Here is a 56,606-nt window from a genome sequence, read left to right on the forward strand (position 1 = left end):
AGGCATTCTTTATTGATGATAAAACAACGCATTCAGCGGCTTCTTTGATCAACCATGCGGTAATAAATCTCGCCGTCTCTGATGTAGCCCAAATCCACCCGGGCGATTTCGGCGATGGCTTCTTTACCGTTTGCCAAGTCGTCCACCTCGGCCGCCAAGGCATTATTGCGCAGGGTGAGCATACTGTTTTCCGTTTCCTGCGCGGTTACTTCGTTTTGCAGGCGCCACATGTCGCGCCAGCCGCCTTTCGACAACCAAAGGTCGTATTGCGAACCGATGATGCAGATACTCAGAAAAACAGTAACCCATCTCATGCTGATAACGCCTTATTTTTTCAATTGGTAAAATGCGGCTTTGCCCGGATAGTATGCGGCTTCGCCCAACTCTTCTTCAATGCGCAGAAGCTGGTTGTATTTGGCCATGCGGTCTGAGCGGCTTAGAGAGCCTGTTTTGATTTGCATACAGTTGGTGGCAACGGCCAAGTCGGCGATGGTGCTGTCTTCGGTTTCGCCCGAGCGGTGGCTCATTACGCTGGTGTAGCAATTGCGTTTGGCTAACTCTACCGCTTTCAGGGTTTCGCTCAAAGTGCCGATTTGATTCACTTTCACCAACAAAGCATTGGCCACACCGGCTTCAATGCCTTCTGCCAAAATTTTCGGGTTGGTCACAAACAAGTCGTCTCCCACCAATTGAACTTTATCGCCCAATTTTTCGGTCAACAGTTTCCAGCCTTCCCAGTCGTTTTCATCCATGCCGTCTTCGATGGAAACAATCGGGTATTTGGCAACCAAACCTGCCAGATATTCGGCAAATTCGGCGCTGGTCAAAGATTTGCCTTCTGCTTCCAAGTGGTATTTACCGTCTTTGTAGAATTCGCTGGAAGCGCAGTCTAATGCCAACAACACATCTTCGCCCGATTTGTAGCCGGCAGCGGTAATGGCTTCAACGATTAACTGCAAAGCTTCTTCGTGGCTGTTTAGGTTTGGCGCAAAACCGCCTTCGTCACCAACAGTAGTCGGGAAGCCTTTGCTGTCGCACAATTTTTTCAAGGCATGGAAAATTTCCGCACCGCAACGCAACGCGTCGCGGAAGGTGTCGGCGCCCACAGGCATAATCATAAATTCTTGAATGTTCAGGCTGTTGTTGGCATGTTCGCCGCCGTTGATAACGTTCATCATCGGAACCGGCAAAGCCAGCGGGCCTGCGCCGCCCAAATAGCGGTAAAGCGGCAGGCCGGCATCTTCGGCAGCAGCACGGGCAACCGCCAAAGAAACGGCCAAAGTGGCATTCGCGCCCAAACGGCCTTTGTTGTCGGTACCGTCCAAATCAAGCATGATTTTATCGATATAAGTTTGCTCGGAAGCATCCACGCCGATAAGTGCCTGAGCGATTTCGTTATTCACATTTTCTACAGCTTGCAGCACACCTTTGCCCAAATAGCGGCCTTTGTCGCCGTCGCGCAATTCCAAAGCTTCTTTCTGACCGGTTGACGCGCCGGAAGGTACGGCCGCACGGCCCATCACGCCGGATTCCAACAGCACATCACACTCAACGGTGGGATTGCCGCGCGAATCCAAAATTTCACGAGCAAAAATATCAATAATAGCGCTCATTACAGAACTCTCCATTTGTTAGATCGGGGTTTAAAATAGTTTCAGACAGACATTGAAACAGGGTTGATGCCTGTCTGAAAAATCTCGTGTTTATACCGGCACCCATCACCCGGCCAAAAGTCCGTAACAGACATTGCCGGCTCAGAAAAACTGCCAGTCGTCAAACCGGCAGTTTTATCACAAATATCAGCGCACGTGGTAATTGGGCGCTTCTTTGGTAATCTGTACGTCGTGAACGTGCGATTCGCTCATACCGGCAGAAGTAATTTCCACAAATTCCGCTTTTTCGTGCATTTGCGCAATGCTTGAGCAGCCCAAATAACCCATGCTGGAGCGCAACCCGCCGACCAACTGGTGGATAATCTGCACAATCGGCCCTTTGTAAGGCACACGGCCTTCAATACCTTCCGGCACATATTTATCCGTGCTTTCCTGTTTGTCTTGGAAATACCGGTCGCTGGAGCCCTGACTCATCGCCCCCAAAGAACCCATGCCACGGTAAGATTTATACGAACGGCCTTGATACAGCTCGATTTCGCCCGGCGCTTCATCTGTACCGGCAAACATACCGCCCAACATCACACAAGACGCTCCGGCAGCCAGCGCTTTGGCCAAATCGCCCGAAAAACGGATACCGCCGTCGGCAATCAGCGGCACGCCCGTGCCTTTCAAAGCTTCCGCCACATTATGAATCGCCGTTAATTGCGGCACACCCACACCGGCCACAATACGGGTGGTACAAATCGAACCCGGGCCGATACCCACTTTCACCGCATCCGCACCGGCCGCCACCAAATCACGCGCCGCCTGCGCTGTGGCAATATTGCCGCCGATCACCTGCACTTGCGGAAAGTTTTGTTTTACCCATTTCACACGGTCAAGCACACCTTGGCTGTGCCCGTGGGCCGTATCCACCACGATCACATCCACCCCGGCTTCTACGAGCGCTTTCACACGCTCATCCGTATCGGCACCCACGCCTACGGCCGCACCCACCCGTAAACGGCCGTCGGCATCTTTATTAGCATTCGGAAATTCGGTCGTTTTTAAAATGTCTTTAACCGTAATCAGACCTTTAAGTTCCCAATCTTCATTCACCACCAAAACACGCTCCACTTTATGGTCGTGCATCACATCGCGCGCATCTTCAATGGATGTGCCCTCAGGCACGGTAACCAATTTTTCCCGCGGCGTCATGATGGCGGAAACGGGCTGATCCAGCCTTTTTTCAAAACGCAAATCACGGTTGGTTACTAATCCCACCACCTTACCGTTTTCCACAACCGGCAGGCCGGACATTTTGCGTTTGCGTTGCGACAGCATCTCAATCAAATCGCGGATCAGCATACCCGGTGCGATGATAACAGGATCTTTGACCACACCGCTTTCATGGCGCTTCACCTTAGCCACGGCAGCAGCCTGCTGCTCGGCGCTCATATTCTTGTGGATAATGCCGATACCGCCTTCCTGCGCCATAGAAATGGCCAGCTTGGCTTCAGTAACAGTATCCATCGCAGCAGAAAGAAGGGGAAGATTCAGAGAAATTTCACGGGTGAGAGGGGTTTTGAGGGAAACGTCGCGCGGGAGCACGGTTGAATGTGCGGGAACCAGCAAAACGTCGTCAAAAGTATAGGCTTTTTCTACGATACGCATGATGCTTTGAAACTTTCAGTTTGTGCAAGATGCACGATATTGTAGCAAATCCGCCGCGCTTTAGTAAGCTGCACCAAACAAAAAAAACCATTTTTTTACAGGTTTCCATGACAGCGCCAAAGGAACACGGTAGAATCAAGTACTAAGCTTTATTCAATCATACATAATATCGACTCCGAAAGAATAAATATGCACATTACTTCATTTGCCAAACTAACCGCACTCGGTTTGATTCTCGCCTCAACAAGCCTTCAAGCCAAAGAGGTATATAGCTGGAAAAATGCTAACGGAACCAATACTTACTCAGATGTTCCCCGTAATTTAAAAAGCAACGGTGTTAACACGATTAATGTGCGCACACAAACCGTAAGCACACCGCCTGCTGCAAAATCCGCCTCAGAAGGCGCATCTTTGTCCGAACAGCAAAAGCAGATTAACGACAAAATGGCTGCCAATAATAAGCAGGTTGAAGAAAAAAACAAACAAATCGAAGAAGAAAACCGCAAAACACAAGAAGCCAACTGTAAAACCGCGCGCATGAACCGTGCATTTGCCGAATCTGCCCGCACAGCCAACCGCGATACCTTAATGGCACGTTATGATGCAGATATTGAAAAATTCTGCTCTACCCCGGCTCCGGCATCCACGCCGGCGGCTCAATCGCCTAGTTAATCGTTTCCGAGATATTGTGTCACACAGTTTTAATCTGTCTGTTTTCTTAAAAAACCTGCCAAATCTGCCCGGTGTTTATCGTATGCTCGATAAAAACGGGCAGGTTTTGTATGTGGGTAAAGCAGTTAACTTAAAACGCCGTGTATCCAGCTATTTCCAAAAAAGCGACCATTCACCACGCATCAGCCTGATGATTAAGCAGATTGCCTCAGTGGAAACCACGGTAACGCGCTCAGAGGCAGAAGCATTAATCTTAGAAAACAATCTGATCAAGGCGTTATCACCCAAATACAATATTCTCTTTCGTGATGATAAAAGCTATCCCTATCTGATGCTCAGCGGGCACGATTTTCCGCAGATGGCGTATTACCGCGGAACACTCAAAAAGCCCAATCAATATTTCGGCCCTTACCCCAACGGGTATGCCGTACACAACAGCATACAGATTTTGCAGAAAGTGTTCCGGCTGCGCACCTGTGAGGACAGCGTATTCGAACACCGCGACCGTGCTTGTTTGCTTTATCAAATAAAACGCTGCTCCGGCCCTTGCGTCGGCCATATTTCGCGTGAAGACTATCAGAATAGCGTGCGTGAAGCCGTTACCTTTCTAAACGGTAAAACCGATGAACTTACCCAGATGCTGCACCACAAAATGCAGCAGGCAGCTGAGCAACTTTACTTTGAAGAAGCCGCACGTTACCGCGATCAAATTCAGGCTTTAGGTTTGGTGCAAAGCCAGCAATTTATCGACAGTAAAAACCCAAACAATCCGAATGATATCGACATTCTTGCAGTGGCTTCAAAGCATGGCGTGGTTTGCGTGCATTGGGTCAGCATACGCGGCGGACGACATGTTGGCGACAAAAGTTTTTTCCCCGACACCCGCAACGATCCTAATCCCGATACTCAAGACTACGCCGAAGCTTTTGTTGCGCAACATTATCTGGGCAAATCCAAGCCGGATATCATCATCAGCAATTTCATTCTTCCCCAAAACCTGCGAGAAGTATTAAACGGCGAGCATGTCAAGCAAATTCAATTTGTCAGCAAAACCATAGGCGAGCGCAAAGTTTGGCTGAAAATGGCCGAGCGAAATGCAGCTTTAGCAATCAACCAATATATTTCCCAGCATACCAACCAGCAACACCGGCTAGATGAGCTTGCACGTTTATTGAATATAAACCCGGAAGAACTTAACCGTTTGGAATGCTTCGACATCAGTCACACCCAAGGTGAGGCCACCATGGCTTCTTGCGTGGTTTATGATGAACAAAGTATCCAACCCTCCCAATACCGGCGTTACAACATCAAAGGTGCGAAAGCAGGTGACGACTACGCAGCGATGCGGGAAGTGCTGATGCGCCGTTATGGGAAAATGACTGAAGCCGAAGCCAACGGTGAATCAGTGAAATGGCCTGATGCCGTATTGATCGACGGCGGCAAAGGCCAGGTCAGCGTAGCAGTGGAAGTATGGGAAGAACTGGGCTTGAACATCCCGATTATTGGTATAGCAAAAGGCCCTGAACGCAAAGCAGGTTTGGAAGAATTGATTCTGCCCTTTACAGGAGAAGTGTTCCAACTCCCTCCCAACAGCCCTGCCCTGCATCTTTTACAGACGGTACGCGATGAATCGCACCGTTTCGCCATCACAGGCCACCGTAAAAAGCGGGATAAAGCAAGGGTTACATCATCTCTCAACGACATTCCGGGTATCGGCAGCAAGCGTCGCCAAGCATTACTTACCCGCTTTGGCGGCTTGCGCGGGGTACAGGCTGCGGGCGTAGAAGAGCTTGCGCAAACCGAAGGCATCAGTTTAGCGTTGGCTCAAAAAATTTACGACAGCCTGCATTAACAGGGGGCTTTACACAGCTCGCTAATGCAAAATCATTATATGAACAATACCTGTCTGAAAGCTTTTCAGACAGGCATTATAAATGTAGAGATTGAGATTTCATACAAAACTAATTGTTTTTCAAATATCACAAACAATACCGGCTTTATCTGCGACCAAATCGAGAATTTACTTAAACAACACAATCAACACGAGCGCCACAGCAATAATACACAGCCATAAATTCTGTCTTTGCTGTGTTTTTACCAAATGTATATAAGCATCACGCATTTCTTGTTGGCGGGTTTCATCCACCAACATATTGATTTTTCTCGGCAGACTAGGCAGGATTTGGGCCCAATCAGGCGCTTCGTTTTTTAAAGTGTTCAAAAACGCTTTAGGCCCGACTTGCTCTGCCATCCAGCGGGTTAAAAAAGGCTTCGCCGTAGTCCATAAATCCAGATCAGGATCAAGCTGGCGGCCCAATCCTTCGATATTCAACAGTGTTTTTTGCAGCAATACAAGTTGCGGCTGGATTTCTACATTAAAACGCCGGCTTGTTTCAAACAAACGCATCAAAACCAAGCCGAAAGAAATCTGCGATATGGGTTTATTGAAAATCGGTTCGCACACTGCTCGCACGGCTGCTTCCAGCTCCTCCGCCCGCGTATCAGGCGGCACCCAGCCGGATTCTATATGTGCGGTTGCCACACGGTGGTAATCGCGGTTAAAAAACGCCAGAAAATTGATGGCCAAATAACGTTTGTCATAATCAGTTAAACTGCCGACGATACCGAAGTCAAGCGCAATATAGCGGCCGTCATCCGCTACTAGAATATTGCCCGGGTGCATATCGGCATGAAAAAAACCGTGGCGGAATACTTGTGTAAAAAATATTTCCACTCCGTAGCGCGCCAAACGCTGTAAATCGATGCCTTTGGCTTTAAGACCTGCTATATAGGCCACCGGCGTGCCGTTCATCCATTCGATTGTGAGTACATCACGGCTGCAATAATCGTAATAGACTTGCGGTACAATCAGCATGGTGCTGTCTTTAAAATTGCGTCCGAGCTGGCTGGCATTGGCCGCTTCTCTCATCAAATCAAGCTCGTCGTGCAGATACTTGTCAAACTCATCCACGACTTCACGCGGACGCAACCTTTTTCCATCGGCAAACAAGCGTTCGATCCACCCTGCACCGAAACGCAACAAAGCCAAGTCCTGCTCAATTACCGGTGCCAAATTCGGTCGCAACACTTTTACAGCAACCTGCTCGCCGGAGTGCAAACGCGCTTTATGCACTTGAGCAACAGACGCACTGGCCACCGGCTTGGTATCGAATTCTGCGTAAAGCTCATCAATCGGCTTTCCTAGCGACTGCTCAATTTGGCGGCGTGACAACTCTGCATCAAAAGGCGGAACACGGTCTTGCAACTTGGCGAGCTCTACCGCATAGTCGTGTGGAATCAGATCAGGGCGCGTGGAAAGCACTTGTCCGAATTTAACAAATACGGGGCCCAAACTTTCCAAAGCAAGACGTAGACGCACGGGCAAAGAGGTATCTGAATATTCAGATGATTGGGGAAGCTTACGCAACAAACCACATACCCATGTTCGCCCCCCCATCGGAATCAGCAAATCGGACAAACCATATCGATATAGGGTTTTAGTTAATGTGGTCGTGCGTTTAAGCCATTTCATAACAAATCATCAGACAATAAAATCATTGAAAAATCTGCGCATTATGTAGAAACAAACGTGCAAGCTAGGTAGCTATAAAGATAGGTTGGTATCAATACACCCTAAACGGCTGATCCGTTTTAACGAATCAGCCGCATTTAAATAGTTAAGAAACTCATCTGTTTTTTAGCAAAATACTGCCAATGCCAAAATACTTTCGGGTTTCTCCAACCTATTTTTCAGACAGGCATCAGCGTTTGGCCAATCCTTTGCGCTGTAAAAACGGCAACACATCCGGGCGCACTTCCTGACAAAGAGAATTGCGTACTTGCTGAGTAAAGTCCAAATCCAGATTGCTGCGTTGCTTATAGTAATCTTTAACCTGCGCGTTATATGCTTCATAAACCGATTTATCCATGGGGCAGTATCCGTTTTCAGTAACCACGCATTCGATAGGCAAGCGCGGGCGCATCATGGGCTCTTGGGCAGGCCAACCCAAAGACATACCAAACAGCGGCACCACATTCTCAGGCAGATTCAATATTTCATTGGTTGCATTGATGTCATCACGCAAGCAACCTATATACACGCCGCCCAAACCGAGTGATTCGGCGGTGAGCATCACATTTTGCGCCATAATCCCCGCATCAATCGAGCCCATCAGCGTCATCTCGGTCCAGTCTGTTTGCACATCGGGCGCAATCTGCTTGTGTTTGGCAAAATCAATACAGAACACCAAAAATTCCGCACAGGTTTCGATATAGTGTTGGTTAGCGCCAACGGCACGCAATTTTTTACGCATTTCCATGTCGGTAACACGGATAATGTGCGCCGACTGCAAAAAGCTGGAAGTTGAAGCCGCCTGCCCTGCCTTCAAAATGATTTCCAGCATTTCTGCCGGAATCGGTTCGCCCGTGTATTTGCGGATGGAGCGGTGGTTAAGCGCGGTTTGCAAGGCGGGCTTACTGGTAAATTCCATATCAGTTCCTCTTCATTGAATGATGGTTTAAAACATAATTGACTGTGATTTTGCCGAACAAGTTACTTTACTAATTTTTTCAGACAGGCATTTCAACCTGCCGAAACACTTGCTGCATACGCAGCGTATTTAAATGAACCTTCACCTCATCTACTTTCTCTTGCGTAAACAGCTTATCAATATTTTTCCAAATACTATGAAACCGTAAGATCCTTGCTGCATTTCTTGTTTCGCCGCCTCTACCGGCCACCCCTGATAAATAATCCGATACATACCCACAATTAAACCAGTGCGGTCTGCACCATGATAGCAATGTACCGAAACAGGGCCGCTTTGTTGAGATGCTTCAATCAGATAAAGCATTTCGGCAATATTTTTCGGCTTGATATGCCAAGTCAGCAAGGGGCTGTTTATCAGGTTGAAACCACGCCCTCCCAACAACTGCCTGTCATCATTTCGGTCGAAGAAACGAAGGTTCACAATGCTTTGGATACCTAAGCGTTCGATTTGTGCAATATCATCACGAACCAATTGTTCGCTGCGATAAAGCCTTGCATCTACTTTGCACAAATTAGCGTCCTGCTTAACCGGAACGGCCCATCGTGATCGCCCGTAAATAGCAGCATCTTGCGTCTGCCGAACCGTGCTGCAACCTAACCTGCCAACGCAGCCTAAACCAGCAAAACAGGCACAAAATGGGAAGCGTTCATTGTTTCCTATTTTTGTTATTGATCTATTTTTTGCAGGAAAGCATTCTATCATCAATCATCAAGATAAACGAATGCCTGTCTGAAAAGTTTCAGACAGGCATGTTTGCTCTCAGTTGCTCCGATTTTTATTTGCATGTTCCACGTTGCAAATTACCGTATTTTCCTACCACACTTTGCACACCCTGAATATCTGCATCACTCAAACCACTGAAATAAATCTGCATTTTAGCAATACTCATACTGCTTGCTACGCCGCTGCTTTGCTCGCGGATTTGCGCATTGAAACCCGCATTCTGCAAACGGGATAAAGTAGCCTGCGCAGACTGGCGGTCTGAATAAATCCCAACCACAACACCGCCACCGCCAATCGAGCCGTTAAATCCTTTCGATGTTACCTCATCCAACACCGTTTGCGCATCGCCTTGACCCGACACAGTAACCGTGTATTTCACATTGCGCTTATCGCCGCCTTCTCTTTGCTCTACCTTACGGGTAGCAGCATGCGGCCATTGCACCAGTAAACCTTTGATTCTGTGGTAATCGTCTTCAGGAATGGTAACCGTTGCAGTGCGGCTGCAACGTGCATTTTGCGTCGCAGCAGGCGGCGGGGCAAACGGGCTTTTCGCTGCTTCGCCTTCATTATTTTGCGCCAGCTCGCGGCGAACCTTTTCTTCAGCTTCTTTTTTCAGCTTTTCCGCTTGCAGCTTTTTCTCACGCTCCAAACGGGCTTTTTCTTCCGCTGCTTTCTGCTCGGCCGTTTTTTCTTTCGGTACATGGGTTTCATCTACGGTAGGCTCTTTCGCATCCGCTTTATCACCCGCTTTAATCCAAGACGGCGGCGCGTCTTCCCGCTTCTGCACCAAAGCCGACTCCGGCACTTTCAATTCGTGCGAACCTTCCGCCACAAGCTCCTTGCTGCTCTCCCCGCTTGTTTTCTTGCTGATGTGGATATTAACCACGGCACCGAAAACAATAATGTTCAATGCCACCAATACGGCAAATAACCATTTCATTCTTGTTCTACCCAGTTTAACAAACCGTAAATCACAAGATTATCTATGATTTTAACCGTATTGTCTAAAACAAATGCCTGCGGCATGGCCTGAGCTACCCGCGCCGCGCCGCCACCGGTTAACACAACATCCACCGGCTTGCCTGCACCTGTTTTTTCCTTCAAGCGTGCGTGCATCAGCAAGATGGATCCGCACACAGCATCCATCATACCGCTGGCAAGCGCATTAGGCGTGGTGGTGGGAAAAGGATACACTTTTCCCAACGGCCGGTTGAGGTTGGCCGTTTTCTGCGCCATCGCTTCTTTCATCAAATGAAAACCCGGCATAATAGTGCCACCCAAATAATGATTGTCTTCACTCAAAGCATCAATCGTCACAGCCGTGCCGCAACTGACCACCACACAAGCATTTTGCGTAAAACGACGGCTGCCCAAAGCATTAAACCAACGATCCGCACCATGCTCGGCCGGGTTGCGGTAATGATTGCGAATACCCAACCCTTGAGGCATAGAGGCAAGCCAATTAATTTCTCTAGGAATATGCTCCGCCACCTGCGCTTTCTTTATCGGGCCGCATACAGCCGAACCGACAATGCGGATTTCATCACCGCCATATTGCACCCACTCCCTGCCAAGCTCCGACAAATCCCGATAAGGTGCATGGTTCAAATGCACAATACGCCCATTCCTCACCCATGCCCATTTGAGCTGACTGTTGCCGCCATCCAGAAGCAGGTATTCCGTTTCTTCGTTTTTTACCATAGGTTTTATTTCACTGCTTTGCCGCAAGCTTACCTCACCACTGACAATTTCGCGCACCCCCTCTTCAGTTTCCAGCAATAGTGCACCGTGCGGCCCGACACCTATCACTCGTCCTTCACACATAACTTGACCGTCGCTCAATAAACAAACTTCACGCCCCTGATCACGGTGCGCGGCCTGATAATCCTCCACAAACACAACAAATCCGCGCTGTTCAAAGAGCGGGAACATCTGATCAAGCCGCTGCAATACAGCGCCCAATACAGCGGCCGCACCCACCGGCTGCTTATTGCCTGTCTGAAACATCGCCTGTACCGACACTGCATTGTCCACTTCCTTAGGCAACACAAAATTAATGCCGATACCGATAACCGCATAAGTCTTGCCATCACGCCGCAGGGTTTCAATTAAAATGCCACCCAACTTACGCGAGTCCACCACCAGATCATTCGGCCACTTAATCTCAGCCCGCACACCCAAGCACGCCAAACCTTTTTGACAGGCCAAGGCGGTTAACAACGCCAACGCGCCCAAATCCGCCTGCTGCTTATCAAATACCCAGCACAAGCTGAACATCAAACATTCACCTGTTTTCCCCACCCATTTTCTACCTTGCCGCCCTCGCCCCGCACTTTGATAATGCGCAACAAGCAGGCGGCGGTGCATCTGCTCCGGCTTATTTTTAATCTCTTCCAGCAACACATCATTGCTGGATGTGCATTCATGCAAAATGCCTGTCTGAAAACCGGGAGCAGCCTGCCGCAAAGCAGCTTCGTCAAACACAGCCAAAGGCCGCACCAAACGCCAATGACCATCATGCTGGCGCAGCAAACCACGGATATGCGGCGGCATTTGCTGCCACACCCCGTTTAATTGGTAAGGCTTCATACCCGTGCGTTTACCCAGCTCAAAAACATGCTGGGGTAAACCGTCGGCCAGTGCCGCCAGTAAAGCCCAATGCTGCTCCCGCATCATCTCAAACATCTTTCTTTTCGACAGAACGGATTTTTTCCAAAGTTTGGGTTGTAGAAGTTTGGTGTAAAAAAGGAATCGAGTACACTTTTCCGCCTCTGGCAAGCGTTTCGGGCGCGCCCACAATTTTATCCACCGGCCAGTCCCCACCTTTAATCAAAATATCCGGTTTAACTTCTTCGATTAACTGCGCAGGCGTATCGCTGTCAAACCACGTTACCAAATCAACACAGCCAAGCGCTGCCGCTACCGCAGCCCTATTTTCCAATGAATTAATCGGCCGGTCGTCTCCTTTTCCCAGCCGCTTTACCGAAGCATCCGTGTTCAGCGCCAGCACCAAAGCTGCTCCGGTTTCTCTCGCTTGAGCAAGATAAGTTACATGCCCCCGATGCAAAATATCAAAGCAGCCGTTTGTAAACACCAGCGGGCGGGGCAATTTGGCAATACGCTTCGCCACTTGCTCCGGCGGGCAGATTTTTTGCTCAAACTCGGGTAAAGGCCAGTTGTTCATAATACGGCTCCTTTTGTTTTGACAAGGGATAATAAAATGTTGCCGCAATCATACCCAAGCAACAGGTTTTAGAAAAGACAAAGCCCGCTCAATATGAGCGGGCTTTGAAATTATGGGGTGGCTGATGGGGCTCGAACCCACGACAACCGGAATCACAATCCGGGGCTCTACCAACTGAGCTACAGCCACCACAATTTAAACTGGTGCATTTTTGGCACGCCCGACAGGAATCGAACCTGTAACCCCCGGCTTAGAAGGCCGGTGCTCTATCCGGTTGAGCTACGGGCGCTCTACCTTAATCCTATCGTGCATAAACCTTAATTAGGTTTGCTTCTCTGGTCGGGGCGGTGGGATTCGAACTCACGACCCCCTGTTCCCAAAACAGGTGCGCTAACCAGACTGCGCTACGCCCCGACGAGAAGGTGAAACTATACCCGAGCATCCGGTCTTTAACAAGTGTTTTTTGTGAAAACTTGTATCCAAAATTACATCATTTTGTTTTTTAAAAAAATCTTTTCAGACGGGCATTCATTAAAGTTAAACAAAAGATGCAAATTTTTGCAAAAAATGCGACAATAACGCCGTTTAATTATCCTACCCTTATCAAATAAAGGCATTCTTTCACCATGACAGCACAAATCATCGACGGCAAAAAAATTTCACAACGACGTTTATCCCTAGTAGAACAAAAAGTTTCAGAGCGTAAAGCGCAAGGCTTACGCACGCCTTGTTTGGCGGTGGTTTTGGTTGGTAACGATCCGGCCAGTGCTGTGTATGTGCGCAACAAAAAACTGGCTTGTGAAAAAGTAGGTTTTAAATCAATCTCTTATGAATTACCAGAAGACACCACAGAAGAAAGTCTTCTAAAATTAGTGGATGATTTGAACGAAAACCCGAAAGTTGATGGAATTCTGGTGCAGCTTCCCCTTCCCGCTCAAATCAACAGCCAGGCGGTTTTAGAACGGATTTTGCCGCATAAAGATGTTGACGGTTTCCATCCTTATAATGTTGGCCGCCTCGTAGTGAAAATGCCTCTGATGCGTCCTTGCACGCCCAAAGGCGTAATGACGCTATTAGATGCTTACGGAATTGATGTTGTAGGTAAAAAAGCCGTTGTAGTGGGTGCATCCAATATCGTTGGCCGCCCGCAAGCTTTAGAGTTATTGCTTGCTCGCGCTACGGTAACGGTTTGCCACAGCGCTACACAAAATCTGGCTGAAGAAGTGGCTGCTGCCGATATTGTCGTGGCAGGCGTAGGCAAACCGAATTTCATCAAAGGCGAATGGATTAAGCCCGGAGCCGTGGTAATTGATGTAGGCATCAACCGGCAAAGCGACGGGCGTTTATGCGGCGATGTGGAATTTGAAAAAGCCAAAGAGCGCGCCTCTATGATTACACCCGTACCCGGCGGTGTCGGCCCCATGACCATTGCAACACTGCTGGAAAATACACTTTACGCCGCCGAATTGCACGATAAATCGGCACAATAATTTCACAAAAATTCTAAAATATGTCCGCACTATGGCACCGGAACACATTCTGCAAATCATTCGCTCTCTCAACGTGATGCTTTCCCGCAAATTGAAAGCACCTTTCGGCGTGATGGCGGTTTATTGTGCGGACAATAGACCGGAAGATACGTCATCTTCCGGTGCCTATTATCTGCTGGATAAAAACGGCATCACTCTTTTCCAAGATGAAACCGTTCGGGCAGAATACCGACTTGGGCAACGCTCTTTGCTTAACTTTTTTCTTGACCACTGCCCTGAAGAAAAGCGCCGTCAAGCCGCAATTCTGCTTACATACTCTCCGTTATTCTGGCGCTTGAAATCTGCACTTAATATTCATGCAGGCACCATACCACTCGGCCGTTTGCTGCAAACCACTGCCAGCACAGCAGCATTAATCACTCTACTGTTAACTTGGTTTTTCTCTCATCAAACTACGCCTGAAACCAAGCCGGTGGGCATCTACATGAGCATTTGCTTCACGCTTGCCCTCAGTAGCGTTGCCCGTGTCGGCGACTGGTGGGATGATGTCCGCACCGGCATTAATCCCGGGATAGATTACGCTCGCCGCCTGGGCTTATTTCTCGCCGCGCTTGTTCCTTTCTACTATTATGCCAATATTACCGACTCACTATTAGAAAAACCGCTGCAATACACGCTGCTCTCAACCACAGCGGCTGCCGTATGTATGTCTTTTTTCAGCAATCGCAGTTAAGGTGCGTTAAAGCGGCATTTTTCACTGCATAAATATCTTTCTCCGGCAGCAAGAATTCCAAAGATAACAGTTTTGCAAAGCTCTTGTTCATTCTTTTGTTATACTACGCCTCCTTATTTTATATTCAAGAAAAAACATCAGAAACCATGCTGCTCAAACTGATTACCGATGCACGCGATGCCTTATTACTTCGCTACAAGCCCGCCGAAGCTTACCGCTACGCTCCCCCAGCGATTATTGGTGTTTTGCTGCTGCTCGGTTTGCAAAATGCAGCGGCTTTTGCCCCGTTTTTCGGCCGCGATGATGCTGCAATTGTGTTTTCTCTGATTTTTGTTGTCGTCAAATGGTTGCTGCTCAGTTTGGTAATGCAAACTATTTTGCGTCCCAACAACCATTTAAAAAAAACCTCTTATTTTGGGTTTATTTTGGCTACCGAAGCCTTGTTGGCACCCGCTATTGTTGTACTCTACTATCCGGACTTATCAGGCGTAGCCGTATTCTGGCAGATTTGGTGCTTTTGGGCTCAAGCAGCAGGTTTGATGAGCTTAAGCAAATCAAACGGTCTGAAAATTCTGCTCGGCTATCTTTCTTATTCATTTATCATGATTATTGTTTTATTTATCCTCATTAGCTTATTTATTGGTCTCGGCTTATTTGATCAAGCAGAGCTAATGGAGCGCAGTCAGCAAATATTCAAAGCCAGCCAACTTGCTCCTTAAAAGCCAAATGCCTGTCTGAAATTTTTCAGACAGGCATTTATTCAATGCACTCAATAAACTATGCTGCATCTTCCCAAAAAAATGCTTTTAATCTCCACGCATCACATCACTTCCAGCGTTTCAATTCCCAACAACTCCAGCCCTGTTTTCAAAGTGTTGCCGGTTAGCTTAGCCAGTTGCAAACGCGTATTTCGCACCTCGCCTTCGGCTTTCAGTATCGGGCACGACTCGTAGAAGCGGCTGAATAGCGTAGCCACTTGATAAAGATAAGCAGCAAGATAATGCGGATAAGCTGTTTCGCTCACGTTGTCCAAAACATCTTCAAACTTCAAAAGCTCAACCGCAAGCTGTTTTTCCAAAGTTTCATTCAGTACGGGCGCAGCAGTTGTATCCCATTCACCCGCCCGACGGAACACACTTTGCACGCGCGTATAAGCGTATTGCAAATAAGGTGCAGTGTTGCCCTCAAAGCTCAGCATATTATCCCAGTCAAACACATAATCGCTGGTGCGGTTTTTGCTCAAATCGGCATATTTAACGGCACCGATGCCAACCACTCTGCCGATACCGGCGGCGGCTTTTGCATCCAGTTCCGCATTTTTATCCTGCACCAATGCAGTGGCTCGTTCCACCGCTTCGTCAAGCAATTCCACAAGTTTCACCGTATCACCACTGCGTGTTTTAAACGGCTTGCCATCTTTACCCATCATCGTGCCAAACGCGATATGTTCAGCTACCACATTTTCAGACAGCCATCCTGCTTTACGTGCAACGGTAAATAATTGCTGAAAATGCAAGGCTTGGCGTGCATCCACCACATAAAGCAAACGATCGGCGTTCAGCTGGTTGACGCGATAACGGATACAGGCCAAATCGGTGGAAGAATACAAGAAACCGCCGCCTTGTTTCTGCACGATAAACGCAGCCGGTTCTCCCTCTTTGTTTTGAAACTCTTCCAGAAACACCACCTTTGCACCATCGTCTTCCACTGCCAAGCCCTGAGCGGTCAATTCGTCCACCACCGCTTGCAAGTCGTTGTTATACTTAGACTCACCAGCCACATCATCCGGAGTGAGCAGCAGACCGAGCGCGTCATACACATTTTGAGCATGACTTAAGGAGATATCGACAAACTGTTTCCACAATGCCAGTACGGTTTCATCCCCACCTTGCAGCTTCACCACATAATCACGCGCAATATCGGCAAATGCCGCATCTTCGTCAAAGCGGATTTTGGCTTCACGGTAAAACTGCTCCAAATCAGACAATTCAAAGCCGGCGTTGCCTTTTTGCTGCTCCACCATGTAAGCCACCAGCATACCGAATTGCGTACCCCAGTCTCCGACATGGTTCTGCCGAATCACTTTATGCCCTAAAAAGCCCAACACACGGGCAATGCTGTCGCCGATAATGCTGGAACGCAAATGACCCACATGCATCTCTTTGGCCAAATTAGGCGAAGAGTAATCAATTACCACGGTTTGCGGCTCTGTAACGACCTGCACGCCCAAACGCTCATTGGCTAGAGCGCTACGCAGCCCATTTGCTAAAAACTCTGCACGCAGGCGCAGATTGATAAAACCGGGGCCCGCCACTTCCGCATGCTCGATAACCGCATTATTCGCCAAAGCATCTGCTACTTTCTGCGCTAATTCACGCGGATTCGTCTTGGCTTGCTTTGCTGCCCCCATTACGCCGTTAATCTGAAAATCGCCGAAATCGGCATTCTTGGCAGGCTGCAACACAATCGGGCTGCCGCCGATGCCTGCGACTTCGAATGCAGCTTCAATTTCTTTGGCAACGCTTTGGTGTAAATTCATATTGCTTCTCGATTTATCAAAATGAGTATCAAAAATTAAGGCGTTATTCTAAAGGAAAACAGCTATGATAAACACCCGCAACGTTCATATGCTTACAACATCCAACGGTAAAACCAATAAGTTTTTTACTATAGTTGAGAAAATAATGCTCATAACAACCAGCTAACAACAGACAACACAAATATTACAAGAATGCGAGGCAATGCAATGTGAAAGATTCAAATTCATATAGATAAAGCCTGTCTGAAAATATTCAGACAGGCTTAAGTATCCGACAATCATTATATTGTGGGAAAATGGACGGCTAGCTTTATTTTATTTCAAGTCGGCAGCGGCAGCTTCAAACTTTCCGACTTTAACGGCAGCGGCTGCTTCCCGCTCTTTATCCAAATCTTCTAATTTTTTCTGCCCTTCGGATACGGCTCTCAAATCTTGGCGCTCTTTAGCCATCTTGATCGCCACTTGTTCAGCGGAAACACCGTTAGCCGAATCCTGCATATTACGAATCAGTTTCCACTGTCCGTAGATAAAGTATCCCAATGTACCTAAAATTAAAACAATAATAATGGTCAAAACAGCACTATCAGACAATTCTTGCCGGGCTCTCATGAGTTGTTTTCCTATGTGTGTGTTGTCAACGTTATATTTTTTTATTTAGTTTCTTCCTGCTAAGCGGGGCATTCTATATCAAAACTCTAACTAATTGCTCATTAATTAGATAAATTTTATTAATAAGGGCTCAAAACACTGTCTGTCTGAAAATAAGCGTGGTTATTTTTATGAAAAATGAATCATTTTCTTGTATAAAACCAAGCACTTTATTTTTTCTGTGCGGCCCTTTTAAACATGATCCACCAATCTTTCCAACCCAAAACCGGGCGCTTACTGAATACGTCGTAACGGTTTTCGTCTAATTTATGCAAAATCTGCTGGCCGCCCAAAATAATCATTCTCAATTCAAAACCTATTCTGCCTTTGAGGGTTTTGCCCAAAGGCGAGCCTGCCTTCAACATTTTGTGTGTGCGTTCACACTGGTAGGCCATCAGCCTCTGAAATGCAAAATCAACCTTGCCTGCGGCAATCTGCGCCTCGCTGACACCGAATTTTTCCAAATCATCCTGCGGGATATACACGCGCCCTTTTTTCCAATCTACTGCCACGTCCTGCCAAAAATTAATCAGTTGCAAGGCTGTGCAGATACCGTCGCTTTGTGCAATGCTGCGGCTGTCGGTTTCTCCGTAAAGGTGCAGCATCAGCCTGCCTACCGGATTGGCGGAGCGGCGGCAATAGTCCACCAGCTCGGCAAAATTTTGGTAGCGTTTTTTCTCTACGTCTTGCGCAAATGCCGAAAGCAGATCGTAAAAAGGCTGCAAAGGCAGATAGAAAGGTTCGATCGCCTGCCGCTGCAAACGTTGGACTATCGGGTTTTCCGGCGTTTTTCCGGCAGCAATAGCGTCCAACTCCTGTTTAAGCCCGGCCAGTTGCTGCAAGCGCGTTTCATTTGGGGCAACACCTTCATCGGCAATATCGTCCGCCGTGCGGGCAAAGGCGTAAATGGCGTGAACGGGCTTGCGCAAACGGCGCGGCAGCATAATCGAGCCGACAGGGAAATTTTCGTAGTGGTTAACTGACATGGTTTCTTTTGATTCGGAATGTTTAAAACAAAGTTTTTTGCGTACGGTTTAAATAGCTGTGCAAAGGTTTGGGCAAGCCGTATTGTTGCAGGTTTTGCATGCCCACCCAATGCCTGTCTGAAACTTTTTCAGACAGGCATTGGGCTTCAAACGGCATAATCTCAAGCAAACGGTGGGTAAGCCTGTGAGTAAACGCGGCCTGTTCGCTCAAACTCTCGGGCGGCAAACCCAGTTCTGCGGCAAAGTCATAAAGCGCTTGCAGGCTGTCAAAACACGGTACGCAATAAAGCCCCGCCCAAATGCCGCTTTGCGGCCGCTTTTGCAGCAATATTCTGTTATCCGCGTCGTGCAGCACCAGCCAATAAAGCGGCTGCGTTTTCACTTTAACCGCCGCTTTTTTCAGCGGTAGCTCGTGCACCCGGTTTTGCGCTTTGGCTTGGCAAAACACTTCCATCGGGCATTCTTCGCACAAGGGCTTGCTGCGTTTGCACACGGTTGCGCCCAAGTCCATCAGCCCTTGCGTATAGGCGGGCATATCGGCCGGATCGGGCGGCAACAGGCTCTCGGCCAACGTCCACAGACTGCTTTCGAATTTTTTGTCGGCCGGATTGCCTCCGCGCGCAAACACGCGGCATAACACGCGCTTCACATTACCATCCAAAATCGTTTCCCGCCGTTGGAAAGCAAACGCCGAAATCGCCGCCGCCGTGCTTCTGCCCACGCCGCAAAGCTGCTCCAACTGCCGGCGTGTGTCGGGGAAAATGCCGTCGAATTCCGCCACCACCTGTTTGGCGGCTTTGTGCAGATTGCGCGCACGGCTGTAATAGCCAAGCCCCGCCCAAAGCCCCAGCACCTGATCTTGCTCCGCCGCAGCAAGCGTGTGCACATCAGGAAACGCAGCAATAAAACGTGGATAATAGTCCAACACGGTTACCACTTGGGTTTGCTGAAGCATGATTTCAGACAGCCATACGCAGTAAGGGTCTTGCGTTTGCCAGGGCAAATGATGGCGGCCATGCTTTTTCTGCCAGTTTATCAAAGCATCGGCAAAGCCCCTTTGCGCCGCTTCAGGCATTGTGTTTAACGTTTTTTCGACAGCATCCATGTTCAGACAGGCATTTCAAATAATACGAGTGCGGTATTGTAGCAAGAATACACACCCAATTCTCACCATGCCTGTCTGAAAACCTTTCAGACAGGCATGGCAAACCGACAACCAAAATACAACACTGCCTTCAAACACCCGCCATTGTTCGCTTTGCCGTCAAAATTGTGCATCACGGCACATTATCCGGCCGCCAACACATATGCCGGATATTGCCCGCCCCCGGCCAATTCATTACAATCCGAAACTCTTTATATCCGTCCAACCCAAGCAAAGAAAGGAGCACATCATGATTCACACCGTTTCAATCCGCTCAATCACTCTTTGCAGCCCTGCCACATAAGGCACACATCCAAATTCTGTGTTGCCCGCAACCGGGCTGCTTTCCCCAACAGCAAAACAACGCGCATAGTATTTATGCCTGCTTTTTTGCGCCTTAAGAAAGTTTTTTTATTTATGGGCACAGAATATTCCCCGAAAACCATTATTATTGCCGATTCAAACACTTGGATAGAAGGCAACGCCATCCAGCAGCTCGAAACTACCGCCCGCCTGCCGCATATGCGCTGCGTGGCCGGCATGCCGGACTTACACGCAGGCCGCGGTTATCCCGTGGGCGCGGCATTTTTCAGCAGCGGCCACTTCTACCCCGCACTAATCGGCAACGACATCGGCTGCGGCATGGCCTTTTGGCAAACCGATTTACCCGTCCGCAAAGCTAAACCGGCCAAGCTGGCCAAGCAGCTCGGCAACATCGACACGCCGCTTGATGAAAGCTGGCGGCAACACATTGCCGGTTTGCTGCCGAATCCCGCACTCCCCGAAGCCGCCGGCGCGTTGGGCACCATCGGCGGAGGCAACCATTTTGCCGAGCTTCAAGCGCTCGACACCGTTTACCGCCCCGAAAAGCTGCCCGCCGCATTCAGGCCGGATTGCTTGCAGCTTTTAGTGCACAGCGGTTCGCGTGGCTTAGGCCAACAGATTCTGCGCCGCCATGTGGAACGCTTCGGCCATCAAGGCCTGTCTGAAAGCAGCAGCGAAGCAGTGGCTTATCTGGCCGAACACGATGCCGCGCTTGAATTTGCCCGCGCCAACCGCCGTTTGATTGCCGCGCGCATGTTTGAACGCTGGCGCGCCGAAGGCGAATGCCTGCTGGACGTGCACCACAATTTCCTGCAACGCGCCGAAATCAAAGGCGAAACCGGCTGGCTCCACCGCAAAGGCGCCACTCCTGCCAACAGCGGCTTGGTGATGATTCCCGGTTCCCGCGGCGATTACAGCTATTTGGTCGAACCTGCCGCAGACTGCAACGCCTCGCTTTACTCGCTGGCACACGGCGCCGGAAGAAAATGGCAGCGCAGCGAATGCAAAGGCCGCCTGTCGCACAAATATTCCGCCGACACCTTAAGCCAAACCGAGTTCGGCAGCATCGTCGTTTGTCGGGATAAGGCCTTGATTTACGAAGAAGCACCGCAAGCCTATAAAAACATCGACAGCATCATCCGCGCGCTGGCCGATGCCGGGCTGGTCATTCCGGTTGCCCGTTTCAAACCGGTGCTCACCTATAAAACCAGCGGCCCTTGCGGAGGTTAATTATGAGCATCAGCTTACACATTTCCACTGCGCAAGGCCCTGCCGAATGCCGCATTTTCGCCCGCTTCGCCCTGCAAAAGCTGCTCGCAGAAGCACAGGGCTGCGGCATCACGGCAGATATCCTTGAGCACACGGCCGACAAACACGGCATTTTATCCGCCACCGTCGAGCTGAACGGAGAAGCCGCCGAAGCCTTTTCAAAAAGCTGGCAAGGCACGCTGCAATGGATTTGCAGCAGCCCCGTCCGCCCCAAGCATCCGCGCAAAAACTGGTATATCGGCATTTTCCGCCTGCCCGAACCGGTTGAAACCGCCGACGGCGGCGAAATCGTGTTCCAAACCTGCCGCGCCGGCGGCAAAGGCGGGCAACATGTCAACAAAACCGAAAGCGCCGTGCGGGCCACCCACACGGCCAGCGGCATTTCCGTGCGCGTAGAAAGTGAGCGCAGCCAACACGCCAACAAAAAACGCGCCCGGGAGCTGCTGCTGCAAAAAATCGCAAGCTTGCAGGCCGCCCAATTGGAGCAACATGCAGCCGCCAAACACAACCAGCTTTATCAAGTTGAACGCGGCAACCCGATCCGGGTGTTTGAAGGTGTTCATTTCAAAGAACGTTAACGCTCGTGCGGCAATATAGTCAACCCATTTACACAATAACAATACCGTCATACTCGCGGCTTGACCCGAATATCTCCTAAAGTTATTGGAACTCAAGATACTCGGGTCAAGCCCGAGTATGACGAGTGTGTTATTTTTAAGTTGATTCACCATATCAGCTTGTGAAACATTGGTTTGCACCCAACAAAACAAATACCCTACAATGCCGCTCATCATTCACACTCCTAACCCATCATGGCACATAAACTCCTCTTACCACTCATCTGCTCTTTCGCCATCGCCACAGCTTGCGCGGCAGAATCCCGGCTTTACTCCATCAATGCAAAAGCCACTGGCGCCCCGTTTGACATGACCGCAACCGAAATCAAGCGCGAGCCCGCAAAGTCCTACCTCTCCGCGCCCGGTTTCTCGGAGCGCACCGCCGCCCAGTCCCGCTGGCTGATGTGTGTTTACACCGATTTAACGCTGAAACGGGGCTTTTCCCACTTCACTGTTGTTTACCCGCCTGAAAACTCCGACGTCATCACCCTCGGCTTTGCCAACTCGGAACGCGCCAAACCCAAGCAGCTTTTGGGAAAAGACTACGCGCCCGAACACATGCTGGGCGAAGCTGAAGAAATGATGCCGGTCGACACGTTTTCACTGCTTTGCGGCTTTTAATCCGCCGACAGTTCAGTTCCCCATAAAAAATGCCTGTCTGAAACACTTTCAGACAGGCATTTCCTATTTCTTATTCCACCTCGGCTGCCGGTTTGATCACAAACTTCTGCTCCGCAACTTTCGGCTCCACCGACTCGCGGTTACCCTGAATAAACTGAATCTGACGGCGCACCAAAAATGCCAACACCAACAACACGGTTACTCCGCCCATAAATGCCGCGCGCATCGCATAAAGCAGGTTGAAGCCGATATTTTTTCCGAACTCGGGCGCAAACAGCAGCACCATCAACAAAGGCACCATCATAATCAGCAAAATATACAAGCGCTTCCAGAAAGAGCCGCTTACCTCTTTAACCTCGTCACGCGGATCGTCGCATAAATATTTCAACACGCCTTGCAGCGGTTTGCCCAGCAAAGCCCAGCAGGCAAGGCTTACCAACAACGATGCAGCCGTCATCACACCAATGACACTCATCACATGGCTTACGGGATAGTCCATTTCCATTCCTTTCGTTATTTCTGTTAAAAGAGAAATTTACTTTTAAAAATTAAAGCAGATGCCCTGCTTTAATCAATCGAAATACCGCTTTGTCAAACCAAACGGCCGATATGGCAGTTTCAGACAGGCATTTTCATCATGCCAGCATCACTTGCTGCCGCTTAAAAACTTCTGTACTTTCGCACCCAGCTTCAAAACTTGGGTCAGCGTACCGGTGGAAAGCTTCAGCATTTCGCGCGTCCAATTCGTTGCCACTTCCATAAACTGCTGTGTATCGCGGATACGCTTCTGAACCTGCTCGTTTTCCTGAGCAAATTCAGGCGTGGCCATCAATTCGTTTAAAAATTGCAGCGTCGGCTCGATTTCCCTGCGTTGGCGCTCTTCTACAATCGTGCGCACCAAAGTCCACACATCGTCGGAAGTCGTAAAATAATCGCGCCTGTCACCCAGCTGGTGGGTTATCTGAACCAGCTTCAGGCTTTGCAGCTCTTTGATGCTGTTGCTCACATTCGAGCGCGCGAGGCTTAACGTTTCGGCAATTTCTTCCGCATTCATCGGTCGCCCGATAATAAACAGCAAGGCGTGGATTTGCGCAACGCTGCGGTTGACGCCCCATTGGGTGCCCATTTCGCCCCAATGCAATACAAATTTTTGAGTGGTCGGATTCAGTTTCATGCTTCGTATTATAAGCCATCATTAATTTCTGTCAATACAGAAATTTTAAAAAATTAAATTGTTGGTTAGGAAGATTAGAAAGTTTTATAATAACCGGGCAAAATCCGAGAGAGATACACCATGAATATTACCATCATCGACCATCCGCTGGTTAAACACAAACTCACCCTGATGCGCGAAGCCGATTGCAGCACCTATAAATTCCGCACCCTCACCACCGAGCTGGCGCGCTTGATGGCCTACGAAGCCAGCCGCGATTTCGACACCGAAAAATACATTATCGACGGCTGGTGCGGCGAAATCGAAGGCGAACGCATCAAAGGCAAAACGCTTACCGTCGTGCCGATTCTGCGTGCCGGTTTGGGCATGCTCGACGGTGTACTCGACCTGATTCCCACCGCCAAAATCAGCGTAGTCGGCCTGCAACGCGACGAGGAAACCCTCAAACCCGTTTCTTATTTTGAAAAATTCGTCGACAGCATGGATTCGCGCCCCGCGCTGATTATTGACCCCATGCTGGCCACCGGCGGCTCTATGGTTGCCACCATTGACCTGCTGAAACAGAAAGGCTGCCGCAATATCAAAGCGTTAGTTTTAGTGGCCGCCCCCGAAGGCGTGAAGCTGGTAAACGAAACACATCCCGACGTAACCATCTACACCGCCGCGCTCGACAGCCATCTGGACGAACACGGCTATATCATCCCCGGGCTGGGCGATGCGGGTGATAAAATTTTCGGTACCCGCTGAATTCTGCCCGGAAAAAATAGATCAATATCAATCAAAATGCCTGTCTGAAAGTTTCAGACAGGCATCTGTTTCACCTACCTAAGAAAGAACGCACCATGAATTTTCAAGACAATCTCGCAAACCTGCCCGATATCAGCCACTTAAGCGGCTTGGACGTGCAAGACACAGCAGGCAATACGCTGCACCATATCCCCGCAGCGCCCGGCAAGCTGGGTTCGCTCAAACTTTACAACGCATTGGCGCAGGAATTTAACGGCGCATTAAACGCTCAGGCAGCCGAACGGGGCTTGACATTATTTGCCGAACACGTTGCCGATGCCCAAGCCAACCCCGGCAAACATCCGAATATCGACCTGCTCTTTAAAGTCAAAAACGAAAACCTCACCTTGCAGCTCAAACCGCTAAACGCATAAACTGCTTTTGGGCGCAAACTCAGTTGCCAACACAACTCTTGCAACCAACATGCCTGTCTGAAAATGTGACGCTCCGCGTTTATTTTCAGACAGGCATTTATCTTTACTTTAGAATTGTTATATTATAACATAATATACTAACTATTCTATTTCATCACACCTTCAAAGAAAGATCTCATGAAAAACAAAACCGCTTTATCCGTTCTCGGCGCCCTGCTTTTTTACACGTCAGCACAAGCCCACCGTGTATGGGTGGAAACTGCACACACCCACGGCGGAGAAATTTTAAAAGCCGAGCTGGGCTATGGTGAATTCCCCGATATGGAACCGATTGCCAAAGACCGCCTGCATATTTTCAGCAAACCCATGCAGTTGATCACCGGCAAAGGCAAAGAAGATTTGGTGCAAAAAGGCCAACATAACTACCAATACCAAAGTAAAAAACCGGTAAAAGACGGCAGCTATCTGGTAACAGCGGAATACCAGCCCACTTTCTGGTCGAAAAACAAAGCCGGCTGGAAGCAGGCCGATATGAAAAAAATGCCTGATGCCGAATATTGCGAACAAACCCGCATGTACGGCAAAAATATTGTCAACGTAGGCCACGAAAGCGCCGATACCTCCATCATCACCCGCCCGGTCGGCCAAGGCTTGGAAATCGTGCCTTTGGATAACCCGGCCAATGTGCATGTGGGCGATAAATTCAAAGTGAAGGTACTGTTCAACGGCGAGCCTTTGCCTAAAGCCACACTTACCGCCACCTTCGACGGCTTTGATACCAGCGACCGAAGCAAAACGCATAAGGTGGAAGCCCAAGCCTTCTCGGATGTTACGGGCGACGACGGTACTGTAAGCATTATTCCGCTGCGTCAAGGTTTTTGGAAAGCCAGCGTAGAGCACAAAGCCGATTATCCCGATCAAAAAGTCTGCCAAAAGCTCGCCAGCTATACCACTATGACTTTCCAAATCGGCCACACCCATCATTAAGCCGATATTAGAAAATCGCATTATAGTGATCCGAATTTTAAATGGCACACTGGCCATACTCGGACTTGACCCGAGTATGACGGTACCGTTTTATCGTAAATAAACTTTATTTCTACTACGGCGTTGCTGCGCCTTATATCAAAAATAAGTTTATTTACTATATGCCAAGTGGTTTAACCATATCAGTTTTCTTAGCTAATGAAAAATGCCTGTCTGAATATTTTCAGACAGGCATCGTATTACTTAAGCTGTATTTACTTTACACAGTATACAAACCAAGAGGTGCTTATTTGCAGGAAACACCTAAAATTTTAGGTTCGTCATCTTTCGACAATTTGATTTTGCAGCTGGTAGAAGACGAGCCGCTCACCACAACATAGTTATTGCCGCCTTCTTTGCTACTACGGATGCGCACCGGCTCTTTTACACCCATTGAAAGCGATGTTCTAGCCAAATTCTCCGACAATTCGGCCGGCAAGCCTGATGAATCTTCTTGAATATCAATAGATTTTTCTTTAGACACCGCCATCGGGCTCAGCGCCAAAGACAGCACGGTCAACAAAATGGTACCTGTGCGTTTGTTCATGATTTTATTCCTTATTTAAGTTGCGCTTTAGGGCGCAGACAGCTCCAATATAAGGGATAATCTTGCAAGAAGCTGGTTTTTTGCGGATTTTTTACATAAACACACCTTAAAGTGTGTCTTAAACATACAAAAATATATGCCTGTCTGAAATGGATATTTTCAGACAGGCATCGTTTAAACCGGTGCTTATTTAATCACTTCTTCTTTGATTTCATTCGCATTTTCCGGCGCTTCAATGCTTTCGTCTACTTCATAGTCGTCAACTTCATTATAGTTGCTTTCTCCGAAAGGCAATTTGAACGCTTTTATAACCTCAGGGAATTTAACCACTTTGCTGTTTTCTGGCTTGAATGTGAACACAGGATTACCGAAGCGGTTCAGAGTCATAACCATTTCAAAGTTCAAAGCTTTTTCTTTGCCGTTGACTTGCAGATAGTTTCTACGCGCCACAGTGCGGCCTTTTCCATCTAAATAAATGCTTTCAACCATCGGGCTGCCGATCATTTTTTCAAAAGCATCGAGATCTTCTGTCAAGCTGGAAACACCATCGGCATCGGCCAAATCGTCTGCCATCATTTCAGCTGTCGAAGAGTCGGCAGCGTTCTCAGATGCTTTGATAGCCGACGCCGCATCCGCCACTTCAGCCATCGCACCATCCAATGCAGAATCTGTATCTTCTAATTTAACGCCAAAAACTTTGGCCATCACCGAACGTACGGTTTGATAATCTTCCTCGGAGGAGCCCTCTTCCAAGCCGGCTTTTTGCATGTTTGTAAACTCATGGTCGAAATCACGGTAAAATGCCTTGTAGAAAACTGCCAGATTTTCTTTGTTCCACACAATATCCACACGGTGCTTCGCACCTGCGCGTTTACCGAATTCATCCATCTCCGCCGCTTTGTAAGCCTCGGGCGGTACGGCTTTATAAGCTGTGTAGCTGGCTTTTACGAGCGCTTTCAAAGTTGTTTTAAGCGGAAAGCTTTTCTTTTCCACATCGCTCCAAGCAAACTGGATCGGCTGCTCGCTTAAGCGGTTAACCAATGCTTTGTCTTGAATGAAAATATCCATAATCATCGGAATGGTTGCCGGCATATCAATCGTAGCCGTCATATTTTTACCGTCCAACAAAATGGGCATTTTCATGCTGCTGTATTCGTTTTTATTGTCGTTAACAAACTCAGGAACCAATTCGATTTTTTGCTGGCGCAAATCAACCGCACCGTTCACACGGAGCTGCGTATTTTGAATATATTTGGTTATAGCCGGATAGCCTTGCGCCAAATCCGCGCCTTTGGCTCCCCAGTTGCCTTCTTCAATATCGGCATAAGGATTATATTCTTCCTCGCATCCGCATTGTTCAGTGGATTCAGTTTCAGCAGCACTGGCTGCTTCAGCTTCCGGCTCTTTTTCCTCCGCACGTTTTTTTGCTGCTTCGGCAGCCACTTGAGGCGCCAGCCCCTTATCTTTATCGCTTAGGAAAACATGCGCTTTGCCTTCAAAATTGTAGCTGTAATCTTTACTCAAGCTGCGGTCGACAGAGATTCCCACCATTTCGTGTGGCGTTTTGCCGTCCAAAGTGCTGCACGCGCTCAGGCCGAAAGCAGCTACGGCTACCGCCAATAATGTTTTTTTCATAACTTTCCACCCTTTTTTGTTAAATTAGTTTAATTTTTTCAAAGTTCGGATTATGCCCGAATTATTTATTTCTTGCAAAACTTCGCTATAATCCCGCTAGTTCCAATGCAATTTTTATAAAAATGACCCAAACCGTTACCTTTTCTCAAAACTCAATCAGCTTTTCCGTTGATGATAATGAATCTATCCTGAGCGCAGCCAAACGCCAAAGCCTTAACCTGCCTCATTCCTGCCAAAACGGCATTTGCGGCCAATGTAAGGCTCAAGTTGTGAGCGGCCATGCCGTTCAAGACGGCCATGCCGAGCAGGCGCTAACTGCGGAAGAGCAAGCTGCAGGCAAAATTTTAATGTGTTGCTCAACCGCACAAAGCGATTTGGTGCTTGATATTCCGGGCTTTGATGCTGATACTCCGCCCGTACGCACGCTGCCGGCGCGTGTTAACTCGGTAGAATATATTCATGATGTCGCCATCGTTACGCTTGCCCTGCCCAAAGCCCCACCCTTTGCATTCTACTCCGGCCAATATATTGATATTCTTCTGAAAAACAATCATATCCGAAGCTACTCCATCGCCAGTTCCGCCGATAATCCCGGCACGCTGGAGCTGCATATCCGCCGCCGTGAAAACGGCTTGTTTTCCAATATGCTGTTTGGCGAAGATGCCGTTGTAAAAACCGGAGCAGTCATGCGTATCCGTGCACCTTTGGGCAGTTTTACACTGCGCAAAAACAGCCGCGCGCCTTTGCTTTTATTGGCTACAGGCACGGGCTTCGCGCCGATTAAAAGCATTCTGCAATATCTGGCCGCGCATGATCAGCAGCGCGAAGTCCACTTTTATTGGGGTGCACGGCATGAAGCGGATCTTTATCAAGCCGATGCCGCAGCCGAACTGATAAGCCGCCTGCCCAACGGCTGTTTCACACAAGTTTTGTCGCGCCCGCAAGATGGCTGGCAAGGGAAAACCGGCTATATCCAGCAACATATTCTGACTGACTATCCTGATTTATCAGCTTACGAGGTATATGCCTGCGGTTCACCGGCAATGATTGAAGCAACTCATCAGCAATGCGAAACGCAGCAGAATCTGCCGCGTGATTCGTTTTTCTCAGATGCTTTTTCGCCATCTCATTAGAATATTTAAATATTACATAACAAAACTGCCCGATTGGGCAGTTTTGTTGTTTATAGATTGTATTTAAATAATAACTATGATTAAAGCATTCTATTGACCTGAGTCAATGCTATGTAGGAATTATTCTCTATAATTACTCTAAACCAATATCAATAAACAAATATGGGAACACGATTATGGAATTACTGGCAGAATTATTTAAATCCCCTGTGGGTATTTTATCCTTTATCACAATTATGGTTGTGATTGTGATTGCAACTTTTTTATTTTTTTGGATAAAAAAACAAGCAGATCAAACACCGAAAAAATAAAACGAATCTCTTTCCTCTTGATGTGTGTGTGTTTGGGTGTGGCGAATGTCACACCTTTTTTTGCCTTGTTGAGAATGCCTGTCTGAAAAAATGATTGTTCAGACAGGCATTTTTATTATTCCGGCCATTTGTCGTTATATTTTGGAAAAATCTAATATAAATAAAATAAACTATATTTTGCTTCTAACCGCGCATTCTGCGCCATTCCATATAATCACGCAGAGGCGGCATAGGTGGATTGATGCAATGTGGACAAATGGCGGTGGTGTCTTCATCGTCATCAAATTCAATGTGCAAGGCATTCGGATCAAACCGCGCTTGTTGTGCCACCGCCTGCGCCAGTGCCTGCGCTTGAACCACATCGAATTCAAATGTTTGAATAATTTCTTCCAAGAGACCCTGCTCGGAATGGGAGAAATCGATTCGGTTTTGTTCTATCAACCGAACATAGTCGGCATTTCTGATTTTTTGATGCAACAATTCTATAAACATGCGTGGGCCTTAACAATAGTGAATGCCTGTCTGAAAAAAGTTTTTCAGACAGGCATTGTATTGTATTACAAAGAGTTACACAATTTCGGCTTTTTCAATCACCACATCTTCTACCGGCACGTCATCATGGTAGCCGTGGCTTTTGGTTGCCACGCCTTCGATTGCGTCTACCACATCAAAGCCGTCAACTACTTTGCCGAACACAGCATAACCCCAGCCGTGCAGGCTCGGCTCGGTGTGGTTTAAGAAGGTGTTGTCTTTGGTGTTGATGAAAAATTGTGCGGAAGCGGAGTGCGGCGCTTGGGTGCGCGCCATTGCGATGGTGTATTTGTCGTTTTTCAAGCCGTTTTGCGCTTCGTTTTGAATCGGCTTGCGGGTTTGCTTTTCTTTCATACCCGGCTCCATGCCGCCGCCCTGAATCATAAAGCCTTTGATTACGCGGTGGAAAATCACACCGTCGTAAAAACCGTCTTTCACATACTGCTCGAAGTTGGCCGCGGTTACAGGGGCTTTTTCGTGATCCAATTCCAGAGTAATCACGCCTTTATTGGTGGTTAATTTAATCATTGCTCTATCCTTAGTTTATTGCAAACGGGTTGAATTTCCCGAAACACATGGGGCTGCCGCCTCAATATTCAATGCCTGTCTGAAAATATTTTTCAGACAGGCATCCGAAAGCGCAAGCTAGCATTTGGCTTCGGCACCGCTGCGCATGTAATACCACCAGTTAATCACACAGCATAATGCATAAAAGGCAATAAACAGATATAGCGCGGCGTTCACACTGCCGGTCATCTCAATAGATGTGCCGTAACTTTTCGGAATCAGAAAGCCGCCGTAAGCCGCAAATGCTGCAGTAAAACCAATCACTGCCGCGCCTTCTTTAGTGGCATCTTGCAAAGCCTGCTCTTTTGTTTTCACACCTTGCAAAGCGAGCTTTTCGTGCATATTCAGGAAAATCACCGGCACTTGCATAAAGGTCGAACCATTACCCAAACCGGTTAGGGCAAACAAGGCCATAAAGCAGGCGAAGAAACCCCAGAAATTACCGCCCTGCCCGTTGGTCGGCAAAAATGCCAGCACTCCGAACACCGCAATAATCATACCGGTAAACACCAATTGGGTGATTTTGGCGCCGCTTTTAATCTTATCCGAAATCCAACCGCCGAGCGGGCGCACCAGCGCGCCGACCAACGGGCCTAAAAACGCATATTTCACCGGATCCACTTCTGGAAACTGGCCTTTAATCAACAGCGGAAAGCCGGCGGAGAAGCCGATAAACGAGCCGAATGTGCCCAAATAAAGAATACACATCAACCAGTTGTGTTTGCGCTTGAAAATTACCGACTGCTCTTTGAAACTGGCTTTGGCGCTAGCCAAATCGTTCATGCCGAACCAGGCGGCCAATGTCGACAAGATAATAAACGGCACCCAGATAAAGCCTGCGTTTTGCAGCCAAATCTGCTTGGTTTCATCGCCTTTCACCCAAGTTTGCGCTTCACCGCCCAATGCGCCGAACAGGCCTGCGGTAATCACCAGCGGCACGGTAAATTGCACTACCGACACGCCCAAGTTACCCAAACCCGCATTCAAACCGAGCGCCGTACCCTTTTCCGCTTTCGGAAAGAAAAAGCTGATATTGGCCATACTGGAAGAGAAGTTGCCGCCGCCGAAGCCGCACAATAAAGCCAAAAGCGCCATCAGAAAATAGCTGGTGTTCGGGTTTTGCACCGCAAAGCCCAAGCCGATGGCAGGCAAAAGCAGGCTGGCGGTGGAAATCGCCGTCCACTTGCGGCCGCCGAATATCGGCACCATAAACGAATAGAAAATCCGCAAAGTCGCGCCCGACAAAGCGGGCAAAGCAGCCAGCCAGAACAATTGGTTGGGCGTGTATTTAAACCCGATATTCGGCAGATTGACCACTGCCACGCTCCACACCTGCCACATGGCAAATGCCAGCAAAAGCGCGGGAATGGAAATCCACAAATTGCGCCGCGCAATCGGCCTGCCTGTTTTTTCCCAAAATTCCTTATCCTCGGGGCGCCAATCTTGAATGGTATAGCTCATCTCGAAATCTCCTCAAATTATTCGGCCGCGGGGCGTTTGGCTTTGAATGAAAAGTGCATCCAGATCAGCGATACACAAACCGTGCCGTAAAGCAGCATAAAGCTGGTGGAGCGGATGCCGGTCCAGTCTTCCAGGAATCCGAACATAATCGGCAGCAAAAAACCGCCCAAACCGCCCGCCAAACCGACAATGCCGGAAACCGCGCCGATATTGTCGGGATAATCGTCGGCCACAAATTTGAATACGGAAGCTTTGCCCACCGCCATTGCCACACCTACGGTAAACATCAAGATGGTGAAGATGGTAACGTTCAAGCCGATGTGCAGGCTCACTTCACCTTTGGTGGTATGAATCACCAAGTCGGTTTGCGGGTAAGACAAGATGAAAAAGCACACCCAGCAAATCCACATCACCGCCCAAGTAACCTTATATGCGCCGAACTTATCGGAAAAATAGCCGCCCAAAGCACGCAACACGCCGCCCGGCAGAGAGAAACACGCAGCAAGGAAAGCCGCTGTTTGCAGGCTCAAGCCGTATTCGCCCACATAATATTTGGTCATCCATAAAGCCAGCGCCACATAGCCGCCGAACACCACGGAATAATACTGGCTGTAACGCAATACGCCCGGATCTTTCAAAAGCGCGAGCTGCTCGCCCAAAGTTACGGAAGAAGAAACCTGATGGCTTTTGTCGCTGTAAGAAGTAAACCAAAACAGAATTGCCGTGCCCAGCATAATGGCTGCATACACAGTCGGCACAAAATGCCAAGTTCCGTAAGCAATCAGCGCGGGAGCCAGAAATTTATTCAGGGCAGAACCGGCGTTACCCGCACCAAACACACCCATCGCCATGCCTTGCTGGTCTTTCGGGAACCAACGCGCCACATAAGGCGTACCCACCGAAAACGAACCGCCGGCTAAGCCCATTACCAAGCCGATAACCAAAAAATGCCAGAAATGGTCGGCATACTGCATCAAGTAAATCGCCGGCACACAGGCAATCATTAAAGAAAACAACACGATTCTGCCGCCGTAGCGGTCGGTCCAAATACCCAAAGGCACACGCACCAGCGAGCCGGAAAGCACCGGCGTAGCCGCCAGGATACCGAATTCGGCTTCAGACAGGCCTAATTCATTCTTAATCGGAATGCCCACCACAGCCAGCATCATCCAAATCATGAAGCAGACCGTAAACGAGAGCGTACTGGATATTAAAACGGAATATCGTTTGTATGTTGAGGAAGCCATGCTATTTACCTTTTCGGTATCTGGATTGAAGTTCCCGAATAAGCGCCGCAATACGGCACACTATTCATCTGAACATAACCTTACGCCAAGAACACCTCCTTTTACATTATTACAAAGCACGGCTCAGGCATCGTGTGTAACTAGAACACAGATACGCCACATGAACATAAAGCTAATGCAAAAGAACTAGATTCAGTGCCATAGCAAACAACCATGCCTGTCTGAAAACTTTTCAGACAGGCATGGTTGTTTGCTATAAATGGCCGGGATTATTGTGCAGCCGGTGCCACGTTGATGCCGCCGTCAGCAGGTGCCGCAGGAACCATCGCACCTTCGGCAGGCAGTGCGGGCGGTGCGTCTACTTGCACAGGCTCGGCTTCAACCGGAGCGATCGGCGCAGCATCAGCAGGCGCAGGTACGGCAGCACCTGCTTCGGCCGGAGCGGCAGGAATCGCGGCAGCACCCGGTTCAAACTGGAATTTCACGCTGTCGTCATTTTTAGAGCTGCGGGCAACGCCATCGTTTTCCACAGCCTGCAAACCCGGAATGTCGCTCGGCGCACCTTCGGCAGGTGTTTGCGCATTAGCCAATGCGCTACCCAAAGCAGCCACTGCGGCCAAAGACATTACGATACTTTTTTTCATGAAGATTCCTTTCTTATCTACTTCAAAGGACAGCAGCCGCCCCGCTTATCCGGGAATGCGGCGCTTATCCCGATTCTCTCTGTTTAGTTTAAATATTCTGTTTTGCGGCTGGGGCATTTTTGGAAAAAACCGAATCCCCCAATCCTTTACGGCAAATACACTTTCTTTACTTGATACAAAGCGGCAAAGCGCAGCATAAATAAAGCTATTTGCCGTAAACACTCGTCCGAACATTTTCAGACAGGCTTCGCATTGGAGCATTCAAGCCGATTTAAGTTTTTCAAGAATCATTAAACAAACTCAAGTTTGCGGCAAGATTCCGTTAACCGCTTTCTTTTTAAAAGAATAAATCTGCTTCAAATGCCTGTCTGAAAAAAGTTTCAGACAGGCATTCACGCTAAATTATCACGAAAGAAAACAAAAACGATTTGCATTTGAGAGGAGAAAGCGCGATAATTTACATAACTTAAAAATCTGCTTGCATTAAATATGTTGATTGCATTACTTATCATGCTGCGCGAAGGTATTGAAGCGGCATTGATTGTCGGCATCGTAGCCGGCTTCTTAAAACAATCGGGATACAGCCATCTGATGCCCAAAGTTTGGCTGGGTGTCGCACTCGCCTCCTTCATCTGTATCGGCACAGGGATTACCATTTACAAAACCACAGGCGAAATTCCGCAGAAGCAGCAAGAATTTGTGGTGGGCGTTATCGGTTTGGTTGCCGTAGGCATGCTGACTTATATGATTCTCTGGATGCAGAAAGCATCCCGCTCCATCAAACAGCAATTGCAAAGCTCAGTTCAAGCCGCGCTCAACCGGGGCAGCGGGCAAGGCTGGGCTTTAGTGTTGATGGCTTTTCTCGCCGTTATCCGCGAAGGTTTGGAAAGCGTGTTTTTCCTGATTGCCGTTTTCCAGCAAAGCCCCACGCCATGGATGCCTGCCGGCGCCGTGCTCGGCCTGCTGATTGCCGTTGTAATAGGCTGGCTGATTTATCAAGGCGGCGTGCGGATTAATCTGGCCAAATTCTTCCGTTGGACAGGCGTGTTCCTGATTTTCGTAGCAGCCGGTTTATTTGCAGGCGCATTCCGCGCTTTGCATGAAGCCGGTATTTGGAATATCGGACAAAACGTTATCGCCGACTTCTCATCCGTACTGCATGAAGACAGCCCGTTAGGCGTGCTGCTCGGCGGCTTTTTCGGCTATACCGACCATCCTGTTTTAAGCGATGTAGTGCTCTACTTCGCCTATCTGATTCCCGTTTTATTCTTGTTTTTTAAAGGCAGCCGCCCCGCTGCGAAACCATAATGGAGAGAGAAAAATGAATAAATCCAACCTAACTGCTTTATCTATCTTAATTGCATTAGGCCTGTCTGCCTGCCAACCGCCCGAAGCTGAAAAAACTGCCGCGCCCACTTCCGGCGCATCAGGTGCGGCGCAAACCAAAAATGCCGACGGCTCGTTCAACATTGCGGTTAACGACAGCGCCTGCGACCCGATGGAGCTCACCGTTCCCAGCGGCGAAACCGTGTTCAACATCAAAAACAACAGCGGCCGCAAGCTCGAATGGGAAATTCTCAAAGGCGTGATGGTGGTGGACGAGCGTGAAAACATCGCCCCCGGCCTGTCCGACAAAATGACCGTTACCCTCTTGCCCGGCGAATACGAAATGGCCTGCGGTCTCCTTACCAACCCGCGCGGCAAACTGATCGTAACCGACAGCGGCTTCAAACCTGCCGACAACACCGCCAACTTGGAAAAACTTGCCCAACCGCTGGCCGATTACAAAACTTATGTTCAAGCCGAAGCTGCCGAACTCGTGAAGAAAACCGCCGCTTTCGTTGCCGATGTGAAAGCGGGCAAACTTGAAGATGCCAAAGCCAAATTCGCTGACACTCGTACCCATTACGAACGCATCGAGCCGATTGCCGAATTGTTCAACGAGCTCGACCCCGCCATCGATGCGCGTGAAGACGATTTCAAAAAAGGCCCGAAAGACCCGGAGTTTACCGGTTTCCACCGCATCGAGTATGCTTTATGGGTTGAAAAATCCACCGACGGCGTGAAAGAAGTGGCCGATAAGCTGGAAGCCGACGTGAAGAAACTGCAAGCAGAAATCGACTCGCTTAACTTCCCGCCGAGCAAAGTTGTGGGCGGCGGCGCCGTGTTGATTGAAGAAGTGGCCGGCAGCAAAATCAGCGGCGAAGAAGACCGTTACAGCCACACCGATTTGAGCGACTTCAACGCCAACGTAGAAGGCGCGCAAAAAATCGTTGAGCTTTTCCGCCCTATGATTGCCGAGAAAAACAAAGGGCTGCTGGATAAAACCGATGCCAACTTCAAGCAGGTCAACGACATTTTGGCGAAATACAAAACCGCCAACGGCTTTGAAACCTACGACAAACTCTCCGAAGCCGACCGCAAAACCCTGCAAGCGCCCATCAACGCATTGGCCGAAGACTTGGCCCAATTGCGCGGCACACTGGGCCTGAATTGATGCCTGTCTGAAAAAAGGCAGAACACTAAAACGCGGGTTCTGCCCGCGTTTTGTAGTGAATCAACTTAAAAAATAGTACGCTCGTCATACTCGGGCTTGACCCGAGTATCTCTTAAAGTTACTGGAACTCAAGATACTCGGGTCAAGCCCGAGTATGGCGGTATCGTTATTAAACTTAAGTGAATTGACTATAGTGCGTACGGTTATTACGTCCAATAACCATAAATTCAGACAGGCCTGTCTGAAAACAAGGAAACCGATATGTCAGACCCCAACCAAACACCCGACAAAAGCAAACGCAACCTGTTTAAAGCCGCCGCCATCGCCGGAGCCGGTGTTGCCGCAGGCGCGCTCGGCGGCATCAAATTCGGCAAGCAGGAAGAAAAAACCGCCGCCAACATGCACAGCAACCAACGCTACGACTGCTACGGCACCCATCAGGCAGGCATTACCACACCGCACCAACCTTTCGCCATCATGTGCGCCTTCGACATCACCGCCAACGGCGCATCCCAACTTATCAACTTCTTCCGCGTGCTCACCACCCGCATCGAGTTTCTCACGCAAGGCGGCGAATTGCAGGACGGCGATGCCAAGCTGCCGCCCTCAGGCAGCGGCATCCTAGGCAAAAAAGTGCCGAGCGACGGCCTCACCGTTACCGTATCCGTCGGCGACAGTCTGTTTGACAAGCGTTTCGGCCTGGAAGCCAAAAAACCCAAGCGCCTGCAAGAAATGAAACGCTTCCCCAACGACAAGCTGGCCGCTGAATGGTGCGACGGCGACATCAGCCTGCAAATCTGCGCCCTCAGCCCCGAAACCTGTCAAAACGCCCTGCGCGACATCATCAAAAACACCGCGCAATTTGCCGTAGTCCGCTGGAGCATTGACGGCTTCCTGCCCAAAACCACGCCCGGTTCCGCTCCCCGCAACCTGCTCGGCTTTCACGACGGTTCGGCCAATCCTGACGTGGCCAACCCCCAAACTGCCGATGCCGTGTTGTGGACAGGCGTCGCCCCCAACAGCCTCGACGAACCGGCATGGGCGAAAAACGGCACCTATCAGGCCGTACGCATTATCCGCCACTTCGTAGAATTCTGGGACAGAACGCCCCTGCAGGAGCAGGAAGCCATATTCGGACGCGAAAAATACAGCGGCGCGCCATTAGGCATGAAAAAAGAGCAAGATACGCCCGACTATGCCAAAGACCCCGAAGGCAAAACCATCCCCAAAGACAGCCATATGCGCCTGGCCAACCCGCGCGATCCCGAGTTTATGAAAAAACACCAACTTTTCCGCCGCCCCTTCAACTATTCGCGCGGCCTGGCCAAATCAGGCCAATTAGACGTAGGTTTGGTATTTATCTGCTACCAAGCCAACCTTGACGACGGCTTTATCTTCGTGCAAAAACTGCTCGACCTCGAGCCGCTGGAAGAATACATCAGCCCATTCGGCGGCGGCTACTTCTTTACCCTGCCGGGCGTCAAAAAAGGCGAATTTATCGGCCAGAGTCTGATGCTGGGTTAACGTTTCAGTGCTACTTAAATGCCTGTCTGAAAACAAACCTTTCAGACAGGCATTCTATTGCAAACGCTTCAAACAAGTTCGGCATCAAATCGCCGCATCCGAAGTTTCACCGGTTCGGATGCGGATGGCCTCTTCAACCGGCAAGATAAAAATTTTACCGTCGCCGATTTTGCCCGAACGCGCCGCTTCCACAATCACCTCAACCGCGCGTTCCACCATATCGTCGCCCAACACAATTTCCAGCTTCACTTTCGGCAGAAAATCCACCGCATATTCCGCCCCGCGGTAAATTTCCGTATGCCCTTTCTGGCGGCCGAAGCCTTTCACTTCACTCACCGTCATGCCCGCAATACCCGCTTCGGTAAGCGCTTCGCGCACATCGTCTAATTTAAAAGGTTTGATAATGGCTTCGATTTTTTTCATAGTTTCCTCAAATTCTCAAATAACGCAATATGCCTGTCTGAAACAATAATAATGATGTTTTAATTTCCCTTCTGCATCCGCCGCAAGATTTTCTGCTCGAAAACCACAATATAAAGCCGCACCAGCAGCAAGAGAAAAAATATGGTAAAAAACACATGGCGCAAATACACAAACACACGCGCCCAGCCCGCCGCCTGCTTCTCCAGCAGCGTAACCTGCTCGTCAACCAGCGCTTTCGGATAATTCTGCTCCACCCGCTCTTGCGTCAGCTCATCGGTAAAGGCAGCAGCCAGCAAGACGTTGCCTTCCGCCACGCCCAAATATTTCAAATCCGCCACCATCCGATCCTGCGGCTTGGCTGCTACATTATGCCGGTTTTCATACTGGTTCAACGCGCGGCAGAAAGGATGGTTTTTGCCGCAGAAAAACGTAAACTCGCGCCCGTCTTTCTCAGCCTTAAATTCCTTGCCTTCCTCTCCCAGCGACACCGCCATACCGTGCTCCGAATAAAGCTGTGCACTCTGCCAATCGACTCTGCCAGTTTTATACATGCTCACACCCAGCATCAGCCAGCTAAACAAAAGCATCCACAGCATAATCCGTACAATCTTATGCTTGAGCCGAACCAACCATATATTGACATTCAAAATTCCGCAACCTTTCCCAAAAGCTTATTTCATTTTTCAGACAGGCATTATGACACAGCCAGCTTCTTTATAGTCGTTTATAGTTGCCCAACCCAATAATTCCATAATCTTGCCCAACTTTTCCTTACAATTCTGCGCTGCCCAAAAAATCAAAACATTATGCAATCAGAATTCACACGCCCGATTAAATCATCCAATCCGTTTATTCGCACACAAGCAGAATCCACTCAAATTGCAAACAATTTCCCAAGCGGAAAACACGTTTTCAACGTATAATTCAGCTTCATTTTTCTGAATCTATCCTATCTCCCAACTGATTTTAAGAGAAAGCCACATGTCCGTCGTATTGCCCTTGCGCGGCGTTGCCGCCCTATCTGATTTCCGCATCGAAAAACTGCTGCAAAAAGCCGCGGCCGCCGGCCTGCCGAAAGCAGAATTAAGCAGCGAATTTTGGTATTTTGTGAGCAGCGAATCCGCGCTGAACAACGAAACCGCAACGAAATTGCAGGCTTTGTTAGAAGCAGAAAGTGTCGAAAAAACACCCGAAGCCGAAAACAGCCTGCATTTGTTTTTAATCACCCCGCGCATCGGCACCATTTCTCCGTGGGCATCCAAAGCCACCGACATCGCGCACAACTGCGGCTTGGGCGAAATCGAGCGCATCGAGCGCGGCATGGCGGTGTGGGTGAAAGGCGGACTGACTGTCGAGCAAAAACAGCAATGGGCCGCCCTCTTGCACGACCGCATGACCGAAAGCGTGCTGCCCGATTTTCAGACGGCCTCACGGCTCTTCGCCCACCCCGAAGCGCAAACCTTTGCCACCGTTGATGTTTTAGACAAAGGCAAAGACGCTTTAATACAAGCCAACAGCGAACTGGGCTTGGCGCTGTCGCCCGACGAAATCGACTATCTGCTGGAAAACTACCAAGCCTTGCAGCGCAACCCCAGCGATGTCGAACTGATGATGTTTGCGCAGGCCAACTCCGAGCACTGCCGCCACAAAATCTTCAATGCCGACTTCATCTTAAACGGCGAAAAACAGCCCAAATCGCTGTTCGGCATGATCCGCGACACCCACAACGCCCACCCCGAAGGCACGATTGTGGCCTATAAAGACAACGCCTCCATCATCGAAGGCGCGAAAATCGAGCGATTCTACCCGCGTTCGGGCGAGCAACAAGGCTACCGCTTCAGCGAGGAAGAAACGCACATTTTGATGAAAGTGGAAACCCACAACCACCCCACCGCCATCGCACCTTTCGCGGGCGCGGCCACTGGTGCGGGCGGCGAAATCCGCGACGAAGGCGCCACCGGCAAAGGCGCGCGCCCGAAAGCGGGTTTGACCGGCTTTACCGTATCCAACCTCAACATCCCCGGCTTCAAACAACCGTGGGAAGGCGGCTACGGCAAGCCCGACCACATCAGCAGCCCGCTCGACATCATGATCGAAGGCCCCATCGGCGGCGCGGCGTTCAACAACGAATTCGGCCGCCCCAACCTCTTGGGCTACTTCCGCACCTTTGAAGAAGAATTTGAAGGCCAAATGCGCGGCTACCACAAGCCCATCATGATTGCCGGCGGCTTGGGCAACATTCAGGCAGGCCAAACCCATAAAGACCAAATCCCCGAAGGCGCATTATTGGTGCAACTCGGCGGCCCCGGCATGCTGATCGGGCTCGGGGGTGGCGCAGCTTCGTCTATGGATACCGGCAGCAACGCCGCCGATTTGGACTTCAACTCCGTACAGCGCGGCAACCCCGAAATCGAACGCCGTGCACAAGAAGTCATCGACCGCTGCTGGCAGCTGGGTAAAAACAACCCGATTGTGTCGATTCACGATGTCGGCGCGGGCGGCTTGTCGAACGCCTTCCCCGAATTGGTCAACGACGCAGGCCGCGGCGCGGTGTTCAAACTGCGCGACGTGCCGCTGGAAGAGCACGGCCTAAGCCCGATGCAGATTTGGTGTAACGAAGCGCAAGAGCGTTATGTTTTGTCGATTCTGCCGGAGAGCCTCGATCTGTTCCGCGAAATCTGCGAGCGCGAACGCTGCCCGTTTGCCGTGGTCGGCACCGCCACCGACGACGGCCATCTGCAAGTGCGCGACGATTTGTACGGCAACCATCCCGTCGATTTGCCGCTGAACGTTTTGCTCGGCAAACCGCCCAAAACCACCCGCAGCGACCACACCGTAAGGCCGTCTGAAAAACCGTTTTCAGGCAGGCATATCGACCTGAAAGAAGCCGCCTACCGCGTATTGCGCCTGCCCACCGTGGCCGCCAAAAACTTCCTGATTACCATCGGCGACCGCAGCGTCGGCGGCATGACCCACCGCGACCAAATGGTGGGGCGTTACCAAACCCCCGTGGCCGATGCCGCCGTAACCATGATGGGCTTCAACACCCATAAAGGCGAAACCATGGCCATGGGCGAAAAACCGACCGTCGCCCTCTTTGACGCACCCGCTTCCGGCCGCATGGCCATCGGCGAAACGCTGACCAACCTCGCCGGCGTGAATATCGGCGACATCGGCAACATCAAACTTTCCGCCAACTGGATGGCCGCCTGCGGCAACGCCGGCGAAGACGAAAAACTCTACCGCACTGTCGAAGCCGTGTCGCAAGCCTGTCAGGAACTGGGCATCAGTATTCCCGTGGGCAAAGATTCGCTGTCGATGAAAACCGTGTGGCAAGACAACGGCGCGCAAAAATCGGTTACATCGCCGTTGAGCCTGATTATCACCGGTTTCGCGCCAGTGCAAGACGTGCGCAAAACTGTTACGCCCGAATTGAAAAACGTGGCCGATAGCGTATTGTTGGCCGTGGATTTGGGCTTCGGTAAAGCACGCATGGGCGGCTCGGCCTTAAGCCAAGTGTATAACGATATGGCAGGCGAAGCGCCGGATATCGAAGCAGGCCGTCTGAAAGCGTTTTATGAGGTGATTCAGCAACTTGTGGCCGAAGATAAGTTGCTAGCTTATCACGACCGCAGCGACGGCGGCCTGTTTGCGACGTTGGCGGAAATGGCGTTTGCCGGGCGTGTCGGTTTGGACGTGAATCTTGATTCATATACACAAACCGTTTTTGCCGAATGGGAGAAAAAACAGCCCCATGCCATCGTAGAAGAGTTGCTCCCCCTTGCTCATGTCAGTGCTCTGTTTAATGAAGAGTTGGGCGCAGTTATTCAAATCCGCCAATCCGATCTGCCTGCTGTTCAGGCGGCATTCAAACACGCCGGTTTGGACGGCGTTTACAATATTGGTGCCGTTTCTTCAACCGATAATATCCGCATCAACAGCGACGGCGAAGTGATTTTCGACGAAAGCCGTCTGAAATTACAGCAAGCATGGCAAGAAACCAGCCACCAAATCCAACGTCTGCGCGACAACCCCGAATGCGCCGACAGCGAATTTGCCCTGCTGGCAGACGACCAACGCAGCGCGCTGTTTGCCGACCTGAAATTCGACCTTAAAGAAGATATCGCCGCGCCGTTTATCGCGAGTGGTGCCAAGCCGAAAATCGCCGTGTTGCGCGAACAAGGCGTGAACGGGCAGGTGGAAATGGCTGCCGCCTTTACCCGCTCAGGCTTCGATGCTTACGACGTACACATGAGCGACTTGATGGCAGGCCGCGTGAAACTCGCCGACTTTCAAATGCTCACCGCGTGCGGCGGTTTCAGCTACGGCGACGTATTGGGCGCAGGCGCAGGCTGGGCAAAATCCATCCTGTTCCACCCCGAACTGCGCGACCAGTTCAGCGCCTTCTTCGAGCGCGGCGACACGCTCACTTTGGGCGTGTGCAACGGCTGCCAAATGGTGAGCAACTTGGCGGAAATCATCCCCGGCACGCAAGGCTGGCCGAAGTTCAAACGCAACCGAAGCGAGCAGTTTGAAGCCCGCCTGAGCATGGTCAACGTGCCCAAATCGCCCTCGCTGATTCTGGCCGAAATGCAAGGCAGCCATCTCCCCGTAGTCGTGAGCCATGGCGAAGGCCTCGCCGATTTCGCCCATATCGGCGGCAAAATTTCAGACGGCCTCAATATCGCCCTGCAATACGTGGACGGCTTGGGCGCAGTTACCCAAACCTACCCGCTCAACCCCAACGGCTCGCCGCAAGGCATCGCAGGCGTAACCAACGCCGACGGCCGCGTCACCATCATGATGCCGCACCCCGAGCGCGTGTACCGCACCGCCCAAATGAGCTGGCACCCCGACGATTGGCAAGACAGCGAACTTTCCGGCTGGTACAGAATGTTTGCCGGCGCGCGTAAGGCTTTGAGTTAAAACGCTTAAAGGGCAGCTTTAGCAGGCTGCCCTTTGCTGATAAAAAACCGTACACTTGTTATATATATAGTCAATTCACTTAAAAATAGCACACTCGTCATACTCGGGCTTACCCCGAGTATCTCCTAAATTTACCGAAATTCAAGATACTCGGATCAAGCCCGAGTATGACAGTATCGTTATTATGTAAGTGGATTGGTTATATAGTTAATCAAATTAATTTTTAATACAAGGCAGCAAGCCGCAGACAGTACAGATAGTACGGCAAGGCGCAGCAACGCCGTAGTAAAAGTTAAGTTGATTAACTATAGTTAATCAACTTACATGAGTCGTTACAAAGGTAAATGCCTGTCTGAAAACTTTCAGACAGGCATTTTTTAGACAGGGGTTACAGATATACGATTTCGCCCGTCCTCCCTCTGCTTTCCCCGCTGGCCCAATACACGAAATCGGGCATGATGTCGCCGATTTCTTTACGCTCTACGGCAGATTCACCCGGGTGGGTTTTGATGCGCTGCGGTGAGTTGACTGCGCCGGGCACCAGCACGTTGGCGCGCAGGTTGTCGAAGCGCTCCCACTCGTCGGCAGCCACTTTGCATAAATAGTTGAGCGCGGCTTTGGATGCGCCGAAACCGCCCCAATAGGCTTGCGGTTTCTCGCCATGGCTTTCGCCCACGAAAATCACGGAAGCGTCGGGCGATTCTTTCAGCAGCGGCAGAAATGCACGGGTCAGTCCCATAGGCGCTACGGTATTGATGCGGTATTGGTTTACCCATTCCGCTACGGTTTGGAAGTCCAACGGAGAGAGTGCATAGAAATAGCTGGCGCAGTGCACGATGCCGTCGAGTTTGTTGCCTGTGGCATCGGCAATGGTTTTGGCCAAATTATCAAATTCTTTTTCTTCCGCTACCATCAAATCGAAGCACACGGCATAAGGCTCGTTATATCCGGCGGCTACGATTTCGTCATACACTTTTTCCATTTTTTTCTGATGGCGCGCCACCAGAATCACGGTTGCACCTTCGGCTGCAAATGCTTTGGCCACTTGCGCACCGATGCCTTGTGATGCGCCGGTAATCAGAATATTTCTATTTTGAAGCTTGTCGCCCATAACCATTTCCTTTTGTTTTAAAGATTAAGCCGGTTTGCCGCCAGCGCGGCTGCCTGCTGACCGCTTTGCACGGCGGCTTCGAGCGTGGCGGGGTAATGCGGATGCAGGTAATCGCCTGCGGGATAAATATTTTTGTGGTGCAGCCATGCGCAGTCGGGGCGCACGCGGTTCACGGTGGATGCCACGGTGGCGCGTTTTTCGGTAATCACACGCACTTGCTGCGGCCGGCCGATATTGGGGCAAATCCGCGCCACATCAGCATGCACTTGCGTTGCCAGGGCTTCGTTGCTCAAACCCAGTGTTTCCGACACGCTGATTACCGCGGCTACTTCATGCCTGTCCACGCCCAAACGGCCGCGGTCGAGCAACCATTGTGCGGTACCCGATGCCAAACCGGTCATCGCGGCGGGCAGATTGATTTCTTCACGATAGCGCAGATAAACCGTGGTAATCGCATGATAGCGGTAAGTATCTAATGCCTGTCTGAAAGCCTCGGGCGTACCTTTGGGTAACAGCGCGGCTATATGATAAGGCGCCACAGCCGGAATCACTGCATCGAAAGTCTGCCCGTTCACGCCGACTTTATCATAAGGCAGACATTCCAAAGCAGAAGCCCGTTCGCCTAAACGCACTTGGGCGTGGTATTTTTTCAGACAGGCAACGGCAGGTTCGGGCAGCAATTCGCCCAAGCTGCATTTGGGCAGCCAGAAATCGCCTGCGCTTTTTTCCGCCCACACGCCGTCGCGCAATACATGGCAAAGCGTGTTCAGGCTGGCTTTTTCCAGCGGTGTGTTCAGTGCACCCAACACCAGCGGCGTCCAGAATTCGGCCAGCTGCCTGCGCGATGCCCGTTGCACCCTCAACCACGGCGCAACAGCTTCGTCCGGCTCGCTTGGCTGCCGCTTTTGCAACACCGACATTTGCCAAAGCAAACCGAGTTTATCGGCCAGCCCGATATCTTTTGCACCCAATACCGCTGTTAGGATATGCAGCGGTGCGGGCAAAATGCCTGTCTGAAACTTCATGCCGTCTGCCATATGCCATTGCAGGGGCTGGCGCAAGAACACGTTCTCCGGCTTTACGTCGATGTGTTCCAGCAAGGTACGCACGCCGTGGTAAGCGCCGATCAGGATATGCTGGCCGTTGTCTAAAAAAGCGAAGCCGCCTTTGTCGGCATTGAGCGTACGGGCGCGGCCGCCTGCGGCTTTACCGGCTTCAAACACGGTTATATCTGCCTTGCGGCAAAGGCTGACTGCGGCAGCCAATCCGCTCCAGCCTGCGCCGATCACAGCGATTTTCGGTTTGCGGTTTATCTTCATGGTTTGAATCCGAACAGCCAGGTTTTCAAGGCAATGCGTTTTTTGCGCGGGCCGGGAATGGCGATTTTGTATTTCAACACGTTTTGCACGCCGTCTCGCTCGATTTCGTTGAGCAATGCGTAATAGATCGCCGCCATCACCAAACCTGCTTTTTGTTTTTTTCTGTCTTCCGGCGGCAGCGCAGCCACGGCCTCGCGGTAAATCCGGCGGGCACGCTCCACTTGGAACGCCATCAGGGCTTTGAATTCCGGCGTGTCTTTGCCCTGCATAACGGTATGCGCCGGCACGTTGAAGCGCTGCAATTCGTCTATCGGCAGATAAATGCGGCGGCGACGGGCATCTTCGCCCACATCGCGGATAATATTGGTCAACTGAAGCGCCAAGCCTGTTTTATCGGCGTATTCCAACGTTTTCGGATTGTCGAAGCCTAAAATGCGGGCAATCAGCCTGCCCACCACGCCGGCCACACGATGGCAGTAAAGCTTGAGCGATTCAAAATCGGCATAGCGCGATTGTTCTAAATCCATCTGCATGCCGTTGATGATTTCTTCAAATTCTTCATGCGGCAAGTCGAATTCGCGCACGATGCTCTGCAAAGCCTGATTCACAGGATGATCGGGAAGCCTGTCTGAAAACACGGCAGCCAAGTCGCCGCGCCACCAGTTCAGCGTAGTTTGCGCCACGCCGGGGTCGGAGCAGTCGTCCACTGCGTCGTCCACTTCGCGGCAAAAGGCGTATAAAGCGGTCATGGCGTCGCGCTGGTTTTGCGGCAGGAAGCGGAATCCGGCCAAAAAGCTGGAGCCGCTTTCGGCGGCTTTCTGCTGGCAATATTCAATCGGCTGCATGGTGTCAATAATCAGGTTATCGGCTGCACGGGCTGCTTAATGTTCATGATGGGGACCATGCTCGGGCATATGCACGGCTTTTCTCACTTCCACTTCCACGGTTTGCGGCTTGGCGTGTTTGAATTTGAGGGTAAGCGGAAATTTGCTGCCGGTTTGCAGAGGCTGCTTCAAACCCATCAGCATCACATGATAGCCGCCCGGCTTCAAAGCCACGCTTTCGTTGGCTTTGAGCGGCAATCCGCCTTTCACTTCACGCATACGCATCACATCACCTTGAAGCACATGCTCGTGAACTTCCGTATATTTGGCAACAGGCGTAGATGCACCGACCAACACATCGTCTTTACCACTCTGGTTTTCCAACACCATAAACGCGCCACCGTTGCGCATACCCTCCACGGTAGGCCGCGCCCACGGTTGTTCTATTTTGATGGCATCCGCCAAAACCATTTGGCACATACCGGCAGCCAATAAACCGAACAATGTTTTTTTCATTTTTGCATTCCTCATATTTCAAAATAGATTCAAACCATATTCTCGCCACAAAGCCATCAGCCACAACACCGCAAGCAACAATAGAGCAACGCTCTGCGCGGCGGAGCCCACATCTTTCGCACGTTTGGCCAAAGGATGGCGCGCCATTGAAGTGTGGTCGACTGCGGCTTCCAAGCCCGTGTTGAGCAATTCTACTATCAATGTGATGCATGAAGCCATAAAGAGCATCATGCGGGTGGCGGGGCCGAAAGGTAGAAACAGGCTCAAGGCGGTAAGCGCAATATTCAGATAAACCAGCTGCCTGAAGCCCTGCTCGCTCATGGCGGCGGCAAAACCTTCGGCGGAATAGCGCATGGCATTGATGATGCGCCTGATGCCTGTTTTACCTTTGACCGATCCGGCGTAAGATGGTTTTTCGCTTGGTTCCATTTTTGTATTCCCGATAAATCAATGCCTGTCTGAAAACCTGTTTCAGACAGGCATTCCGCTTCAGCGCGCCGCTTGCTCCTCAACGGCATTGATGAATGCCGCGGCAACATCCCAGTTTTTCTGTTTCATAATTTCTTGAAAACCGGTGGGGCTGGTTACATTCACTTCGGTCAGATAATCGCCTATCACATCCAAACCCGCCAGCAAAATGCCCCTGCGCTTCAACTCGGGCGCAAGGGTTTCGGCGATTTCCCGGTCGCGCACGCTCAATTCCTGCGCCACACCGCGCCCGCCTGCGGCAAGGTTGCCCCGCGTTTCGCCTTGTTGCGGAATACGCGCCAGCGCAAAAGGCACCACTTCTCCGTCAATCACCAGCACGCGTTTGTCGCCCTGCACGATTTCGGGGATATAGCGCTGCGCCATGATGGTGCGCGTTTCCATCTGCATCAAGGTTTCCAAAATGCTGCCGATATTCGGGTCTTGCTGCGTGAGCCGGAAAATGCCCATACCGCCCATGCCGTCGAGCGGTTTGACGATAATGTCGCCGTGCTCAGCCAAAAAGGCGCGCACATCTTTTGTGCGTGTGGTAACCAGCGTGGGCGAAATAAAACGGCTGAAATTCAGAATCGCCAGCTTTTCATTGAAATCGCGCATGGCCTGCCCGCTGTTGAACACTTTGGCTCCTTGCGCTTCGGCCAATGTGAGCAGCTGCGTCGAATAAAGATACTGCATGTCAAACGGCGGGTCGGTGCGCATGATTACGGCATCAAAATCGGTTAAGGCCGCCGCCTCTGCCGAGCCGGCGGAAAACCAGTTGCGGTCGTGGTCGTTTTTTGCGCCGATAAATTCAAACGGCGCGGCTTTGGCATACACCTTACCGTTTTTTACCGACAGCTCGGACGCCAATGTATGGAAAAGCTTGTGGCCGCGTGTGGCGGCTTCGCGCATCATGGCGTAAGTAGTGTCTTTATAGGTTTTAAAGCCGCCCATCGGATCGGCGATAAATAAAATATTCATTTAAATTCCTGATTTAAAACGGTTTGACATACGCCAAATACACAATAGCCGCGATACAGGCCAAGCCGGCAAGGTAGCCGATTGAAGACTTCAGCGAACGCGGCGCGGCACGCATGGCAATCGAGCCGACCATGATATACGCCACCAGCAGCACCAGCTTCACGCCCAGCCAATCGGCATTGCCGAACGGCACCCATTTGGCCGCGCCCATCGCCCACAAGCCGGTAATCAACAACAAAGTATCATTAATATGCGGCACGATTTTCAACACGGTAGGCAACGGCCGGTTTGGCTTCGCAACGCGTAAAAAATAGCGCAGGTTAAATAAAATGATGGTAATCACCACAAAGGTAACATGCGCATGTTTGATAGCAAGAAAAGGCATAATCCGGTTTTTTGGTTTTTTCAGACAGGCATTATTGTAACCCAAGAGCACGCGGCGCTGTTTGAAACCAACTCAATGATGCGCTCTTTTTTCTAGTGCCAACAAATAAGGCGGCCGGTTTATCTGGTTGATGAAGCCGTATTTCAAAACCGAGTATTCGTTTTGCGGCAAAGCCGCCGCCCATTGCTCCACCGCATCCGCTTCCTCGCTGCCCGCCTCATGGCCGGGATAGAGCACGGCCAGCAAAAGCCCGCCCGGTTTCAGCAGCGCCAGCGCGGCCGACAAAGCCTGAATACTGGTATGCGCCTGCGTGGTGAGGCTTTTATCGCCGCCGGGCAGCCAGCCGAAATTAAACACGGCGGCAGCCAAAGGCCGGTTTACATAATCCGCCAGCGTTTCATGGCCTGTCTGAACCAATTCCACTTGGCTGCGTTCGCCTGCTTCTTCCAAACGCGCGGCGGTGTTGGCCAAAGCCTGCGGCTGCACGTCAAACGCCCACACCTTGCCTGTTTTGCCCACGCAACGCGCCAGGCATAAAGTGTCGTGCCCGTTGCCGGCGGTGCCGTCTAAAGCGCAATCGCCGCTTTTCAGACAGGCATTGACGAGCGCATGGGCAAACTGCAATACCGGCGATAAATGCATGATAAACCTTACAAACCCAGCTCGCGCAAAAAGCGCACGTCGTCCGCCCAGCCGGATTTCACTTTCACCCACACTTTCAGAAACACTTTGCAACCAAACAGCTTTTCCATATCCAACCGCGCTTCGGTGGAAATTTTCTTCAGCTTTTCGCCGCCTTTGCCAATCACAATCGGCTTCTGGTTTTCCCGCTCCACCAACACGGCGATATAGATACGGTACATGCCGTTTTCTTCTTTAAACTGCTCCATTTCCACGTTCATGGCATAAGGCAGCTCTTCGCCCAAATAGCGGAACAGTTTTTCGCGCACGATTTCCGTGGCCAGAAAACGGCTGGATTTATCGGTAACCATGTCTTCGGGATACAGCGGCGCGCTTTCGGGCAGGAAAGGTTTGAGCGCATGCAGCAGATTGGCGATGCCCAGCCCGTGTTTCGCGCTCACCACTTCCACGCCCGCAAATTCAAACTCGGCGCGCACTTGGCCGACAAACTCGTCCAGCGCGGCTTTATTTTGCGCTTTGGCCTGGTCGATTTTGTTGATTACCAAAAGCACGGGAAGATGCTTGGGCAGCAGGCGCATCACCCTGCGGTCGGCCTCGGTGAAACGCATGGCTTCAATCACAAACACGATTGCGTCCACGCCGCCCATGGTTTCAGTTACGTTCAGATTCAAGCGTTCGTTTAGCGCATTGCGGTGCTCGGTTTGGAAACCGGGCGTGTCCACAAAAATAAACTGCGCCGTATCGTCGGTATAAATACCGGTCACTTTATGGCGCGTGGTTTGCGCTTTTTTACTGGTGATGCTCACTTTCTGGCCGATTAAATGGTTCATCAAAGTGGACTTGCCCACATTCGGGCGGCCCACAATGGCGATAAACCCGCAGCGGTAGCCCTGCTTTTCTGGCGACTCGGCGAGAAATTCTTCGATATTCATGGTGTTGTTCATCAGTTTGGCTTTCTTGAATGCCTGTCTGAAAGGCTTTCAGACAGGCATTGTTTCGTTATTTGAATTTGGTTTTCAAAGGATGCTCACGCTCGAGCCAACCGAACGCTTCTTTGGCGGCGGCCTGCTCGGCGGCGCGGCGGCTGGAAGCCTGCGCGTAGGAAATAAACCCCAGCTCGCCCAAATCGCAGGCAACATCGAACACAGCATCGCTGCCCTCGCCGGTTTGCGCTTCTATGCGGTATTTCGGCAAGGCAAAACGCCGCGCCTGCAAAGCTTCCTGCAACAAAGTTTTCGGGTCTTTGCCCTGGTTTTTAAAATCGATTGTGCGTATTTTTTCAGCAAACAGGCGGCGCACGGTTTGCTCGGCGGTGTGAAAATCGGCATCAAAGCTGATGGCGGCAAACATGGCCTCCATCGCGTCGGCCAAAATAGACGGGCGGTTGAAACCGCCGCTTTTCAATTCGCCCGGCCCGAGAAACAGCCCGTCGCCCACTTTCAGCCCCACCGCTATTTCGGCCAGCATATCCTGATTCACCAAGTTGGCGCGCAAACGTGAAAGCTCGCCTTCGGAAAGCTTGGCGAACACGTCGTAAAGCATTTTGGCAACGGTGTAGTTGAGAATCGCGTCGCCCACAAATTCAAACCGCTCGTTATTGTTGGCGGAATAGCTGCGGTGCGTCAGCGCACGCGCGAGCAGCGTGCGGTCGCGGAAAGTGTAGCCCAAGCCGCGTTCGATATGGTCAAGTGCAGCGGTTTTAAATCGGTCGAGTTTCATTCTGTATTGCTTGGTTATTAGATAGAAATGCCTGTCTGAAAAGTTTCAGACAGGCATTATTGTAACGGATTAGACAAGGCCTGTCTGAAAACCCGTTTCCGCAGGCAAATGGGGGGCAAGCCTAAAACCCCAAATCTTCCTGCTCGGGCGCTTCTTCGTGCGGCTGCATTTTTTCCCACGCTGCGTGCTGCACTTTTTTGCGCCGCATGGCAATCAAGCGCATCACTTGGTGCTTTTGCTCATCGGTCATTTGAAGCCAATAAAGCCGCTCTTCGCGGCTGCGGAAACAGCCTTTGCAATAGCCCTTGCCGTTCATTCGGCACACGCCGATGCACGGACTGGGAATCTCGAAGAAGTCGGGCTGGTTCATGATAGTTCAGCAAATGATTTTTTATTAAATCATCATTTTAAAGAGGGCCCAATCCCGCATCAAGCAAAATCAGGCTTTTCCCTGCATATTGTAATGTTCGATGGTAAAGCCCTGCTGCCGGTAAGCCCGGAAACGCTCCCGCGCCGCTGCCAAATCTTCCAAACTTTCGCCCACGATTTCCAACACGCGCTCGGGCGCAGCCGGTGCGTCGCACCAAAAGTGCTCGGAAACGTTCAACACCACGATTCCGCTATCAATACGCGGCAACGCGCTGCCGCAGGCCAAAGCCAGCGGCACGTCTTGCGGATAGGCCGCATCGGTTTGCCAAACGCTATGCGGCAGAAAACTTTCGGGCGGATTGCGCCACAAGTCGAGATCGATCCGCTCGATTTCTTCTTCGGTTTCCGCCCATACCAAGACGCGCGCGCCTTTTTCTACCGCCCGCATACTGAGGCGGCAGATAAAATCGGCAATATCGGCAACGTGTGTATAAAAAGTGGCTTGCGGCATAGGTTTTACGAATACTAAGGTTTGATGCCGAACTCTTGGTTCAACTTGTTTTTCAACCGCTCGGCTTGCTGGGTGAGCAAGGCAGTGTCTGCAAATGCCTGCTGCATTTCGGCTGTGCGCGCTTTGGGCTGAATATTGATGAAATCACCCATTCTGATATAAAGCTGATGGCTTTTTTGCAGATTTTGCTGCAAGGCTTTCACTTCGGCATCGTGGATGTTTAGCTGATTGATGCTGCCGTAAATTTCTCCGGCCTGCTTAGCCATTTCGCGATTTTCTTCGTCTGCGAGCCTGCCGTTTTTATGCGCGGCGCGGCGTTTGCGCCATTCCTGCATCCAGCCGTCAATCTGCTCGCCGGCCTGCGCTTCCCAAGCCAAAAGCGCTTGGTATTCTTTGAGTTTCTGCTCGGAGCTTACCGCACCCTGCGCTGCTTTATCCGCTTTAACAACCACATCCGCCTGCTGTTTGGGTGCGCCGTTTTGTTGCGGTTGGCAAGCTGCCGTGCCCAGCAATGCCAAGCAGAAAATAATGTTTTTGTTCATTAAAATAATCCGTTTTGTCGCTGAATCATTTTTTCAGACAGGCATTTGCGTGTAAACATCAATGCCTGTCTGAAAAACATGTTACTTTTACTGAACGCAGTTTTTCAAAAATTGCAGCAACAGCGGCACGGGGCGGCCGGTAGCGCCTTTTTCTTTGCCGGATTTCCACGCGGTGCCGGCGATATCCAAGTGCGCCCACGGGTAGTTTTCGGTGAAGTTCGACAAGAACATGGCGGCGGTAATCGTGCCGGCGGGGCGGCCGCCGATATTTTGCAGGTCGGCGAAATTGGATTTGAGCTGCTCTTTATATTCTTCAAACAAAGGCAGCTGCCACGCTTTATCATTGGTTTCTTTGCCCGCTGCCAGCAGCTGGTCGACCAAATCCTGATTATTGCCCATCACGCCGCTGGCAATGTGGCCCAATGCGATGATGCAGGCGCCGGTAAGCGTGGCCACGTCCACCACGGCTTTGGGTTTGAACTGCTCGGCATAGCTCAAAGCGTCGCACAGAATCAGGCGGCCTTCGGCATCGGTGTTGAGGATTTCGATGGTGGTGCCGTTCATGGCGGTTACGATGTCGCCGGGTTTGCTGGCGGCGGCATCCGGCATGTTTTCGCAAGTGGGCACCACGGCAATCAGGTTAACCGGCAGCTTGGCTTTGACGGCGGCAACAAATGTGCCGATTACGCTGGCCGCCCCGCACATATCGTATTTCATTTCGTCCATGGCTTCGCCGGGCTTGAGCGAGATGCCGCCGGTGTCGAAAGTGATGCCTTTACCCACCAGCACCACGGGCGCGGCGTTTTTGTCGGCGGCGCCGAACCAGCTCAGCTCAATCAGGTAAGGTGCCTGCGCGCTGCCTTTGGCCACCGACCAAAACGAACCCATGTTTTTTTCAATATAGGATTGATCCAAAATTTTGGCTGAAGCGCCGAATTTTTCGGCTTCGGCTTTGGCGGTGTCGGCCAGATATTTAGGCGTGCACACATTTGGCGCGGTATTGCCCAAGTCTTTACAGAGATTCATGCCGTACACCAGCGCTTCAGTGGCTTCAACTACTGTCCGAACTTTATCGGCCTGCTCGGGATGGAAAAATGTAACCTGCTGCAGCTTCGCCGGTTTGGCTTCTTTTTTAAAACGGTCGAAACGGTACACCGCCTGCCCTAAAGCAACGGTAAACACTTCTGCCACGTGCGGCGCGTTTTCGCTGCAAAACGGTGCAATGCAGATATCGAGGTTTTCTTGCTTTTGCGCCCAAGCCGCTGCTTCCTCTGCCGCTTTTTCAATGGTTTTGCGCTCCAGATCTTTCAAACGCACCACCGCTACCGCGCGCAATTTGCCGTTTTCCACGGTTTTAGCGGCTGCAAAGCTCTCTTTCTCTTCCAATGAGTCGCATAATAAAGCGGCGGTTTGCTCTACGCCGTTTTGGCAGCAAGGCTGCGCTTCGGTGCAAATATACAGGGCTGCCGCGCTTTGGCTCGGCTGCAATTTTTCGGCTTTTGTGCTAAATTCCACGTTTATCTCCTAATCTTTTTTCAGACAGGCATCTTTCCTGTTTGAACCTAAATGAAGCAGAAATGTCTGATTGTACTCCATTCAGGCCTGTCTGAAACCCCGATATGATTTATCAGCGCAATTTCATTAAAGAGCTCACGCTTACCGCCATCGGCATTTTTCTCGTGCTGCTGGCTATTCTGGTATCCACCCAAGCCATCAATCTGCTCGGCCGTGCGGCCGACGGGCGCGTCGCCGTGGATGCCGTAGCCGCCCTAATCGGCTTCTGGACTTTGGGCATGACCCCGCTTTTGCTGGTGCTCACCGCCTATATCAGCACGCTGACCGTGCTCACCCGTTACTGGCGCGACAGTGAAATGTCGGTTTGGCTTGCCTGCGGCTTGTCGCTGAAGCAATGGGTCAGGCCGGTGATGCAGTTTGCCGTGCCTTTTGCGATTTTGATCGCCGTGATGCAGCTCGCCGTGTTGCCCTGGGCCGAGTTGCGCAGCCGCGAGTTTGCCGAGATTTTAAAGCAAAAGCAGGAATTATCATTGGTGGAGCAAGGCGTGTTCCGCGCGCTAGGCAAAAGTAACGGCCGCATTTATTTTGTTGAGCGGTTCGACGCGGAATCCGGCATCATGAAAAACCTGTTTCTACGCGAGCATGACGACAAAGGGCGCGAAAGCATCGTGTTTGCCAAAGAAGGCACTTTTTCATTGAAAGACAACAGGCGCACTTTAGAGCTTAGCAACGGCTACCGCTACAACGGCAGCGCAGGTAAAGCCGATTGGAACGAAGTGTCATTTCAGCATTTAAGCCTCGTTATCAGCGCCACGCCGAAAATCATCAACCCCATCGACCACCGCCGCACCATTCCCACCATGAAACTGTTCGGCAGCGACAATCCGCAGTATCAGGCCGAACTTATGTGGCGGCTCAGCCTGCCGATTTCCGTGTTGCTGCTGAGTATGCTGGCAGTGCCGCTGTCTTACTTTAATCCGCGCACCGGCCACACTTACAATATATTGTTTGCCATCGGCTTTTTCCTGATTTATCAAAACGGGTTAACCTTTTTACGCAACGCAGTAGAAGACGGCAAACTGAATTTCTGGCTCGGCCTGCTGTCCATGCATCTGATTATTTTAGGTTCTGCCATTATCCTGCTGCGCATACGCTCCATGCCCGTCCAACCCTTTCCGCAAGCCTTGAAAACGGCATTGAAAGGCGGTGTCAAATGAAACTGATCAGCCGCTATCTGATTAAGCAGCTAACCGTCATGTCGGCCTATTCGCTGCTTGCCCTGTTGGCTTTATACAGCTTTTTCGACATCATCAACGAAATCGGCGATATGGGCAAAGGTAGCTACAACGGCATGAAAGTGATGCAGTATGTGGTGATGCAAGTGCCTTCTCATGCTTATGACTTAATGCCGCTGGCCGTATTGATCGGCGGCTTGATTGCACTGAGCCAGCTCGCATCCAACAGCGAACTGACCGTGATCAAAACCAGCGGCATGAGCACCAGAAACATTATTACCATCCTGTTGAAATTCGGCCTGATTTTTGCCGTTGCCACCGTATTATTGGGCGAATTTGCCGCTCCGGCAGCCAGCCAATACGCTCAAAACATGAAAGCCACAGCCACCAGCGGCCGCATCAGCGCCGGCTCGCAAGGCTTGTGGATTAAGGAAAACAACGACATCGTCAATGTAGGCGAAATGCTGCCCGACCGCAGCCTGCGCCAAATCAAAATCTACCGCCACAACAATAATTTCCGCCTGAGCGAAAGCCTGTTTGCCGAATCCGCGCAAATCGCCGCCGACGGCACTTGGACCCTGCGCAACATCGAACGCAGCATCATCGGTGAAAACCGCGTGCAAACGGCCAAAGCAACCGAAGAACAATGGCAAACCGGCCTGAAAAGCAGCCTGCTCGACGTATTGCTGGTTGACCCGGCCAAAATGTCGCTCACATCGCTTACCGCCTACATCAATCATCTGAGCGCCAACAACCAACAGGTTCAAACTTACCGGATTGAATGGTGGCGCAAGCTGATGTATCCGATTGCGGCGGCCATTATGGCGCTGGTTGCCTATGCGTTCACCCCGCAATCCACCCGCAACAGCAATATGGGCTTGAAGCTCTTCGGCGGCATCT

57 protein-coding genes and 3 tRNA genes (1 of these 60 cut by a window edge) are annotated in these 56,606 nt (G+C 50.5%); 19 read left to right on the forward strand and 41 right to left on the reverse strand.

Going from position 1 to position 56,606, the window contains the following annotated elements; genetic code table 11:
* Window positions 1–32 precede the first annotated feature (32 nt).
* From ftsB to guaB, 3 genes are all read right to left on the reverse strand, one after another.
* Window positions 33–314, reverse strand: coding sequence for a cell division protein FtsB (gene ftsB / locus HMPREF9370_RS08810; protein WP_009117110.1), 282 nt, complete (start codon window positions 312–314; stop codon window positions 33–35).
* Between the two features lie 12 nt (window positions 315–326).
* Window positions 327–1,613 carry a phosphopyruvate hydratase gene (gene eno, locus HMPREF9370_RS08815; protein WP_040667101.1) on the reverse strand — a complete coding sequence of 429 codons (1,287 nt, stop codon included), beginning with the start codon at window positions 1,611–1,613 and terminating at the stop codon, window positions 327–329.
* A gap of 186 nt (window positions 1,614–1,799) precedes the next feature.
* Entirely contained in the window at window positions 1,800–3,266 is a 1,467-nt protein-coding gene (guaB, locus tag HMPREF9370_RS08820; protein ID WP_009117113.1) for an IMP dehydrogenase, read from the reverse strand.
* 189 nt (window positions 3,267–3,455) lie between these two features.
* Between guaB and HMPREF9370_RS08825 the strand changes: the two genes are divergently transcribed.
* Entirely contained in the window at window positions 3,456–3,938 is a 483-nt protein-coding gene (locus HMPREF9370_RS08825) for a DUF4124 domain-containing protein (protein WP_009117114.1), read from the forward strand.
* Window positions 3,939–3,951: 13 nt separating this feature from the next.
* A complete protein-coding gene (gene uvrC / locus HMPREF9370_RS08830; RefSeq protein ID WP_370992369.1) occupies window positions 3,952–5,790 on the forward strand; it encodes an excinuclease ABC subunit UvrC in 1,839 nt (612 codons plus the stop codon).
* A gap of 168 nt (window positions 5,791–5,958) precedes the next feature.
* Here uvrC and ubiB read toward each other — a convergent pair whose 3' ends face one another.
* The 9 genes from ubiB to HMPREF9370_RS08875 form a co-directional block, all read right to left on the reverse strand.
* Window positions 5,959–7,470: a ubiquinone biosynthesis regulatory protein kinase UbiB gene (gene ubiB / locus HMPREF9370_RS08835; RefSeq protein ID WP_009117117.1), complete on the reverse strand. Its 1,512-nt coding sequence runs from the start codon at window positions 7,468–7,470 to the stop codon at window positions 5,959–5,961.
* Between the two features lie 229 nt (window positions 7,471–7,699).
* Window positions 7,700–8,428, reverse strand: coding sequence for an oxygen-insensitive NADPH nitroreductase (nfsA, locus tag HMPREF9370_RS08840; protein WP_009117118.1), 729 nt, complete (start codon window positions 8,426–8,428; stop codon window positions 7,700–7,702).
* 150 nt (window positions 8,429–8,578) lie between these two features.
* Complete coding sequence (locus tag HMPREF9370_RS08845) at window positions 8,579–8,998, reverse strand: protein-tyrosine phosphatase family protein (RefSeq protein ID WP_306424935.1); 420 nt, start codon at window positions 8,996–8,998, stop codon at window positions 8,579–8,581.
* Window positions 8,999–9,263: 265 nt separating this feature from the next.
* Window positions 9,264–10,151 (reverse strand): hypothetical protein, encoded by an 888-nt coding sequence (locus HMPREF9370_RS08850; protein WP_009117120.1) that lies wholly within the window; start codon window positions 10,149–10,151, stop codon window positions 9,264–9,266.
* Window positions 10,148–11,896, reverse strand: a complete 1,749-nt coding sequence (locus tag HMPREF9370_RS08855; RefSeq protein WP_009117121.1) for a bifunctional biotin--[acetyl-CoA-carboxylase] ligase/type III pantothenate kinase — start codon at window positions 11,894–11,896, stop codon at window positions 10,148–10,150. Before HMPREF9370_RS08855 ends, HMPREF9370_RS08850 begins: the two co-directional genes overlap by 4 nt.
* The gene (rfaE2, locus tag HMPREF9370_RS08860; RefSeq protein ID WP_009117122.1) at window positions 11,889–12,395 is read right to left on the reverse strand and encodes a D-glycero-beta-D-manno-heptose 1-phosphate adenylyltransferase; all 507 of its coding nucleotides are present in this window, start codon (window positions 12,393–12,395) and stop codon (window positions 11,889–11,891) included. Before rfaE2 ends, HMPREF9370_RS08855 begins: the two co-directional genes overlap by 8 nt.
* Window positions 12,396–12,508: 113 nt before the next feature.
* Window positions 12,509–12,584: transfer RNA gene (locus HMPREF9370_RS08865), tRNA-His, on the reverse strand.
* Between the two features lie 23 nt (window positions 12,585–12,607).
* Window positions 12,608–12,684, reverse strand: a tRNA-Arg gene (locus HMPREF9370_RS08870).
* A gap of 47 nt (window positions 12,685–12,731) precedes the next feature.
* Window positions 12,732–12,809, reverse strand: a tRNA-Pro gene (locus HMPREF9370_RS08875).
* 212 nt (window positions 12,810–13,021) lie between these two features.
* On the opposite strand from HMPREF9370_RS08875, the gene folD reads away from it, so the two are divergent.
* From folD to HMPREF9370_RS08890, 3 genes are all read left to right on the forward strand, one after another.
* Window positions 13,022–13,885 carry a bifunctional methylenetetrahydrofolate dehydrogenase/methenyltetrahydrofolate cyclohydrolase FolD gene (gene folD, locus HMPREF9370_RS08880; RefSeq protein ID WP_009117124.1) on the forward strand — a complete coding sequence of 288 codons (864 nt, stop codon included), beginning with the start codon at window positions 13,022–13,024 and terminating at the stop codon, window positions 13,883–13,885.
* Between the two features lie 31 nt (window positions 13,886–13,916).
* Window positions 13,917–14,618 (forward strand): hypothetical protein, encoded by a 702-nt coding sequence (locus HMPREF9370_RS08885; protein ID WP_009117125.1) that lies wholly within the window; start codon window positions 13,917–13,919, stop codon window positions 14,616–14,618.
* Between the two features lie 146 nt (window positions 14,619–14,764).
* Window positions 14,765–15,337 (forward strand): hypothetical protein, encoded by a 573-nt coding sequence (locus tag HMPREF9370_RS08890; protein ID WP_009117126.1) that lies wholly within the window; start codon window positions 14,765–14,767, stop codon window positions 15,335–15,337.
* 101 nt (window positions 15,338–15,438) lie between these two features.
* Here HMPREF9370_RS08890 and argS read toward each other — a convergent pair whose 3' ends face one another.
* The 4 genes from argS to mutY form a co-directional block, all read right to left on the reverse strand.
* Window positions 15,439–17,157, reverse strand: a complete 1,719-nt coding sequence (gene argS, locus HMPREF9370_RS08895; protein WP_009117127.1) for an arginine--tRNA ligase — start codon at window positions 17,155–17,157, stop codon at window positions 15,439–15,441.
* 315 nt (window positions 17,158–17,472) lie between these two features.
* Window positions 17,473–17,766, reverse strand: coding sequence for a hypothetical protein (locus HMPREF9370_RS08900; RefSeq protein WP_009117129.1), 294 nt, complete (start codon window positions 17,764–17,766; stop codon window positions 17,473–17,475).
* 209 nt (window positions 17,767–17,975) lie between these two features.
* Window positions 17,976–18,791, reverse strand: a complete 816-nt coding sequence (hpnC, locus tag HMPREF9370_RS08905) for a squalene synthase HpnC (RefSeq protein ID WP_009117130.1) — start codon at window positions 18,789–18,791, stop codon at window positions 17,976–17,978.
* Between the two features lie 22 nt (window positions 18,792–18,813).
* Window positions 18,814–19,896, reverse strand: coding sequence for an A/G-specific adenine glycosylase (mutY, locus tag HMPREF9370_RS08910; RefSeq protein ID WP_009117131.1), 1,083 nt, complete (start codon window positions 19,894–19,896; stop codon window positions 18,814–18,816).
* A 456-nt stretch (window positions 19,897–20,352) separates the two neighbouring features.
* Here mutY and HMPREF9370_RS08915 point away from each other — a divergent pair, with 456 nt between their 5' ends.
* The 3 genes from HMPREF9370_RS08915 to HMPREF9370_RS08925 all read left to right on the forward strand — a co-directional run bounded on the left by HMPREF9370_RS08915 (window position 20,353) and on the right by HMPREF9370_RS08925 (window position 22,766).
* On the forward strand, window positions 20,353–21,489 hold the full coding sequence (locus tag HMPREF9370_RS08915; RefSeq protein ID WP_040667618.1) for an RNA ligase RtcB family protein: 1,137 nt from the start codon (window positions 20,353–20,355) through the stop codon (window positions 21,487–21,489).
* Window positions 21,490–21,491: 2 nt separating this feature from the next.
* Window positions 21,492–22,106 (forward strand): peptide chain release factor H, encoded by a 615-nt coding sequence (gene prfH / locus HMPREF9370_RS08920; protein WP_009117135.1) that lies wholly within the window; start codon window positions 21,492–21,494, stop codon window positions 22,104–22,106.
* Between the two features lie 234 nt (window positions 22,107–22,340).
* Window positions 22,341–22,766 (forward strand): hypothetical protein, encoded by a 426-nt coding sequence (locus tag HMPREF9370_RS08925; protein WP_009117136.1) that lies wholly within the window; start codon window positions 22,341–22,343, stop codon window positions 22,764–22,766.
* 70 nt (window positions 22,767–22,836) lie between these two features.
* Here HMPREF9370_RS08925 and HMPREF9370_RS08930 read toward each other — a convergent pair whose 3' ends face one another.
* Together HMPREF9370_RS08930 and HMPREF9370_RS08935 are read right to left on the reverse strand one after the other, a co-directional pair.
* Window positions 22,837–23,265 carry a hypothetical protein gene (locus HMPREF9370_RS08930; protein WP_156792991.1) on the reverse strand — a complete coding sequence of 143 codons (429 nt, stop codon included), beginning with the start codon at window positions 23,263–23,265 and terminating at the stop codon, window positions 22,837–22,839.
* A 147-nt stretch (window positions 23,266–23,412) separates the two neighbouring features.
* A complete protein-coding gene (locus HMPREF9370_RS08935) occupies window positions 23,413–23,940 on the reverse strand; it encodes a GbsR/MarR family transcriptional regulator (protein WP_009117138.1) in 528 nt (175 codons plus the stop codon).
* 120 nt (window positions 23,941–24,060) lie between these two features.
* On the opposite strand from HMPREF9370_RS08935, the gene upp reads away from it, so the two are divergent.
* The 3 genes from upp (at window position 24,061) to HMPREF9370_RS08950 (ending at window position 26,087) form a co-directional block, all read left to right on the forward strand.
* Window positions 24,061–24,687 carry a uracil phosphoribosyltransferase gene (upp, locus tag HMPREF9370_RS08940; RefSeq protein WP_009117139.1) on the forward strand — a complete coding sequence of 209 codons (627 nt, stop codon included), beginning with the start codon at window positions 24,061–24,063 and terminating at the stop codon, window positions 24,685–24,687.
* A gap of 95 nt (window positions 24,688–24,782) precedes the next feature.
* Entirely contained in the window at window positions 24,783–25,100 is a 318-nt protein-coding gene (locus HMPREF9370_RS08945; RefSeq protein WP_009117140.1) for a DUF2322 family protein, read from the forward strand.
* A 177-nt stretch (window positions 25,101–25,277) separates the two neighbouring features.
* Window positions 25,278–26,087: a DUF4198 domain-containing protein gene (locus tag HMPREF9370_RS08950; protein WP_009117141.1), complete on the forward strand. Its 810-nt coding sequence runs from the start codon at window positions 25,278–25,280 to the stop codon at window positions 26,085–26,087.
* Window positions 26,088–26,373: 286 nt separating this feature from the next.
* Here HMPREF9370_RS08950 and HMPREF9370_RS08955 read toward each other — a convergent pair whose 3' ends face one another.
* Together HMPREF9370_RS08955 and HMPREF9370_RS08960 are read right to left on the reverse strand one after the other, a co-directional pair.
* Window positions 26,374–26,673, reverse strand: coding sequence for a hypothetical protein (locus HMPREF9370_RS08955; RefSeq protein WP_009117142.1), 300 nt, complete (start codon window positions 26,671–26,673; stop codon window positions 26,374–26,376).
* A gap of 186 nt (window positions 26,674–26,859) precedes the next feature.
* A complete protein-coding gene (locus tag HMPREF9370_RS08960; RefSeq protein ID WP_009117143.1) occupies window positions 26,860–28,308 on the reverse strand; it encodes a hypothetical protein in 1,449 nt (482 codons plus the stop codon).
* A gap of 122 nt (window positions 28,309–28,430) precedes the next feature.
* On the opposite strand from HMPREF9370_RS08960, the gene HMPREF9370_RS08965 reads away from it, so the two are divergent.
* Together HMPREF9370_RS08965 and HMPREF9370_RS11840 are read left to right on the forward strand one after the other, a co-directional pair.
* On the forward strand, window positions 28,431–29,441 hold the full coding sequence (locus tag HMPREF9370_RS08965; RefSeq protein WP_009117144.1) for a 2Fe-2S iron-sulfur cluster-binding protein: 1,011 nt from the start codon (window positions 28,431–28,433) through the stop codon (window positions 29,439–29,441).
* Between the two features lie 176 nt (window positions 29,442–29,617).
* Entirely contained in the window at window positions 29,618–29,752 is a 135-nt protein-coding gene (locus HMPREF9370_RS11840) for a DUF3149 domain-containing protein (RefSeq protein ID WP_009117145.1), read from the forward strand.
* A 183-nt stretch (window positions 29,753–29,935) separates the two neighbouring features.
* Here the strand turns inward: HMPREF9370_RS11840 and HMPREF9370_RS08970 are convergent, their stop codons facing one another.
* The 5 genes from HMPREF9370_RS08970 to HMPREF9370_RS08990 form a co-directional block, all read right to left on the reverse strand.
* Window positions 29,936–30,244 (reverse strand): hypothetical protein, encoded by a 309-nt coding sequence (locus tag HMPREF9370_RS08970; protein WP_009117146.1) that lies wholly within the window; start codon window positions 30,242–30,244, stop codon window positions 29,936–29,938.
* Window positions 30,245–30,319: 75 nt separating this feature from the next.
* A complete protein-coding gene (locus HMPREF9370_RS08975) occupies window positions 30,320–30,811 on the reverse strand; it encodes a peptidylprolyl isomerase (protein ID WP_009117147.1) in 492 nt (163 codons plus the stop codon).
* 117 nt (window positions 30,812–30,928) lie between these two features.
* Entirely contained in the window at window positions 30,929–32,311 is a 1,383-nt protein-coding gene (locus HMPREF9370_RS08980) for a NarK family nitrate/nitrite MFS transporter (RefSeq protein ID WP_009117149.1), read from the reverse strand.
* Between the two features lie 17 nt (window positions 32,312–32,328).
* Complete coding sequence (locus HMPREF9370_RS08985; protein WP_040667111.1) at window positions 32,329–33,558, reverse strand: MFS transporter; 1,230 nt, start codon at window positions 33,556–33,558, stop codon at window positions 32,329–32,331.
* A 269-nt stretch (window positions 33,559–33,827) separates the two neighbouring features.
* Complete coding sequence (locus HMPREF9370_RS08990) at window positions 33,828–34,202, reverse strand: flagellar hook-length control protein FliK (protein ID WP_009117152.1); 375 nt, start codon at window positions 34,200–34,202, stop codon at window positions 33,828–33,830.
* 489 nt (window positions 34,203–34,691) lie between these two features.
* Here HMPREF9370_RS08990 and efeU point away from each other — a divergent pair, with 489 nt between their 5' ends.
* The 3 genes from efeU (at window position 34,692) to efeB (ending at window position 38,223) form a co-directional block, all read left to right on the forward strand.
* Complete coding sequence (gene efeU, locus HMPREF9370_RS08995) at window positions 34,692–35,510, forward strand: iron uptake transporter permease EfeU (protein ID WP_009117154.1); 819 nt, start codon at window positions 34,692–34,694, stop codon at window positions 35,508–35,510.
* Between the two features lie 13 nt (window positions 35,511–35,523).
* Window positions 35,524–36,699 carry an iron uptake system protein EfeO gene (efeO, locus tag HMPREF9370_RS09000; protein WP_009117155.1) on the forward strand — a complete coding sequence of 392 codons (1,176 nt, stop codon included), beginning with the start codon at window positions 35,524–35,526 and terminating at the stop codon, window positions 36,697–36,699.
* Between the two features lie 261 nt (window positions 36,700–36,960).
* Window positions 36,961–38,223 carry an iron uptake transporter deferrochelatase/peroxidase subunit gene (gene efeB / locus HMPREF9370_RS09005; protein ID WP_009117156.1) on the forward strand — a complete coding sequence of 421 codons (1,263 nt, stop codon included), beginning with the start codon at window positions 36,961–36,963 and terminating at the stop codon, window positions 38,221–38,223.
* An 84-nt stretch (window positions 38,224–38,307) separates the two neighbouring features.
* Here the strand turns inward: efeB and HMPREF9370_RS09010 are convergent, their stop codons facing one another.
* Both HMPREF9370_RS09010 and HMPREF9370_RS09015 read right to left on the reverse strand, forming a co-directional pair.
* Window positions 38,308–38,646: a P-II family nitrogen regulator gene (locus tag HMPREF9370_RS09010; protein ID WP_009117157.1), complete on the reverse strand. Its 339-nt coding sequence runs from the start codon at window positions 38,644–38,646 to the stop codon at window positions 38,308–38,310.
* A gap of 59 nt (window positions 38,647–38,705) precedes the next feature.
* Complete coding sequence (locus tag HMPREF9370_RS09015; protein WP_040667112.1) at window positions 38,706–39,233, reverse strand: hypothetical protein; 528 nt, start codon at window positions 39,231–39,233, stop codon at window positions 38,706–38,708.
* A gap of 394 nt (window positions 39,234–39,627) precedes the next feature.
* Here HMPREF9370_RS09015 and purL point away from each other — a divergent pair, with 394 nt between their 5' ends.
* Entirely contained in the window at window positions 39,628–43,572 is a 3,945-nt protein-coding gene (gene purL / locus HMPREF9370_RS09020; RefSeq protein ID WP_009117159.1) for a phosphoribosylformylglycinamidine synthase, read from the forward strand.
* Window positions 43,573–43,960: 388 nt separating this feature from the next.
* On the opposite strand, the gene HMPREF9370_RS09025 is transcribed toward purL, so the two are convergent.
* The 14 genes from HMPREF9370_RS09025 to HMPREF9370_RS09090 all read right to left on the reverse strand — a co-directional run bounded on the left by HMPREF9370_RS09025 (window position 43,961) and on the right by HMPREF9370_RS09090 (window position 54,471).
* A complete protein-coding gene (locus HMPREF9370_RS09025) occupies window positions 43,961–44,689 on the reverse strand; it encodes an SDR family oxidoreductase (RefSeq protein WP_009117160.1) in 729 nt (242 codons plus the stop codon).
* 11 nt (window positions 44,690–44,700) lie between these two features.
* Window positions 44,701–46,002: a hydroxysqualene dehydroxylase HpnE gene (gene hpnE, locus HMPREF9370_RS09030; RefSeq protein WP_009117161.1), complete on the reverse strand. Its 1,302-nt coding sequence runs from the start codon at window positions 46,000–46,002 to the stop codon at window positions 44,701–44,703.
* Window positions 45,999–46,847, reverse strand: a complete 849-nt coding sequence (gene hpnD, locus HMPREF9370_RS09035) for a presqualene diphosphate synthase HpnD (protein ID WP_009117162.1) — start codon at window positions 46,845–46,847, stop codon at window positions 45,999–46,001. Before hpnD ends, hpnE begins: the two co-directional genes overlap by 4 nt.
* A gap of 36 nt (window positions 46,848–46,883) precedes the next feature.
* On the reverse strand, window positions 46,884–47,342 hold the full coding sequence (locus HMPREF9370_RS09040; RefSeq protein ID WP_040667125.1) for a copper chaperone PCu(A)C: 459 nt from the start codon (window positions 47,340–47,342) through the stop codon (window positions 46,884–46,886).
* A gap of 18 nt (window positions 47,343–47,360) precedes the next feature.
* Complete coding sequence (locus HMPREF9370_RS09045; RefSeq protein WP_009117164.1) at window positions 47,361–47,771, reverse strand: diacylglycerol kinase; 411 nt, start codon at window positions 47,769–47,771, stop codon at window positions 47,361–47,363.
* 60 nt (window positions 47,772–47,831) lie between these two features.
* Window positions 47,832–48,788, reverse strand: coding sequence for a glutathione synthase (gene gshB, locus HMPREF9370_RS09050; RefSeq protein ID WP_009117165.1), 957 nt, complete (start codon window positions 48,786–48,788; stop codon window positions 47,832–47,834).
* A gap of 13 nt (window positions 48,789–48,801) precedes the next feature.
* Window positions 48,802–49,173: a SirB2 family protein gene (locus HMPREF9370_RS09055; protein WP_009117166.1), complete on the reverse strand. Its 372-nt coding sequence runs from the start codon at window positions 49,171–49,173 to the stop codon at window positions 48,802–48,804.
* A 72-nt stretch (window positions 49,174–49,245) separates the two neighbouring features.
* A complete protein-coding gene (gene mnmM, locus HMPREF9370_RS09060) occupies window positions 49,246–49,815 on the reverse strand; it encodes a tRNA 5-(aminomethyl)-2-thiouridylate-methyltransferase MnmM (protein WP_009117168.1) in 570 nt (189 codons plus the stop codon).
* 8 nt (window positions 49,816–49,823) lie between these two features.
* Complete coding sequence (gene era, locus HMPREF9370_RS09065; protein ID WP_040667619.1) at window positions 49,824–50,747, reverse strand: GTPase Era; 924 nt, start codon at window positions 50,745–50,747, stop codon at window positions 49,824–49,826.
* Between the two features lie 67 nt (window positions 50,748–50,814).
* Complete coding sequence (gene rnc / locus HMPREF9370_RS09070) at window positions 50,815–51,534, reverse strand: ribonuclease III (protein ID WP_009117170.1); 720 nt, start codon at window positions 51,532–51,534, stop codon at window positions 50,815–50,817.
* 121 nt (window positions 51,535–51,655) lie between these two features.
* Window positions 51,656–51,904 (reverse strand): DUF1289 domain-containing protein, encoded by a 249-nt coding sequence (locus HMPREF9370_RS09075; RefSeq protein ID WP_009117171.1) that lies wholly within the window; start codon window positions 51,902–51,904, stop codon window positions 51,656–51,658.
* A 69-nt stretch (window positions 51,905–51,973) separates the two neighbouring features.
* Window positions 51,974–52,414, reverse strand: coding sequence for a DNA polymerase III subunit chi (locus tag HMPREF9370_RS09080; RefSeq protein WP_009117172.1), 441 nt, complete (start codon window positions 52,412–52,414; stop codon window positions 51,974–51,976).
* 14 nt (window positions 52,415–52,428) lie between these two features.
* Window positions 52,429–52,956 carry a PM1805 family lipoprotein gene (locus tag HMPREF9370_RS09085; RefSeq protein WP_009117173.1) on the reverse strand — a complete coding sequence of 176 codons (528 nt, stop codon included), beginning with the start codon at window positions 52,954–52,956 and terminating at the stop codon, window positions 52,429–52,431.
* Window positions 52,957–53,043: 87 nt separating this feature from the next.
* Window positions 53,044–54,471: a leucyl aminopeptidase gene (locus HMPREF9370_RS09090; RefSeq protein ID WP_009117174.1), complete on the reverse strand. Its 1,428-nt coding sequence runs from the start codon at window positions 54,469–54,471 to the stop codon at window positions 53,044–53,046.
* A 104-nt stretch (window positions 54,472–54,575) separates the two neighbouring features.
* Between HMPREF9370_RS09090 and lptF the strand changes: the two genes are divergently transcribed.
* Entirely contained in the window at window positions 54,576–55,688 is a 1,113-nt protein-coding gene (gene lptF, locus HMPREF9370_RS09095; RefSeq protein WP_009117175.1) for an LPS export ABC transporter permease LptF, read from the forward strand.
* On the forward strand, window positions 55,685–56,606 hold the 5' portion of the coding sequence (lptG, locus tag HMPREF9370_RS09100; protein ID WP_009117176.1) for an LPS export ABC transporter permease LptG. The gene runs 149 nt beyond the window's last position; the window shows 922 of its 1,071 coding nt (coding positions 1–922); the start codon lies at window positions 55,685–55,687; its stop codon lies beyond the right edge, outside the window. The genes lptF and lptG overlap by 4 nt, the downstream gene beginning before the upstream one ends.

Source organism: Neisseria wadsworthii 9715, from assembly GCF_000227765.1.
Classification (GTDB): domain Bacteria; phylum Pseudomonadota; class Gammaproteobacteria; order Burkholderiales; family Neisseriaceae; genus Neisseria; species Neisseria wadsworthii.

Coding starts and splice junctions, on each gene's coding strand:
- HMPREF9370_RS09075 (WP_009117171.1), bottom strand. CDS start 51,904: ATGAACCAGCCCGACTTCTTCGAGATTCCCAGTCCGTGCATCGGCGTG.
- HMPREF9370_RS08985 (WP_040667111.1), bottom strand. CDS start 33,558: ATGGCTTCCTCAACATACAAACGATATTCCGTTTTAATATCCAGTACG.
- HMPREF9370_RS08925 (WP_009117136.1), top strand. CDS start 22,341: ATGGCACATAAACTCCTCTTACCACTCATCTGCTCTTTCGCCATCGCC.
- HMPREF9370_RS08930 (WP_156792991.1), bottom strand. CDS start 23,265: ATGGACTATCCCGTAAGCCATGTGATGAGTGTCATTGGTGTGATGACG.
- HMPREF9370_RS09085 (WP_009117173.1), bottom strand. CDS start 52,956: ATGAACAAAAACATTATTTTCTGCTTGGCATTGCTGGGCACGGCAGCT.
- HMPREF9370_RS08890 (WP_009117126.1), top strand. CDS start 14,765: ATGCTGCTCAAACTGATTACCGATGCACGCGATGCCTTATTACTTCGC.
- HMPREF9370_RS09055 (WP_009117166.1), bottom strand. CDS start 49,173: ATGCCTTTTCTTGCTATCAAACATGCGCATGTTACCTTTGTGGTGATT.
- prfH (WP_009117135.1), top strand. CDS start 21,492: ATGAGCATCAGCTTACACATTTCCACTGCGCAAGGCCCTGCCGAATGC.
- ubiB (WP_009117117.1), bottom strand. CDS start 7,470: ATGAAATGGCTTAAACGCACGACCACATTAACTAAAACCCTATATCGA.
- HMPREF9370_RS08975 (WP_009117147.1), bottom strand. CDS start 30,811: ATGATTAAATTAACCACCAATAAAGGCGTGATTACTCTGGAATTGGAT.
- HMPREF9370_RS08980 (WP_009117149.1), bottom strand. CDS start 32,311: ATGAGCTATACCATTCAAGATTGGCGCCCCGAGGATAAGGAATTTTGG.
- HMPREF9370_RS08855 (WP_009117121.1), bottom strand. CDS start 11,896: ATGTTTGAGATGATGCGGGAGCAGCATTGGGCTTTACTGGCGGCACTG.
- HMPREF9370_RS09015 (WP_040667112.1), bottom strand. CDS start 39,233: ATGCTTTTGTTTAGCTGGCTGATGCTGGGTGTGAGCATGTATAAAACT.
- rfaE2 (WP_009117122.1), bottom strand. CDS start 12,395: ATGAACAACTGGCCTTTACCCGAGTTTGAGCAAAAAATCTGCCCGCCG.
- HMPREF9370_RS08900 (WP_009117129.1), bottom strand. CDS start 17,766: ATGAGAGCCCGGCAAGAATTGTCTGATAGTGCTGTTTTGACCATTATT.
- HMPREF9370_RS09080 (WP_009117172.1), bottom strand. CDS start 52,414: ATGCCGCAAGCCACTTTTTATACACACGTTGCCGATATTGCCGATTTT.
- HMPREF9370_RS08970 (WP_009117146.1), bottom strand. CDS start 30,244: ATGTTTATAGAATTGTTGCATCAAAAAATCAGAAATGCCGACTATGTT.
- HMPREF9370_RS09040 (WP_040667125.1), bottom strand. CDS start 47,342: ATGAAAAAAACATTGTTCGGTTTATTGGCTGCCGGTATGTGCCAAATG.
- argS (WP_009117127.1), bottom strand. CDS start 17,157: ATGAATTTACACCAAAGCGTTGCCAAAGAAATTGAAGCTGCATTCGAA.
- mnmM (WP_009117168.1), bottom strand. CDS start 49,815: ATGCATTTATCGCCGGTATTGCAGTTTGCCCATGCGCTCGTCAATGCC.
- lptF (WP_009117175.1), top strand. CDS start 54,576: ATGATTTATCAGCGCAATTTCATTAAAGAGCTCACGCTTACCGCCATC.
- HMPREF9370_RS09025 (WP_009117160.1), bottom strand. CDS start 44,689: ATGGTTATGGGCGACAAGCTTCAAAATAGAAATATTCTGATTACCGGC.
- HMPREF9370_RS08965 (WP_009117144.1), top strand. CDS start 28,431: ATGACCCAAACCGTTACCTTTTCTCAAAACTCAATCAGCTTTTCCGTT.
- rnc (WP_009117170.1), bottom strand. CDS start 51,534: ATGAAACTCGACCGATTTAAAACCGCTGCACTTGACCATATCGAACGC.
- HMPREF9370_RS08885 (WP_009117125.1), top strand. CDS start 13,917: ATGGCACCGGAACACATTCTGCAAATCATTCGCTCTCTCAACGTGATG.
- HMPREF9370_RS08990 (WP_009117152.1), bottom strand. CDS start 34,202: ATGAAAAAAAGTATCGTAATGTCTTTGGCCGCAGTGGCTGCTTTGGGT.
- purL (WP_009117159.1), top strand. CDS start 39,628: ATGTCCGTCGTATTGCCCTTGCGCGGCGTTGCCGCCCTATCTGATTTC.
- HMPREF9370_RS08935 (WP_009117138.1), bottom strand. CDS start 23,940: ATGAAACTGAATCCGACCACTCAAAAATTTGTATTGCATTGGGGCGAA.
- efeO (WP_009117155.1), top strand. CDS start 35,524: ATGAATAAATCCAACCTAACTGCTTTATCTATCTTAATTGCATTAGGC.
- HMPREF9370_RS08950 (WP_009117141.1), top strand. CDS start 25,278: ATGAAAAACAAAACCGCTTTATCCGTTCTCGGCGCCCTGCTTTTTTAC.
- folD (WP_009117124.1), top strand. CDS start 13,022: ATGACAGCACAAATCATCGACGGCAAAAAAATTTCACAACGACGTTTA.
- guaB (WP_009117113.1), bottom strand. CDS start 3,266: ATGCGTATCGTAGAAAAAGCCTATACTTTTGACGACGTTTTGCTGGTT.
- mutY (WP_009117131.1), bottom strand. CDS start 19,896: ATGGATGCTGTCGAAAAAACGTTAAACACAATGCCTGAAGCGGCGCAA.
- HMPREF9370_RS08915 (WP_040667618.1), top strand. CDS start 20,353: ATGGGCACAGAATATTCCCCGAAAACCATTATTATTGCCGATTCAAAC.
- upp (WP_009117139.1), top strand. CDS start 24,061: ATGAATATTACCATCATCGACCATCCGCTGGTTAAACACAAACTCACC.
- hpnC (WP_009117130.1), bottom strand. CDS start 18,791: ATGTCAGTTAACCACTACGAAAATTTCCCTGTCGGCTCGATTATGCTG.
- era (WP_040667619.1), bottom strand. CDS start 50,747: ATGAATATCGAAGAATTTCTCGCCGAGTCGCCAGAAAAGCAGGGCTAC.
- HMPREF9370_RS09010 (WP_009117157.1), bottom strand. CDS start 38,646: ATGAAAAAAATCGAAGCCATTATCAAACCTTTTAAATTAGACGATGTG.
- HMPREF9370_RS08825 (WP_009117114.1), top strand. CDS start 3,456: ATGCACATTACTTCATTTGCCAAACTAACCGCACTCGGTTTGATTCTC.
- HMPREF9370_RS08850 (WP_009117120.1), bottom strand. CDS start 10,151: ATGAAATGGTTATTTGCCGTATTGGTGGCATTGAACATTATTGTTTTC.
- efeB (WP_009117156.1), top strand. CDS start 36,961: ATGTCAGACCCCAACCAAACACCCGACAAAAGCAAACGCAACCTGTTT.
- ftsB (WP_009117110.1), bottom strand. CDS start 314: ATGAGATGGGTTACTGTTTTTCTGAGTATCTGCATCATCGGTTCGCAA.
- efeU (WP_009117154.1), top strand. CDS start 34,692: ATGTTGATTGCATTACTTATCATGCTGCGCGAAGGTATTGAAGCGGCA.
- HMPREF9370_RS11840 (WP_009117145.1), top strand. CDS start 29,618: ATGGAATTACTGGCAGAATTATTTAAATCCCCTGTGGGTATTTTATCC.
- HMPREF9370_RS08955 (WP_009117142.1), bottom strand. CDS start 26,673: ATGAACAAACGCACAGGTACCATTTTGTTGACCGTGCTGTCTTTGGCG.
- eno (WP_040667101.1), bottom strand. CDS start 1,613: ATGAGCGCTATTATTGATATTTTTGCTCGTGAAATTTTGGATTCGCGC.
- HMPREF9370_RS08960 (WP_009117143.1), bottom strand. CDS start 28,308: ATGAAAAAAACATTATTGGCGGTAGCCGTAGCTGCTTTCGGCCTGAGC.
- nfsA (WP_009117118.1), bottom strand. CDS start 8,428: ATGGAATTTACCAGTAAGCCCGCCTTGCAAACCGCGCTTAACCACCGC.
- hpnE (WP_009117161.1), bottom strand. CDS start 46,002: ATGAAGATAAACCGCAAACCGAAAATCGCTGTGATCGGCGCAGGCTGG.
- hpnD (WP_009117162.1), bottom strand. CDS start 46,847: ATGCAGCCGATTGAATATTGCCAGCAGAAAGCCGCCGAAAGCGGCTCC.
- gshB (WP_009117165.1), bottom strand. CDS start 48,788: ATGAATATTTTATTTATCGCCGATCCGATGGGCGGCTTTAAAACCTAT.
- HMPREF9370_RS09045 (WP_009117164.1), bottom strand. CDS start 47,771: ATGGAACCAAGCGAAAAACCATCTTACGCCGGATCGGTCAAAGGTAAA.
- HMPREF9370_RS08945 (WP_009117140.1), top strand. CDS start 24,783: ATGAATTTTCAAGACAATCTCGCAAACCTGCCCGATATCAGCCACTTA.